This is a genomic window from Candidatus Planktophila sp. (genome assembly GCF_040402315.1).
GTDB lineage: Bacteria > Actinomycetota > Actinomycetes > Nanopelagicales > Nanopelagicaceae > Planktophila.
This window is the reverse complement of sequence record NZ_JBBAMU010000005.1, coordinates 1-57,671: the sequence shown is the minus strand read 5'-3', so window position 1 is coordinate 57,671 and position 57,671 is coordinate 1. Positions and strand designations below refer to the sequence as shown.

The 57,671-nt window shown below is 48.7% G+C and carries 59 protein-coding genes (1 of these 59 running past the window's edge); 5 read left to right on the top strand and 54 right to left on the bottom strand.

Translation table 11 applies throughout. From position 1 onward, the window contains the following. A protein-coding gene (locus tag AC9UEP_RS02020) for an NCS2 family permease (RefSeq protein ID WP_509543555.1) crosses the window boundary here: on the top strand, positions 1–928 show its 3' portion. Its footprint begins 563 nt before the window's first position; 928 of the gene's 1,491 nt are visible here — the last part of the coding sequence; the start codon falls outside the window, past its left edge; it ends in the stop codon at positions 926–928. A gap of 55 nt (positions 929–983) precedes the next feature. On the opposite strand, the gene AC9UEP_RS02015 is transcribed toward AC9UEP_RS02020, so the two are convergent. Then, entirely contained in the window at positions 984–1,625 is a 642-nt protein-coding gene (locus tag AC9UEP_RS02015) for a uracil-DNA glycosylase (RefSeq protein WP_509543553.1), read from the bottom strand. Next, positions 1,594–2,382, bottom strand: coding sequence for an ABC transporter ATP-binding protein (locus tag AC9UEP_RS02010; protein WP_509543551.1), 789 nt, complete (start codon positions 2,380–2,382; stop codon positions 1,594–1,596). The genes AC9UEP_RS02015 and AC9UEP_RS02010 overlap by 32 nt, the downstream gene beginning before the upstream one ends. An 84-nt stretch (positions 2,383–2,466) precedes the next feature. Between AC9UEP_RS02010 and serB the strand changes: the two genes are divergently transcribed. Next, positions 2,467–3,669, top strand: a complete 1,203-nt coding sequence (gene serB, locus AC9UEP_RS02005) for a phosphoserine phosphatase SerB (protein WP_509543549.1) — start codon at positions 2,467–2,469, stop codon at positions 3,667–3,669. On the opposite strand, the gene hisG is transcribed toward serB, so the two are convergent. From hisG to pyrR, 19 genes are read right to left on the bottom strand one after another with little or no spacing between them, the layout of a single operon-like run. After that, the gene (hisG, locus tag AC9UEP_RS02000) at positions 3,670–4,515 is read right to left on the bottom strand and encodes an ATP phosphoribosyltransferase (protein ID WP_509543547.1); all 846 of its coding nucleotides are present in this window, start codon (positions 4,513–4,515) and stop codon (positions 3,670–3,672) included. It abuts the gene before it with no gap. A gap of 18 nt (positions 4,516–4,533) precedes the next feature. Further along, the gene (locus AC9UEP_RS01995) at positions 4,534–4,797 is read right to left on the bottom strand and encodes a phosphoribosyl-ATP diphosphatase (protein WP_509543545.1); all 264 of its coding nucleotides are present in this window, start codon (positions 4,795–4,797) and stop codon (positions 4,534–4,536) included. Between the two features lie 40 nt (positions 4,798–4,837). Then, positions 4,838–5,497 carry a ribulose-phosphate 3-epimerase gene (gene rpe, locus AC9UEP_RS01990; protein WP_509543543.1) on the bottom strand — a complete coding sequence of 220 codons (660 nt, stop codon included), beginning with the start codon at positions 5,495–5,497 and terminating at the stop codon, positions 4,838–4,840. A 9-nt stretch (positions 5,498–5,506) separates the two neighbouring features. Next, positions 5,507–6,808, bottom strand: coding sequence for a transcription antitermination factor NusB (locus AC9UEP_RS01985; protein ID WP_509543541.1), 1,302 nt, complete (start codon positions 6,806–6,808; stop codon positions 5,507–5,509). A 46-nt stretch (positions 6,809–6,854) separates the two neighbouring features. Further along, positions 6,855–7,760 carry a methionyl-tRNA formyltransferase gene (gene fmt, locus AC9UEP_RS01980; RefSeq protein ID WP_509543539.1) on the bottom strand — a complete coding sequence of 302 codons (906 nt, stop codon included), beginning with the start codon at positions 7,758–7,760 and terminating at the stop codon, positions 6,855–6,857. After that, positions 7,761–8,336: a peptide deformylase gene (gene def / locus AC9UEP_RS01975; protein WP_509543537.1), complete on the bottom strand. Its 576-nt coding sequence runs from the start codon at positions 8,334–8,336 to the stop codon at positions 7,761–7,763. It abuts the gene before it with no gap. Between the two features lie 13 nt (positions 8,337–8,349). Further along, positions 8,350–10,221: a primosomal protein N' family DNA-binding protein gene (locus tag AC9UEP_RS01970; RefSeq protein ID WP_509543535.1), complete on the bottom strand. Its 1,872-nt coding sequence runs from the start codon at positions 10,219–10,221 to the stop codon at positions 8,350–8,352. A 14-nt stretch (positions 10,222–10,235) separates the two neighbouring features. Further along, a complete protein-coding gene (gene metK / locus AC9UEP_RS01965) occupies positions 10,236–11,426 on the bottom strand; it encodes a methionine adenosyltransferase (RefSeq protein WP_509543533.1) in 1,191 nt (396 codons plus the stop codon). Between the two features lie 4 nt (positions 11,427–11,430). Beyond that, positions 11,431–12,615, bottom strand: a complete 1,185-nt coding sequence (gene coaBC, locus AC9UEP_RS01960) for a bifunctional phosphopantothenoylcysteine decarboxylase/phosphopantothenate--cysteine ligase CoaBC (RefSeq protein WP_509543531.1) — start codon at positions 12,613–12,615, stop codon at positions 11,431–11,433. Positions 12,616–12,632: 17 nt separating this feature from the next. Beyond that, positions 12,633–12,893 (bottom strand): DNA-directed RNA polymerase subunit omega, encoded by a 261-nt coding sequence (gene rpoZ / locus AC9UEP_RS01955; RefSeq protein ID WP_017955438.1) that lies wholly within the window; start codon positions 12,891–12,893, stop codon positions 12,633–12,635. 33 nt (positions 12,894–12,926) lie between these two features. Beyond that, positions 12,927–13,799, bottom strand: a complete 873-nt coding sequence (gene gmk, locus AC9UEP_RS01950) for a guanylate kinase (protein ID WP_509543529.1) — start codon at positions 13,797–13,799, stop codon at positions 12,927–12,929. Between the two features lie 9 nt (positions 13,800–13,808). Further along, positions 13,809–14,510: an orotidine-5'-phosphate decarboxylase gene (pyrF, locus tag AC9UEP_RS01945; protein ID WP_509543527.1), complete on the bottom strand. Its 702-nt coding sequence runs from the start codon at positions 14,508–14,510 to the stop codon at positions 13,809–13,811. Next, positions 14,507–15,430 carry a dihydroorotate dehydrogenase gene (locus AC9UEP_RS01940; protein WP_509543569.1) on the bottom strand — a complete coding sequence of 308 codons (924 nt, stop codon included), beginning with the start codon at positions 15,428–15,430 and terminating at the stop codon, positions 14,507–14,509. The genes pyrF and AC9UEP_RS01940 overlap by 4 nt, the downstream gene beginning before the upstream one ends. Positions 15,431–15,444: 14 nt before the next feature. Next, positions 15,445–16,293, bottom strand: a complete 849-nt coding sequence (locus tag AC9UEP_RS01935; RefSeq protein ID WP_509543525.1) for a dihydroorotate dehydrogenase electron transfer subunit — start codon at positions 16,291–16,293, stop codon at positions 15,445–15,447. Further along, positions 16,293–19,559, bottom strand: a complete 3,267-nt coding sequence (gene carB / locus AC9UEP_RS01930; RefSeq protein WP_509543523.1) for a carbamoyl-phosphate synthase large subunit — start codon at positions 19,557–19,559, stop codon at positions 16,293–16,295. Before carB ends, AC9UEP_RS01935 begins: the two co-directional genes overlap by 1 nt. Continuing rightward, on the bottom strand, positions 19,559–20,686 hold the full coding sequence (gene carA / locus AC9UEP_RS01925) for a glutamine-hydrolyzing carbamoyl-phosphate synthase small subunit (RefSeq protein ID WP_509543522.1): 1,128 nt from the start codon (positions 20,684–20,686) through the stop codon (positions 19,559–19,561). Before carA ends, carB begins: the two co-directional genes overlap by 1 nt. Continuing rightward, positions 20,686–21,972, bottom strand: coding sequence for a dihydroorotase (locus AC9UEP_RS01920; RefSeq protein WP_509543521.1), 1,287 nt, complete (start codon positions 21,970–21,972; stop codon positions 20,686–20,688). The genes carA and AC9UEP_RS01920 overlap by 1 nt, the downstream gene beginning before the upstream one ends. A gap of 2 nt (positions 21,973–21,974) precedes the next feature. Continuing rightward, on the bottom strand, positions 21,975–22,916 hold the full coding sequence (locus AC9UEP_RS01915) for an aspartate carbamoyltransferase catalytic subunit (RefSeq protein WP_509543520.1): 942 nt from the start codon (positions 22,914–22,916) through the stop codon (positions 21,975–21,977). Then, positions 22,916–23,449, bottom strand: coding sequence for a bifunctional pyr operon transcriptional regulator/uracil phosphoribosyltransferase PyrR (gene pyrR, locus AC9UEP_RS01910; RefSeq protein WP_509543519.1), 534 nt, complete (start codon positions 23,447–23,449; stop codon positions 22,916–22,918). The genes AC9UEP_RS01915 and pyrR overlap by 1 nt, the downstream gene beginning before the upstream one ends. Positions 23,450–23,572: 123 nt before the next feature. Here pyrR and AC9UEP_RS01905 point away from each other — a divergent pair, with 123 nt between their 5' ends. After that, positions 23,573–24,067 carry a helix-turn-helix domain-containing protein gene (locus tag AC9UEP_RS01905; protein WP_509543518.1) on the top strand — a complete coding sequence of 165 codons (495 nt, stop codon included), beginning with the start codon at positions 23,573–23,575 and terminating at the stop codon, positions 24,065–24,067. Here AC9UEP_RS01905 and nusB read toward each other — a convergent pair whose 3' ends face one another. The 15 genes from nusB to AC9UEP_RS01830 all read right to left on the bottom strand — a co-directional run bounded on the left by nusB (position 24,068) and on the right by AC9UEP_RS01830 (position 37,777). Beyond that, a complete protein-coding gene (gene nusB, locus AC9UEP_RS01900) occupies positions 24,068–24,490 on the bottom strand; it encodes a transcription antitermination factor NusB (protein WP_509543517.1) in 423 nt (140 codons plus the stop codon). It lies immediately after the preceding gene. Next, positions 24,490–25,050: an elongation factor P gene (efp, locus tag AC9UEP_RS01895; protein ID WP_509543515.1), complete on the bottom strand. Its 561-nt coding sequence runs from the start codon at positions 25,048–25,050 to the stop codon at positions 24,490–24,492. Before efp ends, nusB begins: the two co-directional genes overlap by 1 nt. 64 nt (positions 25,051–25,114) lie before the next feature. Continuing rightward, positions 25,115–25,546, bottom strand: a complete 432-nt coding sequence (gene aroQ, locus AC9UEP_RS01890) for a type II 3-dehydroquinate dehydratase (protein ID WP_509543513.1) — start codon at positions 25,544–25,546, stop codon at positions 25,115–25,117. Beyond that, on the bottom strand, positions 25,543–26,598 hold the full coding sequence (aroB, locus tag AC9UEP_RS01885; RefSeq protein WP_509543511.1) for a 3-dehydroquinate synthase: 1,056 nt from the start codon (positions 26,596–26,598) through the stop codon (positions 25,543–25,545). Before aroB ends, aroQ begins: the two co-directional genes overlap by 4 nt. Next, positions 26,595–27,101 (bottom strand): shikimate kinase, encoded by a 507-nt coding sequence (locus tag AC9UEP_RS01880; RefSeq protein ID WP_509543509.1) that lies wholly within the window; start codon positions 27,099–27,101, stop codon positions 26,595–26,597. Before AC9UEP_RS01880 ends, aroB begins: the two co-directional genes overlap by 4 nt. 8 nt (positions 27,102–27,109) lie before the next feature. Continuing rightward, entirely contained in the window at positions 27,110–28,291 is a 1,182-nt protein-coding gene (gene aroC / locus AC9UEP_RS01875) for a chorismate synthase (RefSeq protein WP_509543507.1), read from the bottom strand. A gap of 45 nt (positions 28,292–28,336) precedes the next feature. Beyond that, a complete protein-coding gene (locus tag AC9UEP_RS01870; protein WP_509543505.1) occupies positions 28,337–28,726 on the bottom strand; it encodes a hypothetical protein in 390 nt (129 codons plus the stop codon). 51 nt (positions 28,727–28,777) lie between these two features. Next, complete coding sequence (locus AC9UEP_RS01865) at positions 28,778–29,578, bottom strand: shikimate dehydrogenase (RefSeq protein WP_509543503.1); 801 nt, start codon at positions 29,576–29,578, stop codon at positions 28,778–28,780. Continuing rightward, on the bottom strand, positions 29,575–30,561 hold the full coding sequence (gene mltG, locus AC9UEP_RS01860) for an endolytic transglycosylase MltG (RefSeq protein WP_509543501.1): 987 nt from the start codon (positions 30,559–30,561) through the stop codon (positions 29,575–29,577). Before mltG ends, AC9UEP_RS01865 begins: the two co-directional genes overlap by 4 nt. Before the next feature lie 34 nt (positions 30,562–30,595). Then, entirely contained in the window at positions 30,596–31,015 is a 420-nt protein-coding gene (gene ruvX / locus AC9UEP_RS01855; RefSeq protein ID WP_509543499.1) for a Holliday junction resolvase RuvX, read from the bottom strand. Between the two features lie 3 nt (positions 31,016–31,018). Beyond that, positions 31,019–33,694: an alanine--tRNA ligase gene (gene alaS, locus AC9UEP_RS01850; protein ID WP_509543497.1), complete on the bottom strand. Its 2,676-nt coding sequence runs from the start codon at positions 33,692–33,694 to the stop codon at positions 31,019–31,021. 38 nt (positions 33,695–33,732) lie between these two features. Continuing rightward, the gene (locus AC9UEP_RS01845; protein WP_095674843.1) at positions 33,733–34,095 is read right to left on the bottom strand and encodes a DUF948 domain-containing protein; all 363 of its coding nucleotides are present in this window, start codon (positions 34,093–34,095) and stop codon (positions 33,733–33,735) included. 18 nt (positions 34,096–34,113) lie between these two features. Further along, a complete protein-coding gene (aspS, locus tag AC9UEP_RS01840) occupies positions 34,114–35,853 on the bottom strand; it encodes an aspartate--tRNA ligase (protein ID WP_509543494.1) in 1,740 nt (579 codons plus the stop codon). Between the two features lie 29 nt (positions 35,854–35,882). Next, entirely contained in the window at positions 35,883–37,151 is a 1,269-nt protein-coding gene (hisS, locus tag AC9UEP_RS01835) for a histidine--tRNA ligase (protein WP_509543492.1), read from the bottom strand. Next, positions 37,148–37,777, bottom strand: a complete 630-nt coding sequence (locus tag AC9UEP_RS01830; protein WP_509543490.1) for an MBL fold metallo-hydrolase — start codon at positions 37,775–37,777, stop codon at positions 37,148–37,150. The genes hisS and AC9UEP_RS01830 overlap by 4 nt, the downstream gene beginning before the upstream one ends. A 144-nt stretch (positions 37,778–37,921) precedes the next feature. Here AC9UEP_RS01830 and AC9UEP_RS01825 point away from each other — a divergent pair, with 144 nt between their 5' ends. Then, positions 37,922–39,238 carry a DUF349 domain-containing protein gene (locus AC9UEP_RS01825; RefSeq protein WP_509543488.1) on the top strand — a complete coding sequence of 439 codons (1,317 nt, stop codon included), beginning with the start codon at positions 37,922–37,924 and terminating at the stop codon, positions 39,236–39,238. 10 nt (positions 39,239–39,248) lie between these two features. Here the strand turns inward: AC9UEP_RS01825 and AC9UEP_RS01820 are convergent, their stop codons facing one another. From AC9UEP_RS01820 to pgsA, 14 genes are read right to left on the bottom strand one after another with little or no spacing between them, the layout of a single operon-like run. Then, positions 39,249–41,408 (bottom strand): RelA/SpoT family protein, encoded by a 2,160-nt coding sequence (locus tag AC9UEP_RS01820; RefSeq protein WP_509543486.1) that lies wholly within the window; start codon positions 41,406–41,408, stop codon positions 39,249–39,251. A gap of 11 nt (positions 41,409–41,419) precedes the next feature. Continuing rightward, the gene (gene secF, locus AC9UEP_RS01815; protein ID WP_509543484.1) at positions 41,420–42,472 is read right to left on the bottom strand and encodes a protein translocase subunit SecF; all 1,053 of its coding nucleotides are present in this window, start codon (positions 42,470–42,472) and stop codon (positions 41,420–41,422) included. A gap of 4 nt (positions 42,473–42,476) precedes the next feature. Then, complete coding sequence (secD, locus tag AC9UEP_RS01810; protein ID WP_509543482.1) at positions 42,477–44,009, bottom strand: protein translocase subunit SecD; 1,533 nt, start codon at positions 44,007–44,009, stop codon at positions 42,477–42,479. Positions 44,010–44,020: 11 nt separating this feature from the next. Further along, on the bottom strand, positions 44,021–45,079 hold the full coding sequence (ruvB, locus tag AC9UEP_RS01805) for a Holliday junction branch migration DNA helicase RuvB (protein ID WP_509543481.1): 1,059 nt from the start codon (positions 45,077–45,079) through the stop codon (positions 44,021–44,023). Further along, positions 45,080–45,688 (bottom strand): Holliday junction branch migration protein RuvA, encoded by a 609-nt coding sequence (gene ruvA, locus AC9UEP_RS01800; protein ID WP_509543479.1) that lies wholly within the window; start codon positions 45,686–45,688, stop codon positions 45,080–45,082. Continuing rightward, positions 45,685–46,239: a crossover junction endodeoxyribonuclease RuvC gene (gene ruvC, locus AC9UEP_RS01795; RefSeq protein WP_509543477.1), complete on the bottom strand. Its 555-nt coding sequence runs from the start codon at positions 46,237–46,239 to the stop codon at positions 45,685–45,687. Before ruvC ends, ruvA begins: the two co-directional genes overlap by 4 nt. Positions 46,240–46,271: 32 nt before the next feature. Further along, a complete protein-coding gene (locus tag AC9UEP_RS01790) occupies positions 46,272–47,024 on the bottom strand; it encodes a YebC/PmpR family DNA-binding transcriptional regulator (RefSeq protein WP_509543475.1) in 753 nt (250 codons plus the stop codon). A gap of 58 nt (positions 47,025–47,082) precedes the next feature. Beyond that, positions 47,083–47,655 (bottom strand): pyridoxal 5'-phosphate synthase glutaminase subunit PdxT, encoded by a 573-nt coding sequence (gene pdxT / locus AC9UEP_RS01785; RefSeq protein WP_509543473.1) that lies wholly within the window; start codon positions 47,653–47,655, stop codon positions 47,083–47,085. Positions 47,656–47,668: 13 nt separating this feature from the next. Then, positions 47,669–48,556, bottom strand: coding sequence for a pyridoxal 5'-phosphate synthase lyase subunit PdxS (gene pdxS, locus AC9UEP_RS01780; RefSeq protein ID WP_509543471.1), 888 nt, complete (start codon positions 48,554–48,556; stop codon positions 47,669–47,671). A 44-nt stretch (positions 48,557–48,600) separates the two neighbouring features. Beyond that, positions 48,601–49,635, bottom strand: coding sequence for a DUF3048 domain-containing protein (locus tag AC9UEP_RS01775; RefSeq protein ID WP_509543567.1), 1,035 nt, complete (start codon positions 49,633–49,635; stop codon positions 48,601–48,603). After that, positions 49,625–50,128, bottom strand: coding sequence for a LemA family protein (locus tag AC9UEP_RS01770; protein WP_509543470.1), 504 nt, complete (start codon positions 50,126–50,128; stop codon positions 49,625–49,627). Before AC9UEP_RS01770 ends, AC9UEP_RS01775 begins: the two co-directional genes overlap by 11 nt. Then, positions 50,121–51,299 carry a glycosyltransferase family 4 protein gene (locus AC9UEP_RS01765; protein WP_509543468.1) on the bottom strand — a complete coding sequence of 393 codons (1,179 nt, stop codon included), beginning with the start codon at positions 51,297–51,299 and terminating at the stop codon, positions 50,121–50,123. The genes AC9UEP_RS01770 and AC9UEP_RS01765 overlap by 8 nt, the downstream gene beginning before the upstream one ends. Continuing rightward, positions 51,299–52,183 (bottom strand): phosphatidylinositol mannoside acyltransferase, encoded by an 885-nt coding sequence (locus tag AC9UEP_RS01760; protein ID WP_509543466.1) that lies wholly within the window; start codon positions 52,181–52,183, stop codon positions 51,299–51,301. The genes AC9UEP_RS01765 and AC9UEP_RS01760 overlap by 1 nt, the downstream gene beginning before the upstream one ends. After that, entirely contained in the window at positions 52,180–52,791 is a 612-nt protein-coding gene (gene pgsA, locus AC9UEP_RS01755; protein WP_509543464.1) for a phosphatidylinositol phosphate synthase, read from the bottom strand. Before pgsA ends, AC9UEP_RS01760 begins: the two co-directional genes overlap by 4 nt. A 15-nt stretch (positions 52,792–52,806) precedes the next feature. On the opposite strand from pgsA, the gene AC9UEP_RS01750 reads away from it, so the two are divergent. Beyond that, complete coding sequence (locus AC9UEP_RS01750; protein ID WP_509543462.1) at positions 52,807–53,403, top strand: P-loop NTPase family protein; 597 nt, start codon at positions 52,807–52,809, stop codon at positions 53,401–53,403. Here AC9UEP_RS01750 and AC9UEP_RS01745 read toward each other — a convergent pair. From AC9UEP_RS01745 to AC9UEP_RS01730, 4 genes are read right to left on the bottom strand one after another with little or no spacing between them, the layout of a single operon-like run. Further along, positions 53,386–53,886, bottom strand: coding sequence for an HIT family protein (locus AC9UEP_RS01745; RefSeq protein WP_509543565.1), 501 nt, complete (start codon positions 53,884–53,886; stop codon positions 53,386–53,388). The genes AC9UEP_RS01750 and AC9UEP_RS01745 overlap by 18 nt on opposite strands. Before the next feature lie 26 nt (positions 53,887–53,912). Next, on the bottom strand, positions 53,913–55,901 hold the full coding sequence (thrS, locus tag AC9UEP_RS01740) for a threonine--tRNA ligase (protein ID WP_509543460.1): 1,989 nt from the start codon (positions 55,899–55,901) through the stop codon (positions 53,913–53,915). A gap of 5 nt (positions 55,902–55,906) precedes the next feature. Next, entirely contained in the window at positions 55,907–56,629 is a 723-nt protein-coding gene (locus tag AC9UEP_RS01735; RefSeq protein ID WP_509543458.1) for an aminotransferase class IV, read from the bottom strand. Beyond that, positions 56,626–57,627, bottom strand: a complete 1,002-nt coding sequence (locus AC9UEP_RS01730) for a chorismate-binding protein (protein ID WP_509543456.1) — start codon at positions 57,625–57,627, stop codon at positions 56,626–56,628. The genes AC9UEP_RS01735 and AC9UEP_RS01730 overlap by 4 nt, the downstream gene beginning before the upstream one ends. Positions 57,628–57,671 lie beyond the last annotated feature (44 nt).

Below are 57,671 nucleotides of genomic sequence, written 5' to 3'. Positions count from 1 at the left end.
TGGCGGAACGCTTGTTGGCTGGCCTATCGTCATCTTCGCATTTGGTCTCTTTCTCACAATCATCTTGATGATCAAGAAAATCAAAGGTTCGATTCTGATTGGAATCATCACTTCAACAATTCTCGCGCTCATAGTTGAAACTCAGTTCAAGGTTGGCAACAGTTTCATCAGTCCTACTGAATCAAACCCAAGAGGCTGGGGGCTAAATACTCCGGCACTACCTAAGGATGCGTCAGGCTCTCTTAATTTGACTGATACTCCACGTTTTGATTCCCTAGGTTTGGGCTTCGATGACATCTTCGGTGCATTCACCAATCCGAAAACTGGCGCTTTGGCAGCATGCCTACTTGTCTTCACCCTATTACTCGCAGATTTCTTCGACACCATGGGAACAATGACTGCTATTGGAAACCAAGCGGGCTTGGTCGATAAAGACGGCAATGTCCAAGGTGCTAACCGAATCCTCGTTGTTGACTCAATAGCGGCAGCCGCTGGTGGAGCTGCGGGTATTTCATCGAATACCAGTTACATTGAATCTGCATCCGGAGTAGGTGAAGGTGCTCGCACTGGCCTAGCCTCTATCGTTACTGGAATTGCGTTCTTGTTGACAACATTCCTGGCACCGCTCGTAGCAATCATTCCTTATGAGGCTGCAACTCCAGCTTTGATCATTGTTGGATTCCTAATGATGGGACAAGTAAAACACATCCAATGGGATGACCTCGGGATTGGTATCCCAGCTTTCCTCACCATCATCTTGATGCCATTTAGTTATAACATTTCAGTTGGTATCGGCGCTGGGTTCGTAACCCACGTTGTTATTCGCATAGTTCAGGGACGTCGCACGGAAGTACATCCTTTGCTACTTCTTGTCTCTGGTCTCTTCATGATCTACTTCTTATCATCTCCAATTAATGCTTGGATTTAATAAGTAAGCTTTCGCCTAGAAGGGCCCGCATCGAAAGATGTGGGCCCTTCTAGCTTTAGAGAGACCAATCGATCGGAGAAATTCCGCGCCGTTCTAGTTCTTGGTTCACTCGAGAAAAAGGCTTACTACCAAAGAAGCCTCGATATGCACTTAACGGACTTGGATGGACACTTTCAATGCTGTGATTGAAAAGATATGAGAGCTCCTGGGCACTTTTTCCCCAGAGAACTCCAACCGCGCCCTGTGCTGCTGCGGCTTGCGCAATCGCAGTCGTGATTTCCTGCCAGCCAATACTTGTATGTGCGTTGCTCTGTCCGACTCGTGTTGTCAGAACCCGATTAAGAAGGAGTACACCTTGGTCCCGCCATTTGGAGAGGTTCCCATTATTCGGAGGCCTGACACCAAGATCGCTCACCAACTCTGTAAATATATTCTTTAGCGAAGCAGGAAGCGGCTTAATCTCAGAGTTAACAGAGAAGGCTAAGCCGTGGGCATTGCCGCGGGTGGGATAGGGGTCCTGTCCGAGGATGACACACTTGATGCTGGCTAGATCCATTTCGCATGACGAAAAGATCTGATCAATACTCGGTGCAATGGAGTCTTTGGAAATTGAATTGAGAATTTTCTCAATCGCAGGAGCTAACGGGTCAAGCACACTGTTCCAACTAGAGTGCACGGGCAAAAAATCGCGACCCATCGTGACTTACTTCCATCGGCAAATCAAAGACATGAGACATATGCTCTGAGGTAATCACTTCATTAATCGGGCCCGACACAGCCACAAGCCCATCCTTGAGAATGAGCGCATGTGTTGTGCAAACTGGAATCTCTTCTATATGGTGCGTCACAAGAATAGATGCTGGGGCAAGTGGATCAGCTGAAAATACGCTAAACCTTTTAAGGAGATCTTCGCGCCCACCTAAATCCAATCCAGCAGCTGGTTCATCCAAAAGAAGTAATTCTGGATCGGCCATCAAGGCGCGCGAGATTTGAACACGTTTACGTTCACCCTCACTCAGCGTGCCATACTCACGATCAGCAAGTTCGCGAACACCGAATGTTGTTAAGAGGGCAACTGCTCTCGATTCATCCCATAGGTCATAGGCCTCATTCCAACGTCCTAGAATCGCATATGCAGCCGTCAGAACTACATCGCGTACTTTCTCATCGTGCGGGATATCTTCTGAGATAAGAGCTCCACAAATACCAATACGGGTACGAAGTTCCCAGAGATCGATCCTGCCCATCTGCTTATCAAGTAAAAAGACAGTTCCAGAAGTGGGGAACATCCTTGTTGCCAAAATTTGCAGAAGAGTAGATTTACCAGCGCCGTTCGGTCCGAGAACAACCCATCGCTCCCCCGGGGAGATTGCGAAATTCAGGGGCCCTAATATGATTTTTTCGCCTCGCCGGACAGAGACATCACGTAGCTCTAAAACGCGATTATTACTCATAGGTGACAAAAGATATATCGTCATTCTATAAATCACTCGCAAATTGCGAACGAAGTGAACGTGATTCGCGATAACCTCACCCATATGAGCGCGGAGAAGAGTCACTACACGGGTCTAATTCTCGTATCTGGAGTCGACTCCCCCGGAATCACTAAAGCTCTCTTTGAGGCCCTGGCTCCCTTTGCCGTAACTATTTTGGATATCGAGCAAGTAGTAATCCGTGAGCGCCTTATTCTCACCGCACTTATTTCACTTAATCCTGATCACGCCGAAGCAATAGAAGCAGACCTTAATGAATGTGCCGAAAAATTGGCTGTCGATATCGCCACATCTTTCGGTTCCCAAGAAGATGCCTCCATTGCTGCCAAGACCGGACTCGTTCACGTTGTTCTTTTGACGACAGAGCTACATCCTCGCGCAATAGCAGCAGTTGCGGAAGCAATTTCTGAAGAGCAAGGAAATATTGAGCGTATTCATCGGACGGCTAGCTATCCCATCACTGCAATTGAGCTAACCGTGTCTGGCGCCAACACGACAGAGCTACGTCAATCACTGGCCGCCGTATCAAATGAATATTCTATCGATATCGCAGTCTCTCCTGGCGGTCTGATGCGTTGGGCAAAAAAGTTGGTTGTGCTAGATGTTGACTCGACTCTTATTCAACAGGAAGTCATTGATCTATTGGCAGCACATGCTGGTGTTGAGGAGCAGGTACGAGAGATTACCGAACGTGCGATGCGTGGCGAGCTCGATTTCAAAGAAAGTCTTGAATCCAGAGTTGCTCTGCTCGAAGGACTTCCAGAAACAGTATTAACTGATGTGCGAGAGAAGATAGAACTAACCCCTGGAGCCCGAACTCTGATCGAAACTCTGCATAAGCTTGGCCATAACGTAGCTGTTGTTTCAGGTGGCTTCACCGCTGTGATTGAACCGATACTTAAAGATTTGGGCATCTCCCATTATCGAGCAAACACTCTGGAAATAATTGACGGCAAGCTCACTGGAGAAATTGTTGGTGATGTAATCGACCGGGCCGCTAAGGCAGTCGCCCTTCGTGATTTTGCCAAACTTGTCGGTGTTGAACTAGAACAAACGATTGCTATCGGCGATGGTGCCAATGATCTGGATATGATTGCAATCGCCGGTATGGGAATAGCATTTAATGCCAAACCGGCTGTCAAGGCCGCCGCAGATAGTTCTGTGAGCGCACCATACTTAGACTCAGTTCTCTATCTTCTTGGAATTTCACGTGCGGATATTGAAGCAGCAGGCGCTAGCCGGCAGTAATTACAGTCGACAGGCGTGAATATCAGTTACGAGAATTCCCCGCGCACCCAGTGCCCAGAGTTCGTCCATCAATCGATTGGTATCTTTACGTAGCACCATGGCACGCACGGCAACCCAGTCTGGTTTCTGCAGTGGTGAAATGGTTGGAGATTCTAAGCCCGGTGTGATTGTACAAGCTTTGTCAACGGTAACTTTGGGGATGTCATAGTCAAGAAGTACATACTGCCTGGCAGTGACAACACCTTGTAGGCGACGAATGAGAATCTCTAACTCCGCAGCTGCAGCTGGCGCCTTGCCCTTAATCAAAATCGCCTCTGAGACCAATATCGGTTCACCGAAGATTGCTAAACCGGCCTGGCGAAGAGTGTTTCCAGTGCTAACAACGTCGGCAATGAGATCTGCTACTCCTAGTCTGATACTGCTCTCTACGGCGCCATCTAGTCGAACAACGTCTGCCTTAATATTCAAATCTGATAGGTGTTTTTGCACCAGCCCTGGATATGCCGTGGCAACTCGTTTACCACTAATAGATGCTAGGGACAGTTTCTCTTGCGCTGGTCCCGCAAATCTAAATGTTGATCCACCAAAATCGAGCGGCAGAATCTCTTGTGCATCGGCCCCAGAATCAATGAGGAGATCCCTCCCCGTAATTCCAGCCTCTAACTCACCAGAGCCAACATAGATTGCGATATCGCGCGGACGAAGATAATAAAATTCAACACCATTAGCGGGGTCAATCAGAACGAGATCCCTTGAATCAGTACGTTGGCGATATCCGGCCTCTTTCAGAATTTCAACAGCAGCATCTGCAAGTGAGCCCTTATTGGGAACAGCTATTCGTAACATGAATCTCCCTGTTTTTCTTCAGAGGTACTTATAAATATCAGTAGGTGTGAGACCGCGAGCAAGCATCATCGTTTGAAGATGGTAAATCAGTTGGCTAATTTCCTCGGCTAGGGCCTCATCTGACTCATGTTCAGCCGCTAACCAGACTTCACCAGCCTCTTCCAGGATCTTTTTTCCGATCGTGTGAACCCCGGCATCTACAGCAGCGACGGTCGCCGAACCCTCGGCGCGCTCAGCCAGCTTTTGCGATAACTCAAGCCAGAGTGAGTCAAATGATTTCACGGCACTACTTTACTAGACCGAGACACGGCTTGAGCCCGGATTAGCGAAGAGAAGCTTGCGTGCGTAATTGCTCAATCATCATCGCTGGATCATCGGCGTTAAAGACGGCGCTGCCTGCCACGAAAGTGTCGGCCCCAGCTTCGCGCGCGATATCTATAGTTGCTAGCGAAATTCCACCATCGACTTGGAGCCAAATAGGTCGACCACCGATTAATTTCCTCGTCTCTTGAACCTTGGCCATCATATTTTCCATAAATTTTTGTCCACCAAAGCCCGGTTCGACCGTCATGATCAGGACCATATCGATCAGATCGAAGTACTCTGAATAATCGTTGATAGCAGTATTTGGTTTCAGAGCGATAGAGGCCCGAGCTCCGTGGCGCTTAATCTCCTTCAAAGTACTGCGAATGTCAGAAGTGGCCTCGACATGGATAGTAACGCTGGCTGAACCGGCTTCTGCATATTGAATCGCAATCAAATCCACATCAGCAACCATCAAATGAGAATCCACTGGGATTGGGCAACTCCCAATAATCTCTGTTGCGGCCTGAAAGTCGAAAGTCATGTTTGGAACAAAAACATTGTCCATGATATCCAGGTGGATCAAATCACTTGCCTGCGCAATCTTGGCAATCTCTGCCTCAAGATGTGCAAAATCTGCATTCAGAATACTCGGTGTGATACGAACATCGTTTGACATGACTAGAGTTTATCTCCTCTTGCGAAAGAGAGCTAAGAACATCGCATCCGTGCCGTGCTTGCTGGTCCACAGGGATAAAGATTCATCACGGACTGCACCCTCAAGATTAGACGGCAAATATTGCGAAATCTCAATCTGCTCCAGCTCTGGATGGTCTTTAAGAATACGAAGAACTTCACCGGACGTTTCCGAGAAATGTGGGCTGCATGTTGCATACCCAAATACTCCCCCAGGATTAAGAACTGAGATTGCAGCATCTGATAGCTCTCTTTGTAGCACCAACAAACCTCGGAGATCTTGCACTGTTCTTCGCCAGCGAACCTCTGGTCTTCGCCGCAAGGCACCCAAACCTGTGCATGGAACATCAGCCAAAATCGCATCGTAGCTCTGTCCAAGTGCTGCAATATCTCTGGCATCACCAACTTGAACCGGAAATTTACCTATGACGTTTTTGACAAGTTTTGCACGCGCCTCGGAAATCTCATTGGCCGTAAATTCTTGACCATTCACATTTGCAAGATGGGCTAGAAGAGCGGCCTTTCCACCAGGTCCTGCACATAAGTCCAAGATTGATGTGGCTTGCCTAGTCGCAAGTGAGAAGACGTGTGCCACCAATTGCGAACCTTCATCTTGCACTCCGGCTTTGCGATGTCTAATAATATCGAGTGAGCCTGGGGCACCATCAAATCTTGCGCCATAGGGTGAATACTCTGTTGCAACCGCGCCTAGCTCTACCAACTCTGACTGAGTTGAATCCCCTGGCCAGGATACAAGTGTTGGCATTGCTGGAACGTTATTGGCAGCTAGCTCTTCCTCCACTCGTGCAAGATCTTTGAGTAAATCAAGATAGGCCGAGACAATCCACTCTGGGTGCGAATACCGGATAGCTAAGCGCGCAATCGGGTCCGACATTAATGAAGTGGGTTCAAGCCATTGTTCTAAGGTTTGTGAGCTGACTTTGCGAAGTATTGCATTGACAAAGGAAGCCTTCGATTCACCAATAACTTTTCGGGCAAGCTCGACAGTTGCCGAAACGGCAGCATGGGTTGCTACGCGCATCTCAAATAGCTGATGGACTCCCATTCTGCAGATGTCTACGATGCCAGCGTCCACTTCCGATAATGGACGATCCGATACTTGCTGCAGAATGTAGTCATGTCGTCCTTGCATTCGCAGAGTCCCGTAGAGAAGTTCGGTGACGAAACCCTTGTCTCGCATCTCGAAATTCGAGGCTGACAGGGCTTTTGGCAAGAGCAGATTCGAGTATCCCCCATTGCGATTTACTTCGGTGAGTAAATCGAAGACCAACACTCTGGAAGCATCAGGTTTGGGTGATTTAAAGGTATCTCTGCGTGGCTTAACCAAAGAGATCTCCGGCAGTCAATCTTGCTCCATTTGCCCATTCAGTTGCAGGCATTCTCGATTTCCCAGACGGTGTGATGTAACTGATTTCAAGGGCGGTGGTGGCGGTTCCCACGTAAAACTTCTTATTCTCAAAAAGGAGAACACCGGGTTCTAACTTAATCTCACTCATAAGCGGAGTATCAATCTTTACCGTGGAACTTCGAAAAATAGTCCAAGACCCAGGAATGGATGTGAATGCGCGGATTCTATTTGATATGACATCGCCTGATTGCGACCAATCAATGCGTCCCTCTTCCTTGCTCAATTTAAGGGCTCGGGTAGCGCTGTGATTCTCTTGTGGCGTGGGCTTAACTCCAGACTTCATAAGTTCTAACGTGTGAAGAATTGCTTCCGCTCCTAATTCTGCCAATTCAACGAAGAGTTCATCACTGGTGATATCGGCATCTAGCGCGAATCGATTCTGGGTATAGATCGGTCCAGTATCCATACCATCGTCCAATTTAAATATAGTGACGCCTGAGACTTTATCTCCGGCTTCAATCGCACGTTGCACGGGTGCTGCCCCACGCCATCTTGGCAAAAGTGAGAAATGCAGATTGAGTGAACCGTAACGAGGTAGATCGAATACTCGTTTTGGCAATATGACACCGTATCCAATTGTGATTAGGACATCGATATTCGCTAGATAGGAATCAAAGCTGGCATCTCGCTCTGGTTTGTAGACTTCAATCCCATTCTCATTACCCCATCCTGAGACAGCTGATTCACTGAGGCTTTGACCTCGACCAGATGGTCGATCAGGTGGCGTGATGACACAGAGCAATTCATGATCAGAGGCGAGCAGAGCATCCAGGGACGGGATAGCTACTTCAGGTGTTGCTGCTACCGCGATTCGCAATTAAAGACTCAATCCAGGCTTGTCTTGCTTAAAAAGACTGTGCGGTGAAACCTTAATTATTGGCGAAGATCCCGATTGACCGGCGAATCCGAACCAATCGGATTCTCGAATCTCCTTCATCGCTATTTTGCGATCTTCATCGGAGAGTCGATCAATGAAGAGAATTCCATTTAAATGATCTGTTTCATGCTGGAGCGCTCGGGCTAGAAGTTCCGTTCCCTCAATAGTGACAGGTTCACCATGCATGGTAAATCCTCTTGCTACTGCTCTAAATGCACGAGGAGTTGGATAGATAAGTTCTGGGAAACTTAAGCAGCCCTCATCCCCCTCCTGCATCTCTTCGCTCAAATCAAGGGTCGGATTAATCAGATGCCCGATGGCTTCATCCACATCCCAAACAAATACTCGAAGTGGAACACCAATCTGCGGCGCGGCAAGTCCAGCACCCGGTGCATCAAGCATTGTTTCGGTTAGGTCTTTCACAAGCGTTCGCAGCTCTTTATCAAAGTTGATTACTTCCGAAGCCGGCGTAACAAGAACCGGATCTCCGAAGTGACGAATTTCCTTGATAGACATGGCTTAATCTTACCTATCGCGAGAGCGAATAGGGATCAATCCGCAGCGTTGCCAACTTCTTCCTCGTTGCACTTCGTCGTCGTTGGAACTCATGCATCAGTAGAACTAGCGCCTCACCGTCCTCAAGTGGAGCAAGTAAGAGAATCCGATCCGATGAACTGTTCAGAGTTGACGGTCCAAGAATTCTCGTGGACGCCGGAAGTCTGCCCTCATCACGCGACTTATTTAAGGCTCTGACCAAAGTTGCCGATTCAGTACTATCAATATCAAGTGAGATAGACCTCACGAAAGGAGGAAGGGAGGCCTCGATACGCTCTTGCAATTCTCGTCGTGAAATTAGTGATGGTTTCCATGAAGCAAGGGCACCCACTATCGGATTGGAGTGATTGATGACTAGTAAGGCGATACCGGAGGCGTTCAATAGCGCAGCATGAGTAAAGAAGATTTCCCGGGCTCGCTCTTGCGCTCTGAGGTCTGATTGGTTGAGCAACTTCTCACCATCAAGAATTACGATAGCGGCATATCCATCGGCCGACATTGGAGCTGACCCAGGTGTGGCAATGACGATTCCAGAACTCATTTGAAAATCATCAACCATCTTCTCGGCTTCACAGAGTGTGATCGGAACACCTGGTAGGGCTACTCCGATTTCTTGGGCGAATCGCTCACTGCCGCGATTAAGAAGAAAAGGTTCAAGCCCGGCACAGTAATGACAGACCCAATCAGAATAGATATTTGCACAGAGTGAACAAGAGATAGCTGTCGCGGCGCCCTTCTTCTCTAGACGACCGCCGCATGAACAAAGAGAGATATTTCGACATCGACTACAACTAATTGATTGCGAATATCCCTTTCTGGGCGCGACAAAGAGAATCGGTCCTTGTTTGACCAAGTGGCGAAGCTCGCTAATGATTTTACCTGGGAGTAGCTCTGAAAACTCCTGCTGAAAAGTATCAACTCGAATCTTTTGCTTAGCGCCTTTGAATTCAAACCAGCCGATATCGATTAGCCGAGCGACTTCGGCACTGGGGCTATAACCAACACAATAGATGGCAATATTTTCCGTACGTGCACGCAAAATTGCGATGTCACGAGCGTTCCACCCCGGAGCTCGAACCTCAAAGAGTTGCTCCGATGATTCATTGAAGATAATAATCGATGATAAATCAGGACTATCAACGAAAATTGAACTTCTTGTCCCGACAATAATTTGCGATGAAGTCGTCCTAGCGCGGAGAAAGTTCTCATATCTTTCACTTCGCGGTAGATCTGAATCCAGAATGAGCGCTTCTGGAAAATGCTTAGCCAACCGAAGCACTGACCTGTTATCTGGAACTATCACCAGGATTGAACCACTCCTCCGCAGACTCTCGACGTGTCCGGCCAGAATCTGGAAAGGATCTTGGTATGCGGGTAGTTGAAGGTACTGACGTACCGCTGATTGACCCGGTCTTTCGATAGTCTCATGGATCCACTGCATCTTCTCAACACTGGCAACACGCGGAGGGATCGCAGAACGAATTACGTCGTAAGGATGACAAGCCCATCTGGTTGCAACGAGTGCAATCAAATCTAAGGAGCGATTAGATGCGACGGGAACCCGGGAAATCACTTTAGTGATGCTCTTAAGCCTTCGCCCCGAATTGATGGCTATGCGCTCTAGCACCAGTGCTTCACACTCTCTGCCATTGAATGGAACCTGAACTCGAACACCTACGCCTACTTGGGAATCTAGATTGTCGGGAACTAGGTATTCATAACTCTGATCTAGATGAAAAACACCACTATCTACCCACACGCGAGCGACAGGTTTTTCAGTTGTGCTGATCTCTGGCGCAAGACGAACTACTTCGCGCTTAAGACGCAGTGGCCTCGTAAGTGCCACGGTGTGCAGGTAACCTATTTAACAGCTGCCTGCAGTTCGGCTACGCGATTAGTTACTTCCCATGTGAAATTAGGAAGCTCGCGACCGAAGTGACCATATGCAGCAGTCTGAGAATAGATAGGACGCTTGAGATTTAAATCGCGAATGATTGCAGCTGGACGTAGATCAAAGACTGATGTCACAGCGTTCTGGATCTTCTGAACCGGAACGGTCTCAGTCCCAAATGTCTCCACGAAAACTCCAACTGGCTGAGCTTTTCCGATTGCGTAAGCAACTTGAACTTCACAGCGGCGAGCTAAACCAGCTGCGACCACGTTCTTGGCAACCCAGCGCATCGCATAGGCAGCCGATCGATCCACCTTCGATGGATCTTTTCCTGAAAATGCTCCACCACCATGGCGAGCCATGCCGCCATAAGTATCAACAATAATTTTGCGACCAGTAAGACCGGCATCACCCATAGGTCCACCAATAACAAAGCGCCCTGTTGGGTTAATCAGGATTCTCATATCTTTGCGAGGAAGATCAATTTTTGCCAAAATTGGCTCAATTACTTGGGCTATCACCTCGGAGGTGAGTTGCCCGGCAACATCAACTTCTTCTGCATGCTGACTTGAAATAACAACAGTGTCGAGTGCGATCGCTTTATCTCCGTCATATTCAATGGTGACCTGTGTTTTGCCGTCAGGGCGAAGATATGGAAGGGCTCCAGACTTTCTCACCTTTGAAAGCTGCTGCGCTAATTCGTGTGCAAGCCAGATGGGTAGCGGCATAAGTTCTTTGGTGTCATCGCATGCATAACCAAACATGAGCCCCTGATCGCCAGCCCCCTGCAGGTCAAGTGGGTCGACCGCAGATGCAACACGGTGTTCAAATGCGTCATCCACACCTTGTGCGATATCTGGTGACTGCTGACCAATAGAAATTGAAACGCCACAACTATTTCCGTCGAAACCTGTAACGGAAGAGTCATAACCAATACCAATCACAGTATCGCGGACAATTCCCATGACATCGGCATAACCATTAGTCGTCACTTCACCAGCTACGTGAACCTGACCTGTGGTGATCAGCGTTTCGACAGCTACCCGACTTGCAGGGTCTTGCGCTAGCAGTGAATCGAGAATCGCATCTGAGATTTGATCCGCAATCTTATCTGGATGGCCTTCGGTAACAGACTCTGAAGTAAATAGACGTTTTGACATTGCTCTAACCTAACTGATTAAGGGCATGGTCGAGTAGTTCTTGGGCAAGCGTGTCCTTGGTGGTCTTGCCCACTTTATAACTCGCCCCACCGCTGGTGAAAATCTCCCCAAAAGTCGTCTCGCTATTGAAGATATCTCCCCCAGAAATATCGTTGAGATAGAGGATATCGGCTCCCTTAGCTAGCATTTTTCGTTGTGCTGCAGTTGCATCATGGGAAGTTTCGGCGGCGAATGCGACCACTATCTGCTTCACCTTAACCTCTTGAAGACTCTTGAGAATATCTACATTCTCAGTCAACTTGATACTAGATAGTGAATCTTTCTTAATTTTCGAATCTTGCACATGCTCAGGCCGGGCATCAGCAACTGCTGCTGCCATTACCAGGACATCACATAGAGTAAATTCTTGATGCAATACATCGTGCATCTCGGACGCAGTCTCCACATGAATAGTTCTGACACCTTCGATATCTGGCAGTGACGCATTTGCCGATACAAGTACGACATCAGCCCCTCGTCGAAGCGCTTGAAGTGCAACGGCGTAACCCTGCTTTCCTGAAGATTGGTTTCCAATAAATCGGATGGGATCGATAGGTTCGCGCGTTCCACCCGCACTGACCAGAACTTTCTTTCCTAAGTAATCTGATTTCACCTGAGTTACTTCCGAGAAAGCTTGGAGAATCTTTACCGTGTCTGGAAATCTTCCCTGGCCAACATCACCGCTTGTAAGTGCGCCGACAACCGGATTTAGGACGCGAAACCCACGCTCTCGCAAAACGAGCACATTTGCAGTTGTTGCTTTATCACTCCACATATTCGGATGCATCGCCGGGACAATCAGAACCGGAACATCTGCGGCAAGAATGACATTAGTCAGAAGATCATCGGCTCGACCCGCAGCTATCCTTGCGATCAGGTCGGCGGTTGCTGGGGCGATGATGATGAAATCAGCCTTCTTAGCTAATGAGACGTGACGAACTTCCGCTACGTTTTCAAACACTTCGGTGGTGACAGCGCGGCCAGAGAGAGCTTCCCATGTTGCTGCGCCTACGAAGTTTAAACTCGAAGGGGTGGGAACGACGGTAACGAGAAAACCAATATCTTGCAGGCGGCGAAGCAAATCACAGGACTTATAGGCAGCTATTCCACCACCAACACCGAGAATTACTTCGCGGCCATGTCCTTGCATAACTATTTTGGAGCTAATTAAGCAGTTGGCTCAAGATTTTCGATTGTCAGCAAACCTTCGTTAATTTCACGAAGTGCAATCGAAAGTGGCTTCTCGTGGACGTGAGTGTCTACAAGTGGACCAACATACTCAAGCAGGCCCTCGCCTAGCTGTGAATAGTAAGCATTGATCTGACGGGCACGCTTTGCCGCATAGAGAACGAGTGAGTACTTTGAACCTGCTTTATCTAGGAGCTCATCGATTGGTGGATTAGTGATTCCGTCCATGTGTGCACTCATCTGTGTACTCCTTAAAAAGTGATATTCGCCGAACTAGGCAGATGCTAATTCTATCAGGCTTGCAACCACCTTCTCGACCTCATCATTTACTAGGACTTTATCGAAGAAAGAGGCTGCAGCTAGCTCTTCCTGCGCCAAAGCCAGTCGGGAGGCTCTGCGCTCTGCGCTATCTGTGCCTCGACTTTCTAGCCTTGAAACCAATTCCTCCCAGCTAGGGGGTTCAAGGAAGACGAGTACTGACTCTGGAATCTTTTCCTTTACCTGCTTGGCACCCTCGATCTCTATCTCGAGCAGAACGCTGTGACCTGCATTCAGAGCCTGATCAACTGGTAATCGTGGTGTTCCATAACGAGCTCCAGCAAACTCGGCCCATTCTAGAAAATAATTTGCGTCTATTGCAGCATCGAATTCGAATCCACTTAGGTAGTGATAGTCGACGCCTGCTACTTCATTAAACCTCGCCGGACGAGTTGTTGCGGAGACAATAACGACGAAATCAGATGCTTCACGTAACTTCTTGGCAACGGTGCTCTTGCCTACTCCTCCGGGACCAGAGAGAACAATCAGCTTTCCTCTGCGAAGTGGTGTTGGCAATTCAAATTCCTTTAGTAGGGCTGCTCGCTGGTAGCGTCCTAGACCTTGAATCCGACGAGTGCTGGAGATTTCAAGTTTTTCGAGTAACGCCTTGCCGCGAATTTTACCCACACCACTCTTTGATTCAACCATTTCTAGAACACGCATCTTGGCGATTACTTCATTGCTCTGAGCTAAAGAGATAACCTCAGCAATAGTCAATTCTCCACTTTTTATCCGAGATTTCACCTCTGAGCGCTCTTGTCTGGAAGCTTTCGCCTTCGCCAGCGCGTTAATACGCTCGGCGGGAGTCAGTTGCGGCGGCGTACCCATGTTTTTAACTTACTGCAGAATAACTTCTGCGATTGCGCGAGCAGCAGAGGTCATAGCCTGCGCGCCTTGTGCCCACGCCTGCGTGATAGGACGTCCAATAACTACATAGCTAGCTCCAGCGGCCATCGCTGCCCTAGGAGTCATGGTTCGCTTTTGATCATCGTTTCCGGAACTACCTGCGGGGCGAACTCCAGGTGTGATGATGTGAACATCATTTCCTACTGAAGATCGTATCGCTGCTATCTCAAGCGGTGAGCAGACAATGGCCCGAGCACCAGCTGCCACAGACATCTTTGCGAGTGAAACCGCACTCTCCAGTGCGTTATTTGCGAATCCTATTTGAAAGAGATCCGCTTCAGATAGTGAGGTGAGAATAGTTACAGCCGTGACGTCTGTGGAAGGGAGAGCTTGCACCGCCGCGTCAATCATCGCTCGACCGCCAGCAGCGTGAACGGTGAGAAATCTTGGTTGCAATGATTGAACAGCGGATGCGGCAGCTCCCACTGTGTGCGGGATATCGTGAAGTTTTAGATCCAGGAAGATGTCTGCATCCGTTACGTCTTTCATACGCGCTACACCGTCATGACCAAATGTGAGGAAAAATTCAAGACCCAGTTTATAAACACTCACATAGTCCTGGGTTGCTTCAATCCAGCGTTGTGCGGTATCCAAATCAGGAGTGTCTACCGCAAGTACAACCGGTGCCTTCATAGCGTCTCTTCTCGATGTGCATACCCAATTGCTTGTTGCACAGTAGCAAAACCACGCGCTGCCAATAGTTCACGAAGCTCGTTTTGAATAGAAATTAGCGCAGTAGGGTTACCGAAACTCGCAGTTCCTACCGAGATCCCTGAGGCACCAGCCAGAATGAGTTCAAGTGCGTCCCGACCCGTGGCAACGCCACCCATACCCAAAATCGGGATGTGAGGTAAGGATGCATGCACTTGAAAGATAGCTCGCACTGCAATCGGTCTAATCGCTGGGCCAGATAGGCCCCCGGTTTTCCCACCTAGCTGAGGTTTCATGGTGTCGAGATTTATCACCATGCCGAGAACGGTATTAATCAGGGCTAGTGCATCAGCGCCAGCATCCACTACACCTTTTGCAATCTCTGCCAGATTAGTCACATCGGGTGATAACTTGGCAATGATGGGTAGTTCGCCCCCGATAGTCTTTCGTACTCCGTCAATAACACGCCGAGAAGCATCGGGATCGCAGGCGAAGACCAAGCCTCGATTTTCAACGTTCGGACAAGAAATATTTACTTCTACTGCGCTAATTCCGGCGGCAGATCTCAGTTTACGAGCGAGCGTCGAATACTCCTCAATTGTCTCCCCTGCTATCGAAACAATAACTCGCGCTTTTTGTTCAATGAGCCAAGGTAAATCATGGGCGAGAAAGGCATCAATTCCCGGCCCTTGCAGCCCGATTGAGTTAAGCATTCCCGATGGTGTCTCGGCCATGCGCGGAGTTGGGCGACCATGCCGTGGTTTTGCCATCACTGATTTAGTAACGATTGCTCCCACATCTTTTAGCGCAAAAAATTGCGACAACTCTTTACCGCTACTGGCGCAACCGCTCGCCGTAAAAATCGGCGTGGGAAACCATGCATTACCCAGGGTTGTGGACATATCTACCGGAATGCTCACTGATGTGCCTCCGGAATACGTCCTACTAGATCCCATTGAACATGAGCACCATCCATGACTGGACCATCAATGCACGAACGCAGCATTGAGGTTGAGCCATCCTCGTTTCGAACCGGCAGGACACAAGTCATGCAAATTCCAATACCACAGGCCATGGCTTCTTCAACCGCGCATTGATGAATTACTTCAGTCTGAGCTACCAGTTCAGTTATTGCACGCAGCATCCCCATGGGACCACATGAGTAGATCACATCGATACTTCGATTCGAGATGATCTCTAACAGCGATTCTGTAACTCGCCCCATTTCACCCATAGACCCATCTTCGGTATAAATCTTAAGAGAATTGACAGAACGCTTGCCTTCCATGGGTGCATAGATCTTTGAACCAATACTGGCACCTAGCAACATATCAACCTTGCATCCGCGATTCTTCAGCACATCTGCTAACCCAAATAGTGGAGCCGATCCATATCCGCCACCAACGAGGAGAGCATTTATCGGTTCCGTCGGTATTCCAAATGATGTTCCAAGCGGAGCAACAATGTCGAGCTCCGATCCTTCAGGTTGCGCACATAACCACTTTGAGCCTGAACCATGTGGAGCAACGATCAGTTCCATCGTTCCACCATATTGGCTGTTATCGGAGACTCGCGAAATTGCAAAGGCGCGACGCAAAATCATTCGAGAGCTATCTCCACCAACATTGATTGCAGCGAAGTTTCCAGGTCGACAACTTTTAACGATATCTCCAACGTGAATCAGTATCTGGTGATAGGCACCAACTCTTTTATTGGAAAATATTGTCGCAACTTGTTGAACCGCGCTCTTATTAATCGTGCTCATTATTTACCAAGCCAATCTTGAATGGGCTTAACCGGCATAGCCCCTGCCTGGATCGCTTTGATGCCTTCAACGGCGGCGCTAAAGCCAGCTGTCGTCGTGATAATCGGAATCGACCTCTGAACGGAGGCGGTTCTAATGGCCCAGCCATCGGCGCGGGTTCCACGACCCACAGGGGTATTAATGACCAGATCAATATCACCACCGTTTAGCATCTCGACAATCGTCTTCTCACCCATCGGACCTGTTCCTTCAGAGTTCTTGCGTACCCGAACCACGGTAACTCCTGATTGTTCAAGTAACTTAGCCGTTCCATCTGTTGCCAGCAACCTGAAGCCTAACTCGGAGAGTTTACGTGCTGGTGCGATGCCAGAACTCTTATCTTTGTCAGCGAGTGAAATAAAAACTGTTCCCGATTTGGGTAACGGACCAAATGAGCTAATCTGTGACTTCGCATACGCTTCACCAAAATTATCCGCAATTCCCATTACTTCACCGGTAGAACGCATCTCCGGTCCGAGGATGGCATCTACTCCTCGCCCGTCGACTCGTCTAAATCGATTCCACGGTAGGACCGCCTCTTTCACGCTAATGCCTTTAGCTATAGCATCACCCGCAGCTGGCAACATGGATTCATCACGTAGTTGAGCGATGGTCCATCCCAGTGAGATTCGAGCAGCTGCCTTAGCAAGAGCAACACCAGTTGTTTTGCTCACGAAAGGCACCGTGCGAGAAGCGCGTGGATTTGCCTCAAGTACATATAAAACCTTCTCCGCCATAGCGAATTGAATATTGATTAAGCCCCGCACGCCAACACCTTGGGCAATCTTCAGCGTGGCCTCACGTATGGCTTTTCGCTGATCTTCACTGATAGTCATCGCAGGAAGAACGCAGGCGCTATCTCCTGAATGAATTCCTGCCTCTTCAATGTGTTCCATAATTCCACCTAAAAAGAGTTCATGGCCATCAAAAAGCGCGTCAACATCTAATTCAATTGCAGAATCAAGGAATCTATCAACTAAAACAGGGTGATCGGGAGTGATATCGGTAGCACGGGCAATAAAGGATGCTAGCGATTCATCGTCGTAGACAATCTCCATACCTCGCCCGCCAAGAACGAAACTGGGACGAACTAGAACTGGATACCCAATGCGTTGGGCAATAGAGAGCGCTTCTAATTGGGTAGCCGCCATTCCAAACTCTGGGGCGGTGAGACCTTGCTCTTCCAGCACCTGACCAAATGCACCACGCTCTTCCGCCAAATTTATAGCTTCTGGACTTGTTCCTAGAATTCTTACTCCAGCGGCTTTCAAGCCTGCAGCCAAACCAAGTGGAGTTTGACCGCCCAACTGCGTGATGACTCCCAGAACTGGTCCTGCGAGTGACTCAGCATGCACAACTTCTAGCACATCTTCTAACGTCAATGGTTCAAAGTAAAGCCGATCACTTGTGTCATAGTCGGTGGAAACCGTTTCCGGATTGCAATTGATCATGATTGTTTCAAAATCCGCCTCACGAAGAGTAAATGAAGCATGCACACAGGAATAGTCAAACTCAATCCCCTGACCAATGCGGTTGGGGCCACTACCCAAAATAATCACAGCAGGTTTGGTACGTGGGCGCACTTCCGTCTCTTCCTCATAACTTGAATAATGATACGGAGTGAAGGCTTCGAACTCTGCCGCGCAGGTATCAACAGTTTTATAAACTGGGCGAATATTTTCATGATAGCGAGCCTTGCGAACATCTTCCTCAGCTAGCCCTCGCAAGCGGGCGATTTGCAGATCGGAAAAGCCCATGCTTTTGGCCGAACGTAATACATCTGCGGTTAACTCCCCTGGCTCAGCTATTCGGGAAGCTTCTTGGTTGATTAATTCAATCTGGCGCAGGTACCAACGATCGATCTTCGTCGACGCATAAACTTCCTCGATAGAAGCTCCACACCACATGGCGAGTTGAACTTGTTGAATACGATACTCGGTTGGAATCTTCATCGATTCGAGTAAAGAACTCTTCTGAGCATCTGGAAAACTAATTGGGAAGGTGAAGGTTGCCTCTTTACGCTCCAAAGAGCGCAGCGCCTTCATCAGCGCCTCTGGGAAGGAACGACCTATGGCCATTGCTTCACCAACGCTCTTCATCGTTGTGGTCAAACGAGGATCAGCGTCTTGAAATTTCTCAAAGGCAAATCTCGGAGCTTTCACAACTATGTAGTCAAGGGTTGGCTCAAATGATGCAGGAGTTACTTGGGTGATGTCATTCTTAATTTCATCAAGGGTATAACCGATAGCTAGTTTCGTTGCGATCTTTGCAATCGGAAAGCCGGTCGCCTTGGAAGCCAGCGCACTTGAACGCGATACCCGTGGATTCATCTCAATCACAATAATGCGTCCGGTATCAGGGTTTACCGCAAATTGGATATTACAGCCGCCCGTGTCAACTCCTACTTCACGAATTATATCGATTGAGAGATTGCGAAGTCTTTGGTACTCAACATCAGTTAAGGTGAGTGCTGGTGCGACGGTAATTGAATCTCCGGTATGAACGCCCATAGGATCGATATTTTCAATGCTGCAGACAATCACTACGTTATCTGCTCTATCGCGCATAACTTCTAGCTCATACTCTTTCCAACCAATAATCGACTCTTCAATCAGAACTTCTGACGTTGGACTATGACGTAATCCGGCTCCGGCAATTTGTCGCAAAGTCGTCTCATCAAAGGCTATTCCTGAGCCTAGCCCTCCCATAGTAAAAGATGGTCGGAGGACAACCGGGTAATCCAGTACAGCAGCGGCCCCAATAACCTCATCCAAAGTGTGACAGATAATTGATTTCGCTGATTCTCCACCAATTTTTTCCACAATGGTTCTAAAGATTTCGCGATTTTCTCCGCGCTCAATAGCCGCGACATCTGCCCCGATTAGCTTCACATTGTATTTATCGAGTGTGCCAGCCTGAAATAAACCGATAGCTGCATTTAAAGCAGTCTGTCCCCCAAGGGTTGCTAGTACGGCATCTGGTCGTTCCTTAGCAATGATGCGCTCAATGAATTCAGGAGTAATGGGCTCTATATATGTTGCATCCGCAAATTCCGGATCGGTCATAATCGTTGCCGGATTGGAATTGACCAAGATGACTCGTAAACCCTCAGCTCTTAGAACTCTGCATGCTTGGGTTCCAGAATAATCAAACTCGCACGCTTGACCGATAACAATTGGGCCAGATCCAATTACCAATACACTCTTGATCGACTCATCGCGCGCCATTACTTGGAAGCCACCGTTCTTGGATACTTATTCATCGTGTCAACGAACTGATCAAATAGATAGGCGGCATCGTGTGGACCGGCAGCTGCTTCCGGGTGGTACTGAACGCTAAATGCTCCCCGTTCAAGGAGTTCAATACCCTCCACAACTCCGTCATTGAGACAAATATGAGTTACCCGACCAAGGCCGTAGACGGTAGAGAAACCTGAATCAGAAGGTGCCTTCAATGCAAAACCATGGTTGTGCGCTGTGATTTCAACCTTCCCGCTTCGCTTATCAAGGACTGGTTGATTAATTCCCCGATGACCAAACTGCAATTTATAGGTCTCAAAACCAAGAGCTCGACCAAGAATTTGATGTCCGAAACAGATTCCAAAGATTGCAATCTCCTCTAGCAGCAGATTGCGCACTAACTCAATTGTTTCAGTCATTGTTGCCGGGTCTCCAGGACCATTAGACAGAAATACTCCATCCGGATTGATAGCAAGAATTTCATCGAGTGTGACGTTATATGGCATGACATGTACTTCAATTCCACGCTGAGCCATCGCTCTTGGCGTTGCACCCTTTATCCCGAGATCGATTGCAGCCACCGTGTACTTCTTGACACCCTCTGCTGGCACCACATAAGTCTTTGGAGTTGAGACATCGGCGCAAAGATAAGAGCCAGTCATATCGGATTGCTTGCGAACTTCCACCACCATCTCTTCTCGAGAGAGCTCTGGGCCAGAGAAAATTCCAACTTTCATCGCACCTCGATCACGCAAGTGACGAGTAATGGCTCGGGTATCCACGCCCTGAATACCCACAATTCCTTGTTTAATCAATTCAGATTCAAGATCATTCTCACTTCGCCAATTACTGGTCACCGTCGATGGATTTCTAACCACGAATCCTGCCACCCAATATTTACTTGATTCATTATCAAGGGTATTCACACCAGTATTGCCGATATGCGGGGCTGTCATAACCACAATCTGCTTGTGATACGAAGGGTCAGTTAAAGTTTCTTGATAGCCAGTCATTCCTGTTTGAAAAACTGCTTCACCGAACGTTTTACCAGTTGCAGCCCATGATTGGCCCTGGAAAATTCGACCATCATCTAGGACGAAGAATGCTTGCGACACTACTTACCCCCATCGTATGTCAGACGTCCACCAAAGACTGTCGCCACAATTACACCAGGCAGCTCTAATCCGTGAAAGGGAGTATTGCGGCTTCTAGATAAAACTAGATCGCGATCCACACGGTAAGTTGCCGTTGGATTAATCACAGTCAAGTGCGCTTTTGCTCCCACTGAAATCTCTTGGCCGTGATCTTCATAGCGACCGATCTGTGCCGGAGCAATACTCATGCGAGTGGCAACCTGTTCCCAACTCATCAGCCCCGTCTGCACCATTGTCTGATTAACAATCGGAAGAGCGGTCTCCAGACCGAGCATCCCAAATGATGCATGCTGCCACTCGCATTCTTTGGTTTCGGTCGCGTGTGGAGCATGATCTGTTGCCACAATATCGATGATTCCTTCGGCAAGACCTTCCCGAAGAGCCATCACATCTGACTCGGTACGCAGCGGCGGATTAACTTTATATATTGCATCGTAGCTTCTGGCTAATTCATCGGTGAGTAATAAATGATGCGGAGTAACTTCAGCAGTGACTGATATCCCGCGCGACTTCGCCCAACGAATTATCTCAACCCCTCCTGCCGTTGTAACATGGCAGATGTGTAATCGTGCATGCAGGAAATCTGCCAGCAGAATATCTCTTGCGATGATTGCCTCTTCAGCTATTGCTGGCCAACCCTTTAACCCAAGTTGGGATGAAACGATTCCTTCGTTCATCTGTGCGCCATGTGTCAGTCGGGGTTCTTGCGCATGCTGTGCAATCACACCAGCAAAGCCCTTGACATACTCAAGTGCATGTCGCATGACCAGTGGATCTGAAACGCAATTACCGTCATCACTAAAGACTCGTACTCGCGCATCCGAGTTCGCCATCGCACCAATATCTGCCAGGTTTTCACCGGCAAGTCCCTGAGTCACCGCACCGACCGGAAAAACATCCACAATTCCCGCTTTTTGACCTAGGCGATAGACATGTTCGACAACGCTAGCGTTATCAGCTACCGGTGTGGTGTTAGCCATCGCACTGACCGCAACATAACCACCTTTGGCGCCAGCAAGGGAGCCTGAAAGAACTGTTTCAGCGCTCTCCTTACCGGGCTCACGTAGGTGAGTATGCAGATCAACCAGACCCGGGAGAATGATGCAATCTTTAGCATCAACGGTCTTTGCGCCTTCAGGCGCACTTGGCAGAGCACTTAATGAAGTAACAATCCCATCAGAGATACAGATATCAGCCCTGGTTCCGTTAGCCAATGTGCCATTTTTAATGAATAGTTTCTCGCTCATAGTCAGATCTCCAATTCCTGGGTGCCAGCAAGTAATAAGTACAAGATTGCCATTCTCACGCTGACGCCATTTTTCACTTGTTCGACAATCACTGAGCGCGCACTGTCGGCACTCTCAGCTGAAATTTCAAGGCCACGATTCATTGGACCCGGGTGCATGACAATAGCGTTTGCTCTCATTCGGGCCAGCCGATCTTTATCAAGTCCAAAGAATCTTGAGTATTCACCTGCATTGGGAAGATACATTTCAGTCATTCGCTCAATCTGCATACGCAACATGATTACTGCATCGACCTCGCCAATGACCGAGTCAAAGTCATAGGAGACTTCTGCTGGCCAGGACTGAACTCCGATGGGAAGAAGGGTTGGCGGTGCAACCAATACGACGCGTGCTCCGAGCATCGTGAGAAGCACGACATTGGAGCGAGCCACTCGTGAGTGCAAGATATCTCCCACAATTGCTATCCGAAGACCTGTCAAATCTTCATTCCCGCGCGCGCAATGTTTACGAATAGTAAAAGCGTCAAGCAGAGCCTGACTTGGGTGCTCGTGAGTCCCATCACCTGCGTTAATCACTGAGCCGGACATCCATTCACCCTTGGCTAAGGTATGGGCCGCACCTGAAGCGTTGTGTCTGATAATTACCGCATCGGCTCCCATCGCTTGCAAAGTTTGAGCTGTATCTTTAAGTGACTCACCTTTACTAAGACTGGAACCCTTGGCAGAGAAATTAATGACATCCGCGGAAAACCTCTTTGCTGCGGCCTCGAAAGAGATGCGGGTTCTGGTGGAATCCTCGGCGAAGAGATTTACGATTGTGCGGCCACGTAAGGTGGGCAACTTCTTCATCGGACCATCAGATGCCCGGGCAAGTGTCTCTGCTGTGTTTAAAATAGAGAGTGCATCGCTTTTGGTCAGATCGTTAACTGATAGTAAGTGGCGCATCATCCGGCTGCTTCTTCCAGTAGAACCTCATCAACACCATCAGTTTCACTCAAATGCACCTTGATAATCTGCTGTGGTGATGTCGGCAAATTCTTTCCAACGTAATCGGCCCTGATGGGCAGTTCACGGTGACCGCGATCAATCAAAACGGCTAGTTGTACTGTCCTTGGTCGCCCAACCTCACCGAGTGCATCAAGTGCTGCGCGAATTGTGCGGCCAGAGAAAAGTACGTCATCGATAAGAACTACGTTTCGGTTTTCGATACCTGAAGCTGGAATTCGAGTGGGAGCTAGCGCTCGCGGAGCCCGTAAGCGCAGATCATCTCGGTGCATGGTGATATCTAGAGTTCCACACTCAACTGCTTTACCCGAGATAGATTCAACAGCGGCGGCTATGCGAAGGGCCAAGTGGGAACCGCGAGTTGGAATTCCTAAGAGCGTAATCGTCTCGGAACCTAAGTTTCGTTCCAGAATTTCATGGGCAATACGAGTAATGGCGCGGGCAATATCTGGCGCGGGCAGGGCAACACTCATCTAAATCTCCTTCCCCGCCTCGCAGGACGGGTCGTTAAAGGATGCTGGGAAAGGATACCAGCACTTAAGGCACCCTGTGGATAGCCCTCAACTCAATGCCCTGCTTACCCATACTCTCACCGGGTGTACCAACAGCCCACGGTTAACGAGATAAATTCGACGCTACGTTCAATCAGACAATCAAAATCCCTATCACTTTCCGATGTTGAGAGCTTAAGTGAGGGGCGAATCAAAGCCGTCGTCTTGGGCTCATACGAACGAGGGGCACGATCTTTAAGCGTTAAGCGCGCACTGCAGATAGCCGCCCTCTACCAAGTTCCGATATCAGAGATATTCGGTCACCGGGAGAACGTGAGCAGGGCCAGCGAAGCAAAGATAATTCTTGATCTACGGCTTGTTAGTCACCGAGTTCAACAAGAAGGCCGGCACGACTTGGGAAGATACACAGCCCTTTTTCGTCTCTTGCAGAAGATAGTGAGAACTCGTCAAGATTGGAATGGTGAGGTCATCTCCTTGCGAGCCAGTGATATCGCAACCTTGGCCCTACTCTTTGACGAGAGCGAAGATGAGGTGGTGCGCTGGCTTGAGCAAGAAACGCTCTTGTTGAAAATACGTTAACTAGCGGGCGATACTTGCCTTAATCGTTGAAATTCTTCCCAAAACACCGTGAATGTAACCAGCTGACTCATCAGTGGAAAGATCTCTTGCGAGATTAAGCGCTTCATCAATTGCAACGCCGTCTTCCACGTCATCTGACCAAACAACTTCATAGATAGCTAGGCGCAGAATATTACGATCCACGGCAGGAAGACGATCCATATCCCAGCCCTGCGCGTACGTCGAAATCAATTCATCAATTTTTCTACGATTTTCAGTAATGCCACAAATTAGAGCTCTGGTGAAATCTCTAATAGGCCTTGCATCTGGCCCGTCATCCGGAACATCGCGGAGAAACAATAAATCAGCAGCCGATGAACCACGAATATCTGACTCGTAGAGTAAATCTAAAGTTTGTTTACGAGCTTTACTGCGAGCCGACACTAGTTAGCGCGACCCAAATAAGAGCCATCGCGGGTGTCAACAAGAACAACCTCGTCCTGCTTAATAAACAATGGGACCTGAATTTGAATTCCAGTCTCAACGGTGGCCGGCTTGGTTCCACCGGAAGAGCGATCACCTTGCAGACCTGGTTCGGTGTATGTGATTTTTAGTGGGACGGATGCCGCCAATTCAAGATAGAGCGGGTTACCTTCGTGGATCGCAACTATCGCCTCGGTATTTTCAAGCATGTAATTTGCCGCTTCACCCACGGTGCCAGCAGAAATAGTCATCTGGTCGAAATTCACATTATCCATAAATACGAAATCATCGCCCTCCTTATACAGGAAGTTCATCTCTCGCTTTTCCAGGATCGCGATTTCAATCTTCACTCCAGCGTTAAATGTCTTATCGACTACCTTTCCTGTCATCACCTGCTTAAGCTTTGTGCGAACGAATGCTGGGCCTTTGCCAGGCTTAACGTGCTGGAATTCAACCACAGTCCATAGCTGACCATCGATATCAAGTGTCATGCCATTTTTTAGATCATTTGTAGTTGCCACGATAACCCCAGTTCATGCCTTCGCCCATCGAAGTACAATAGAGAGCGAACTTTACCTCATTAAGTTATGCGAGAAGTGCCTTCAAGGCGATGAGCGCTAGTACATATGAATTAGGTCCAAATCCACCAATAGTTCCATTAGCCACACCGGAAATAACCGAGGTGTGACGGAATTCTTCACGAGCAAGCGGGTTCGATAGATGCACTTCGATTAGAGGTGCCTTAACCAAATCTGCGGCATCACGAATTGCATACGAGTAGTGAGTAAAGGCAGCTGGATTGATAATGACTGGGGTCTTAGTGTCGGCAGCCTCATGTAACCACCCAATGATCTCGGACTCATCATTGCTTTGACGCACATCGGCTTCAAAGCCATGAGTCTTGGCAGCGCTTTCAATCAGGCTTACAAGTTCCGGATAACTCAGATCCCCGTAGATGGCTGAATCTCGAATATCGAGTCGTCCAAGATTTGGACCATTAAGAACTAATACCTTCATTGGCTAACCTTCTCATATGCGGCTAAGAGTTGGTCGTCAGTTACCGATTCGACTCTCTCGGTTTTGGCAATCTCGGAGATCACGACAAAACGAATCTGCTTTCCGCGTGATTTCTTATCAACTCTCATGGTAGCCAGAAGGTTTAGCCAATCCCCCTCCAGATAACGAACCGGTAGACCCAAATGACTGAGTATCTCTGCGTGCTGATCAACAATCTCTTGGCTCATCAGACCCAGTGAGTGAGCTAGGTGGGCGACGTAGACCATCCCAATAGCTACGCACTCTCCATGACGCAATGAGTACTTACTCTCCAACTCAACTGCATGACCAAAGGTGTGTCCGTAATTGAGAATCTCTCGTTGGAAACTCTCCTTAAAGTCAGCAGAGACAACATTTGCCTTGACGCTGATAGCTCTATGGATGAGATCAACTGTAAGTTCACGCGATCCACGGATATTCGCGATGCTCTTATCAGCAATCAAAGCAAGAATCTGTGGGTCACGAATAAATCCGCACTTAACAACCTCTGCCAGGCCTGCTGCAAAATCACGATCGCTGAGCGTCGACAACCATTGCGGGTCAATAATCACTTCGATCGGAGAATGAAAGGCCCCAATCAGGTTCTTGCCGAAATCACTATTGATTCCAGTTTTTCCACCAACTGCTGCATCAACCATTCCCGCCACAGTGGTGGGCACTGCCACCCAATCTAATCCGCGTAGCCAAGAAGCCGCAGCAAAGCCAGCAAAATCTGTCACTGCTCCCCCACCGATTGCGACAATCAAATCAGAGCGCGTGAAACCGGCTGAACCTAGCCAATCCCATACCTTAAGCAGCGTCTCCGAACTTTTACCTTTTTCTGAATCTGGAATCCCAAAATAGAAAACTTCTGAATCCTGCGCATCAATCCGAGGGATTGCAGCTTTCATCGATTCCGAGAAGATTATGGCTATGCGCTCTCGCTCTTTGAAGTGGGGTTCCAACGCTTGCAAATAGGGAGTGTCGACTAATACTGAGTAGTTGCGTTCTGCGCGAACATCAATGATTTTCATGCAAGAACCTCAAGTATCTGCGCCACGATTTCACTCTGAGAGCGTTTGTTCACATCAACGACTGTATCGGCGACTGATTCATAAATTGGGCGACGCGCTTCCATCAGCGTCTGCCATTGCCCGCGAGGATTATTGAGAAGCAATGGGCGATCACGATTAAAACCGATACGCGGGGCGACGCTGGCTAATGAAATATCAAGATAAACAACATGTGATCCGCTTACTAGCAGCGCTGACTGCGCCTCTGTTGAAATCGGAGCTCCACCTCCCAGTGCTAAGACTGTGTCCTTGCCTTGAAGTTCTTGCTGCAAAATCTCTTTTTCAATAGCGCGAAAAGCATCTTCTCCATCTTCAATAAAGATTTGAGAAACAGTTTTCTGCTCTCGCTGCTCAATTACTGAATCAGTATCTCGAAACTCCAAGGCTAGTTTCTGCGCCAGGGATTTCCCGATTGTTGTCTTGCCTGAACCCATCGGGCCAATAAGAATTATTCGCGGGGCCATGGCTTGGCCTACTTGAAACGCAGATTTTTCATATAGGACTCAAAATTCCGGCGAACTTCCTGAACTGAGTCACCGCCAAATTTTTCAAGAACGGCTTCGGCAAGAACAAGTGCGGCCATCGCTTCTGCCACAACTCCTGACGCAGGGACAGCGCAGACATCAGATCGCTGATTAATAGCTTTGGCAGCCTCGCCAGTCTTCACATCAATAGTGTCTAGAGCTTTAGGAACAGTGGAAATAGGCTTCATTGCGATAGAGACTCGTAAAATCTCACCATTAGACATTCCACCTTCAGTACCGCCGGCACGATCAGTACGTCTTGCGATCTGGCCATCTTTTGCGCGTTCAATTTCATCATGAGCAACTGATCCGCGACGGGTAGCAGTTCTAAAACCATCACCAATCTCCACCCCTTTAATTGCTTGAATTCCCATCATCGCAGCGGCAAGGCGGGCATCTAACCTACGATCCCAGTGAACGTGTGAGCCCAAGCCAGGCGGCAAATTGTAAGCAAGTACTTCACAAACACCACCTAAGGTATCTCCATCAGCGTGTGCAGCTTCAATCTCAGTAATCATCTTGGCACTCGTTGCTGGGTCGGTACAGCGAACTGGATCTTCATCGATTCGAGACATATCATTTTCACTCGGCAGTTCACAGCCATCCGGAATACGAACGCTTCCGATAGAAACCACGTGGCTAAGAATCGTAATTCCGACTGACTGTTCCAAGAATTTTCTAGCGATAGCACCAAGTGCCACTCGTGAAGCAGTTTCACGTGCACTAGCTCTCTCTAGAATCGGCCGTGCGTCATCAAAATCATATTTCTGCATTCCCACCATATCTGCGTGACCTGGTCGAGGCCGGGTCAGCGGCGCATTACGAGCTAGGTTCTCAATCTCTTCAAGTGGCACAGGATCTGCTGACATAACTTTTTCCCACTTTGGCCACTCACTATTTCCCACCTGTACTGCAATCGGTCCACCTTGTGTTAATCCCAATCGGATTCCACCAAGAATGCTTACCTTATCGGCCTCAAAATTTTGTCGCGCTCCACGACCAACCCCGAGTCTGCGACGCGCTAAATGGAAATCAATATCGGAAGTCGTCACCTGAACATGAGCTGGGACGCCTTCAATAATTGCAGAAAGGGCCTGCCCATGAGATTCGCCTGCTGTGATCCAACGCATGTGCCTATTCTTGCAGAAGGTATCGCGAACTCGCTCATTATTAACTCACTGGGTAAACAAAAAAGCGAGATAAGACGCACATATCGCAGGAGCTAGCGCAATATTGCCCCGTAAACGCATTCGGGCCGCAATAGTGAGTGCCGTTAGGATTGATATCGCCACTACGAGAATAGTCAAGTAGGTGGAGATTGAACCAACAGGTATGACCATCAGAGCTACCGCTATAAGAAGTTTCACATCCCCTCCACCTAATCCCCCGAAAATGCCGAGTAGCAAGAGCGGCACTATGAAAAGAATCCCTGTGAGAAAGTAAACGTGAAAGTCGCCCTCAATAAAGAGTAAGACCGAGAGAAGAACAACAGAGAGGTTCGTGATTTTGTGATGACGCAAATCAAAGAGGCTGATATATATCGAGAAAAGAATAATCAGCGTCATGGAACGAGCCTAGATAGAACACTCTCATCACATTAACTACCTGTGGATGAACTACGTGCGTAGCGCTGTGCGCAAATGTGTCGCTAACTTCTCTCGGTCTAGACTTTCACGAAGCACCAATTCCAACTGATCGATGCCCTGGTAGAGCAAGAGTTCTAGCCCACCGATTACTTTGCCGCCAGAATCCCTCCACGCCGCCGCAAGTACTGTCGGCCAAGGTTTATAGATCACATCAAATAGGACACCACTGGCTCTATCGCGAACAGAATCAGCCAAGAGATCGGCTGCTCCGGCTGGAGTTGTATTTACGACGAGATCATAAGAACCTAAATCAGCACCTGAGTTCCAAGAGATGTATTCAAAATCGGATGTAGTTACCGATGACTTCAGTGCAGGAGCTCGCACTGAACTACGACCAAGAACGTGAATCTCTTTCGAGATACCATCCATCGCACCAGCTACCGCACGGGCTGTTCCACCCGCTCCAAGAATCAGTACTCGGTTGAAAGTTTGTAGGCCTGCATGGGCTAGCGCTGCAATAAATCCAGATCCATCAGTAGAAGTCAGTGACCATCCGTCCTTCTTTTTCCATAAAGTATTTGCAGATTGAATCTTGGATATTAATGGGTCGCATTCAATGGGAAGTAGCAGTACTTCTTCCTTCAAAGGCATGGTGAGAGAGAAGTAATCGAAATCTGTGCCGCGTCTTTCAATAAATGATGCGAGCGAACCCGCCGGGACTTCGATTGGCTCATAGCTTCCCTCTATTCCTAGATAGGAGAGGGCAGCACGGTGCAAGCGCGGTGAAAGTGAATGAGTAATAGGGGAACCCAACACAGCTCCTCTAATCACTTTTGACTCCTAAACTTTCCAGCCCGTAAATTCCTTTTATACTCATACTTCCAGGCATTGAACTGGGCGATATCAGCGGTGAATCGGGTATCACCTGGCGCCACTGTGATGAAATATAGCCAGTCACCTTCTTGCGGAGTAACCGCCGCGCGCATCGCTGATGCCCCAGGATTATTAATAGGCCCCGGTGGAAGTCCATATTTTCTATAGGTGTTATAGCTCGATGACAACATGGTGGACTTGGTGCTCAAGAAGATATTACCTCGAGACTGCATCACATAATGCACGGTCGAATCAAACTGAAGTGGCATCCCTTTCTTCAATCTGTTGCGCACGACCTGCGAAACCTTCGTGAAGTCCTTCTCGCCGCCCTCTGCCTGAATCAAAGAGGCAATAACGAGTAACTGCGCTGGGGTATATCCAGATTTGGAACTATAGAAACCAGCGATACGCATCTCCTTCTCGGCACGAGCGATCATCGCCACGAGGGCATCACTTGCTGATGTTGATGAAGCAAAGCTGTATTGCGCCGGGAAAAGCAAACCTTCTAGTTGATCAAAGCCCCGAGGTTTAATTAGGGTTTTCAGAGCGGACTTAACGTCTTGTTGCTTAATCCCTGAACGATACATCTGGGGCAGTACCTCATTCACCCACATCCCTTCAGAGATGTTAATCAGTCCCACGATTCTCTTTGAGTCAAGCAGCTGATCAAGTGAATCCGCTGCACATAGGTTCTTCTGTAACCTATGGGTACCTGGTGCAACTTTCGCTGCTCTTGCGTCAGCTACTGCTAACCGAAAGTAGACCTCTGAAGATTTGATCACTCCGGCACTTGCTAAGGAGGCACCGATCGACGAACCAGCTTCACCAGATTCAATTCTTATGAGAACTTCCTCGGTCGACGGAGCACCGCAAATGAAATCAGGGGCAGATGAATCTAGATTTCGCGCTGTATCCAGGCCGAAGGTGACAAGGAAGGCCATTACAGAAGCGAGCCCAACTCTAACAATCGGAATTCTAAGTAAGTTTTTCAATCGCCAACCCTTGTTCTAAGATGGCAACGGCCGCCATTGCATCGATTACCTTTTTCGAATCGCGGGTATTGACCCCAGCATCTCGAAGCTTCTTCTGAGCCGATATCGAGGAAAGTCGCTCATCCACGAATGTGACCTCAATCCCGAAAGTCTCTGAAATCAACTCCCCAAAAGATTTAGCTTTAGCAACACTATCTCCGCTCGCGCCAGACATATGTTTTGGCTCCCCGATGAAAACTGAGACCGGTTCATATTCTGCAAAGATTGCCGTGAGTTCAGATAATAGTTTGGGGCCTTGAGCCTGCAAAACAATTAGTGGTGTAGCAAGGATGCTATCTGGATCACTGATGGCAACACCAATACGCACATCACCGTAATCGAAGGCGATTCTTCGACCTCTCATCGCTTAATTTCCAGCGATTGATTCTTCGATTGCAGCAAGGGCCATTGCTGATTTTGATGCGTCAACTCCGCCGCCTTGGGCAACGTCGTCTTTGCCGCCACCACCACCACCCAAAATTGTTGAGCCAATCTTTACCAGAGCGCCGGCTTTTAGACCTCGCTCTCGCGCCTTCTCACTTACCGCAACAATTAAGACTGGTTTTGAATCCACTGAACTGATAAGTGCAACTGCTGACTGCGCAGTGCGATTACGTAAATCAAGAGCTATCTTTCTTAAATCATCTGCGACGATGGAATTAGGCAAAAGAGCGGTGATGACAGTCGTTCCACCAATTACTTTTGCACCCTTGAGCAGTGGATCTACCTGACCCAAAGCTTGAGCGGAACGGACGACTGCCAATTCTTTCTCAATCTCTTTCATCTTCCCGAGTAGCTCAGAGATTCGTTCAGGTAACTCCTCAGCTCGCGAACCCTTCATGAGCTCAGTCAAAGAGTTCAATAAAACATGTTCACGAGCTAAGAACTTATAAGCATCGATGCCAACCAGAGCTTCGACTCGGCGCACACCCGCACCAATGGAAGACTCACTTAAGAGTTTAACCACACCTAATTGTCCAGAGCGCTCCACATGTGTTCCACCGCAGAGCTCACGCGCCCAGTCACCGATGCTGACCACACGAACCTCATCACCATACTTCTCGCCAAAGAGGGCCATTGCACCACTCTTCTTAGCCGCTTCCTGCGACATCACTTGTGCAGTGACAGCGAGATTATCCAATAGCAGTGTGTTGACTCGAGACTCAACATCATTTAAAACAGATGTAGGAACAGCTCCGGTTGAGGGAAAATCAAAGCGGAATCGACCCGGTGAGTTCTCAGAACCAGCTTGCGTTGCAGTTTCGCCCAGTAATTCACGGAAGGCTTTATGCACCATGTGAGTTGCTGTGTGAGCTCGCGAGATGGCATTACGGCGTTCAACATCAATCACAGCCTGAGCGGGAGAATTAACGCTCGCCTCCCCCGAGAGAATTCGGCCTCTATGTACTGAAAGCCCATTGACTGGAGTTTGCACATCATCAATTTCAATAACTGCGCCCGTTGAAAGAGTGATGACTCCACCGTCAGCAAGTTGGCCTCCACCTTCTGCATAAAACGGTGTGCGATCAAGAATTACTTCAATCTCCTGGCCTGCATGGGCTGATGCCACACTGACACCATCCACTAAGAGGCCCGTAATCTTTGATTCCGTGCTGGTGTGGGTATAGCCAATAAATTTCGTCGCACCCGATGCATCTGCAATCTTCTTATACTCAGAGACATCTGTATGCCCGCTCTTCTTCGCTTTAGCATCAGCCTTTGCTCTATCGCGCTGTTCATTCATCAGCCTGCGGAAGCCATCTTCATCAACTTCAAGGCCCTCTTCGCGGGCCATTTCTAAGGTGAGATCGAATGGAAACCCATAGGTATCGTGGAGTTTGAAAACTTCATCCCCAGGAAGAACCTTCTTCTTGCTCGCCTTGAGCTGCGTTGATGCCAGATCAAAGATCTGTGTACCACTTTTGAGCGTTTGCAGAAATGACTCTTCTTCAGATTCTGAGACCGAAAGGATTCGCTTCTGATCTGAAATCAGCTCTGGATACTGCGCACCCATTGCCCCAATCGCCGCTACAGTGAGTTCAGACATGATGGGATCGTTCACTCCGAGTAAGCGCATATTACGAATAGTTCGCCGCATCATTCGGCGCAGAACGTAGCCACGTCCTTCATTTCCGGGAGTAACACCATCGCCAATAAGCATTGCAGAAGTGCGGGCATGGTCTGCCACAACTCGTAGCGCAACATCTGACTTTTGAGACGAACCGTATTTTACTCCCGATAATTCAGATGCCCGAGATAGAATCTTCATCGTGGTATCAATCTCATAAATATTTTCCACACCCTGCAAAAGTGCAGCTGTTCGTTCTAAACCTAACCCGGTATCAATACTTTTAGCTGGCAGTTCGCCAAGGATTGGATATCCATCTTTACCTCCGCCAGCGCCTCGTTCATTTTGCATGAAGACAAGATTCCAAATCTCCAGATAGCGATTTTCATCAGCGATAGGGCCACCGTCAACACCGTAGGCGGGTCCGCGATCGTAATAGATCTCAGAACATGGACCACATGGACCCGGAACACCCATCGACCAGAAATTATCTGCCATATCTCTACGTTGAATGCGTTCACGGGGAACGCCAATCTTCTTGTGCCAAATATCGGCAGCTTCGTCATCATCTAAATAAACGGTCACCCACAACTTATCTTCCGGAAAACCATAACCGCCATCGTTGATTGGTCGTGTCAGCAGTTCCCAAGCGAGTGCGATAGCACCCTCCTTGAAGTAATCACCGAATGAGAAGTTGCCACACATCTGAAAGAAGGAGGCGTGACGAGTGGTTTTTCCTACTTCATCAATATCTAGCGTGCGAACACATTTCTGGACCGAGGTAGCACGCTTATAAGGAGGAGTGACTTCGCCAAGGAAGAACGGCTTAAAGGGAACCATGCCAGCGTTAACTAAGAGCAGATTGGGATCATCTGCGATTAACGATGCAGAAGGTACGACTGTGTGGGTGAGGCCTTGGCGATTTTCTGATTCAAAGAATCGTAGCCAACGCGAACGTATCTCGGAGGACTCCACTAGTTACATTCACCCACTCTGACTATTGAGATTTCTGACTAGTCAGATTTCTTCTTCGATTTACGACCCTTACTCATCTGCGCTGCACTAATAAGTGCGCCCGCAACTTTTACAGCCGGACCGTTCTTATCCATAAAGCCCGTTGTTGCATCAGTAACTTTAGTAGTCACTTCTTCGACATTCTTGGTGATCTTGGCAAAACTTGCCAGCGGACTATTGATGAGTTCCAGTGTGCGAGTTGATTCAGTTAGAAGTGGAGTTGTGTCCTCAGTAAATGCTTTGAGCGAGACTTTGGCCTCATCAATGAACCTCCCCACGCGGATAACGGCATAGGCAACAGCTACGGCGATCACGAAAAGTGATGCGGCCGCAATTATTGTTGCAATTCCACCAGGACCCATATATCTAGCCTACCGGAATTACTCCTTCGGAGGTGTCCAATCGATTGCTGCCTCTTTACGTTGCGCGGCAGTAATCGGAGTTGGTGCACCAGTAAGTGGGTCTCCCCCGCTTGCTGTCTTTGGAAAGGCGATTACCTCACGGATTGAATCTGAATTCGTTAGCAATGCACACACGCGATCTAAACCAAGTGCGATTCCGCCATGTGGCGGCGGTCCATAATTAAAAGCCTCCAGCAGAAAGCCAAACTTGCTCTGTGCTTCTTCATCACTTAAACCAATTACCGAGAAGACATCTTTTTGCATCTCCCGATCATGAATACGAATAGAACCGCCACCTAACTCAGTTCCATTAAGCACTATGTCGTAGGCATATGCCAAGGCTGGCGCCGGATCGCTTTTGAAACTCTTCGCAAACTCTGGCTTAGGTCCGGTGAATGGATGGTGAACTGCAGTCCAACCTCCACCATCGGTTGGCTCAAACATTGGAGCATCAACGACCCAGACAAACTCCCACGTTCCTTGCTTAATGAGATCGCAACGCTTACCAATTTCGAGTCGTGCTGCACCCAATAGTTGTTGTGAGGATGATTTTTCTCCAGCTGCGAAGAAAATTGCATCGCCAGCCTTGGCACCCACTGCTGCCACAATTCCTGCTTGTTCAGTTTCTGAAATATTCTTTGAGACGGGACCGCCAAGAGTGCCATCTGCATTAACCAAAATATATGCAATGCCCTTTGCAGCACGCGCCTTTGCCCAATCTTGCCAAGCATCTAGTTCACGACGAGGTGAATCAGCGCCACCTGGCATGATGACCGCTCCAACATACGGAGCCTGAAATACTCTAAAAGGAGTCTGGCTAAAAAAATCAGTAACTTCAACTAATGGCTGTCCGAAACGAAGATCTGGTTTATCAGAACCGTATTTGTCCATGGCATCTGCATATGTCATATGCGGGATGGGAGTAGGAATATCGTAATTAACGGCCTGCTTCCACACCTTCACCAGAATCTTTTCCGCAATAGCCAAAATATCCGCTTGCTCAATAAATGACATCTCAATATCTAGCTGGGTAAATTCAGGTTGACGATCTGCCCGGAAATCTTCATCGCGGAAACAACGTGCGATTTGATAATAACGCTCCATACCGGCGACCATCAGTAATTGCTTAAATAACTGCGGTGATTGTGGCAGGGCATACCAACTACCTGGCTGCAGGCGAACCGGAACGAGAAAATCACGTGCACCTTCCGGAGTTGAACGGGTGAGATAAGGAGTTTCAATCTCATAAAAATCAAGATCTTCCATCACACCACGAATTGCTGATGTGACTCGGGAACGCAACCGCAGATTCGCCGCCGGTCCTTCACGGCGTAAATCTAAGTACCTATAACGAAGCCTGACTTCCTCAGAGATATCTGATTCACTTCCGGAATCAACTGGGAAAGGAAGCGGGGCTGATTCGCTGAGCACCACAATGTCATCGCCCATTATTTCTATCGCACCTGTTGGGATATTGGCATTTTCATTTCCCGAAGGTCGTAAGGCAACCTCTCCGGTAATTTGCAGACACCATTCAGCACGTAGTTGGCCGGCAAGCTTTTCATCACGAATAACTACCTGCACCGAACCTGTGCCATCACGCAAATCGATGAAAGCAACCCCACCATGATCTCGGCGACGAGCAACCCAGCCAGCCAAAGTCACGACCTGGCCGACGTGCGTAGCCCGTAGTGCGCCAGCATCATGATTTCTCAACATTAGAAAGCCACCTTTAAGAAATGAGTGCGTTAGAGCGAAAGTGCCTGACGTAACTGATTTCGCAATTGCGTAATCTTAACCGAAGTTAGAACTCCATCACTCATACGCTTGAGGTCAACGTCTCCGCTGGAAATCTCGGAATCCCCCAGTACCACTACATATCGGGCTCCAGATTTATCAGCTGCCTTCATAGCACCTTTGAGCGCACGATCACCAAAAGCAATCTCTGTTCGAATTCCAGCAGCTCGTAATTCTTGTGCTGTTGTGAGGACAATCTCCATCGCACTCTCACCTAATGGAATAAGGAACAAATCCGAGGTGAAATCTTCAGCTGGTAGTGATTTCTCTGCAATTGCAGCAAGCAAAGCACGGTCAACGCCAAGTCCAAATCCTATTCCTGATAGCGATTGTCCACCCAGGATCTCCATTAGTCCGTCATAGCGACCGCCACCACCGATACCCGATTGTGCACCTAGGTCGGAATGAACAAATTCAAAGGTAGTTCCCGTGTAGTAATCCAATCCTCGAACCATGCGCGGGTTAATGACAAAGTCGATTTTCATTGCCCGAAGATAACTTTGCACTTGCTCAAAGCTCTCAAGCGAAGAGTCAGAGAAATAGTCAAGTAATAGCGGCGCCTTTGACATCGCTGCGTGCATCTCTGGCCGCTTATCATCAAAGAGCCGAAGCGGGTTGATCTCCGCGCGCTTGGCCGTTGCCTCATCTAAATCGAGTTCTTTGATAAAGGCCAGCAAATCTATGCGATGAGCAGCGCGTGATTGCGCATCTCCTAACGAGGTAATCTCAAGACGATAGTTTCGAAGACCTAAATTCTTAAATCCCTGATCTGCAATAGCAATTACTTCCGCATCAATAGCTGGATCATCCAGACCAATCGCTTCGATTCCGACTTGATAGAACTGACGGTAGCGTCCTGCTTGCGGCCGTTCTGCTCTAAAGAATTGTCCGGAGTACCAAACCTTGACGGGTAGTTGACCGCGATCTAAGTTCTGTTCGATAACAGCGCGCATCACACCGGCTGTGCCTTCCGGACGTAACGTAATTGATCGTCCACCACGATCTTCGAAGGTATACATCTCCTTCGATACCACATCAGTTGATTCACCCACACCGCGAGTAAAAAGATTTGTATCTTCAAATACTGGCAGTTCCATTAACTGATATCCGGCTGCCTTGGCAGGGGCGATTAACTGCTCACGCACCCATTCGAAGGCGGCAGATTCCGGCGGCAAGTATTCACGAACACCTTTCGGTCCTTGAATCTTCTCGTATTTCATGAGGTCAATTCTTTCAGATAAGGGTTGCTTTTTCTCTCGAATTTGATTGTGGTCTCAGGGCCATGTCCTGGCAGCACGCGCAAATCATCGCTTAAAGGTAAAACCTTCTTCATGAGAGTCTCTCTCATCTGCGCTGCACTGCCTGTCGGTAAATCTGTTCGCCCAATGGAGCCAGCAAAGAGAACATCTCCGCTAATGAGTATCTCGTCATTGAGAGTGAACATGGTTGAACCACGAGTATGACCCGGAGCGTGAATTGCGGTGAGCTTGAGATCAAGAAGATTGATCACTTCACCATTCTTCAATTCCTGAAGATCTTTCGGTTCAGTAAATTTCATATCGCCTAATTGCGCCATCAGATCAGGACCATGTATCCCCGACGGATTAGCAACGAAACGCCGGTCTTCACTATGTATATATGTCGGAATACCGTAGCCGTCGGCGAGGGCAACAATCGAAAATGTGTGGTCTAGATGTCCATGCGTGAGTAAGGCTGCGACAGGTTTTAATCTGTATTCTTCAACGAGCATCGTTACTTCTGATGAAATGTCAGGCATTCCAGGATCGATGATGATGCACTCTTGGCCCACACCCGCAGAAATCACCCAGCAATTGGTGGCAAACATAGGCGCTGGATATGACAGAACAAGCATGGTGGACCCCGAAATCTCGCATGGATTTACTGTTGTACGGTGGTCAGGGTAGCCTTCTCCTCTTACACAATCGCACTAAACAACGAAGGCCACCGCCGACGCGCTGAGGGGGAAATCATGTCCGATATCAATCCAGGAACGCTAGCTCACACACAAGTAGCACCTAGTGCAGCATCTGCACTCATTGGAGATCCTTCTCAATTTGGTCGCGTCGGAGAAGATGGAACGGTATTCGTTCGCACCTCTGAAGGCGAGAAGCCAGTTGGTTCATATCCAGGCAAGACTTCCGAAGAAGCACTGGCATACTTTGTAAGGAAATTTGAAGCACTCGCATCTGAAGTTGCCCTCACCGCCGCCCGCATTACAAGTGGCGCTATGGTTCCTCAAGATGCGCACGAAACTGTGAAGAAGCTGCGCCTGCAAGTACGCGAACTCAATGGTGTTGGAGATCTCGATGCGCTAGCTCAATCAGTTGAGCAAATCGAACCTCTGATTGAAGGAAATCGCGAAGCATATGAGGCGAAGAAGGCAGCCGAAGGTGCGATTAAGGCTGCGCGCCGGGAACAGATCTTGGTTGAGAAGGAAAAGATTGTCGCAGAAGCTGAATCACTGGCACTGTCAGAGAACTGGAAAGTTACTGGAGATCGACTTAAGACACTGCTCGATGAGTGGAAAGCGGCGCCTCGTCTAGATAAAAAAGCTGATGGGGATTTCTGGAAGCGATTTTCCGCGTCCCGTAATAAGTTTGATAAGCGTCGTCGCACTCACTTTGCCCAACTTGAGGCGACCTCATCAGTAGTTGCTGAAGCAAAATTAGCAATCATCACTGAGGCTGAAAAACTTGCAACCTCCACCGATTGGATTGCCACTGCCCGCCGATTTAAGTCCCTGATGGATTCATGGAAAACAGCTGGTCGCGGTAAACCGAGTGATGAAGCTAAGTTGTGGGCGCGATTTAAGGCGGCTCAAGATCAGTTCTTCACTGCTAAAAATGCCGACCTGGAAAAGCGCGAGGTTTCCATGACGGCAAATCTGGCAAAGCGCGAGGAGCTAATCGTCCAAATCGAAGCCCTGGTGCCATTTACCGATGCCAAGGCAGCAAAGAACTCATTCCGCGACTTGATGCGCACCTGGGAGAAGATCGGCATCACCCATCGCGATAAGCGAGCCGCATTTGATGCCCGCGTCGCAAAGGTCGAAGCGGCAATCAAAGATGCAGAGGCTGAGATTTGGCGTAAGACAGATCCTGCTGCCAAGGCACGCGCTGCTGAAGTGGTGAAGCAACTCAGTGAATCTATTGAAAACTACCGCAAGGTTGCCGCAAAATCACAGTCAGCTGGCAATGAGAAGAAGGCTAAAGAAGCACTTGAATCAGCTGAAGCTCGCACCGTGTGGCTAGCAGAAGCTGAAAAACATCTCGCTGAATTCAGCTAACTTAATCTAATTATGTGCGATAGACGTCATAGACGCCTTCAATATTTCGCACTGCAGCCAGCACAGAATCAAGATGCTTGGCATCGGCCATTTCAAAGGTAAAACGAGAGATTGCTACCCGATCCTTTGAGGTACTCACTGCTGCACTTAAAATATTTACGTGCTGCTCAGAAAGCGTTCTGGTTACATCTGCCAAGAGCCGGGCTCGATCTAGCGCTTCCACTTGAATATTAACCAGGAATAAGCTGGCCGCACCCAATAACCACTTAACTCCCACTACTCGCTCGCCTTGATTCTCACGAAGATCAGTGGCGTTGATGCAATCCTCCCGGTGCACGGAGACACCTGATCCTTTAGTAATGAAGCCCATAATGCCATCGCCCGGAACTGGAGTGCAGCAACGGGCGAGTTTTACTAGTACGTCATCAACACCTTCAACTTCCACCGCACTGGATGTTCGCTTGGTTGCCTGTATCCCAGTGGGAATACTTTCGATGGTGGGTTCCGGATGAGAATCTTCGGCCGACATGGACGCAGTGAGTTTCTCCACGATAGAGGCCGCGGACACGTGACCATCTCCAACTGCGTTATAGAGCGCATCGATATCGGCATAGTGCATGTCATGGGCTAGCTCAAGTAGCGCATGACCCGCAAAGATTTTCTGTAGTGGCAGTCCTGCTTTGCGCATTTGGCGAGCGATAGATTCACGCCCGGCATCAATTGCTTCCTCTCTTCGCTCCTTACTAAACCATGCCTTAATTTTCGAACGCGCACGTGGGCTCTTAACAAAATTGAGCCAATCGCGACTTGGCCCAGCGTATTCGCTCTTATTGGTAACAATTTCAATCACATCGCCATTGACCAACTTTGATTCAAGTGGGACCAGACGACCATTGACCTTAGCCCCGGCACATCGCAGACCCACATCGGTGTGAACCGAGAAGGCAAAGTCGACAGGTGTGGAACCACCCGGAAGTGCAACAACTGAACCTTTAGGCGTAAAGACGAATACTTCAGGACTTCCAAGATCAAAGCGCAGCGCCTCTAGAAATTCAGAAGGGTCTTCGGTCTCTTTCTGCCATTCATGTAATTGCCGAAGCCACATCATCTCCGGGGTATTAGTCTCTGGTTCCCCGCTCTGTTTGTACTTCCAGTGAGCGGCAATACCAAACTCGGCGCGAGAATGCATCTCATAGGTTCGAATCTGAATCTCAATCGCCTTCCCATTTGGCCCAATGACGGTGGTGTGAAGTGATTGATAGAGATTAAATTTAGGCATCGCTATGTAATCCTTAAATCTTCCCGGAACCGGACTCCAGCGAGCGTGGATTGAACCCAATACTGCATAACAGTCCTTCACATCACTAACCAAAACTCTGATTCCCACAAGATCATAAATCTCATTGAATTCACGGCCTCTGACAACCATCTTTTGATACACGCTAAAGAAATGCTTCTTCCGCCCGGTTATGGTGGCTTTTATCAAATCTCGCTGCAAATCCTTCTCAACAGCGTCAACAACTTCAGATGTAAGCGCATCTCGTGAAGGTGACCTCTCTGCTACCAGCCTTGAAATCTCTTCAAACTTTTTTGGTTCAAGAACTGCAAATGAGAGATCCTCTAACTCCCACTTGATGGCATTCATGCCAAGCCTGTGGGCAAGTGGGGCATAAATATCGAGAGTCTCTTGTGCTTTACGTTGTGCTGATTCGGCAGAGACAAAACCCCAGGTGCGAGCATTATGAAGACGATCAGCTAACTTGATAACCAATACGCGAATGTCGCGAGACATCGCAATCACCATCTTACGAACCGTCTCCGCCTCTGCCGTAGGACCGTAGGTTAATTTGTCGAGCTTGGTAACTCCGTCAACTAAGTTAGCAATCTCATCACCAAAGTCCGTACGAAGCTGCTGCAGTGAATAAGGAGTATCTTCAACTGTGTCATGTAAGAGTGAGGCAACAATTGTGATTTCGTTTAAACCCAACTCAGCCAGGATCAGTGAGACAGCTACTGGATGAGTGATGTAATCCTCACCAGATTTTCGTAGTTGTCCTTCATGGGCTGTGCGAGCAATCTTAAAAGCACGAGCTATCTCCGCACCATCACTAAGAGGGTGATGCTCCTTAAGCGCACCTATGAGAGGAGCGATTAAGGTTTCTGTATCCATATGCGAAAAGGTTATTTGCGAACTTTGCGCTTTGGTTGATTACGTGGACCACCCTTGGTGGCTGCAGAAGCTACTTGCTTGGATTCTGTAATCACTGGCGCCGCACCGCGAGCGGCAACCCTCTTGGCAAGTGCCTGCATCGCAGGTTCCTTCTCGCGAAGGGACGCAAGAAATGGTGGAGCGATAAATACAGATGAATACGTTCCCACTGCTAATCCAATAAAGAGTGCGAGTGAGAGATCCTTAAGCGTTCCGGCACCAAGTAATCCAGCTCCTACGAATAGAATCGAACCTACGGGAAGCAGAGCAATAATCGAAGTATTTGCAGAGCGGACAAGAGTCTGATTCACCGCCAAGTTAGCAGCCTGTGAATATGTCTGCTTACTGTTTGCTGTGACAGATTTCGTATTTTCTCTTACCTTATCGAAGACCACGACAGTGTCATAGAGCGAGTAACCTAGAATGGTAAGGAATCCGATTACCGTTGCCGGAGTGACGTCGAAACCAACGACTGCGTAAATACCGACCGTAATGAGCACGTCATGCACCACTGCGACAATGGCTGCAAGTGCCATCTTGGGTTCAAATGCCATTGCGAGAAAGAGCATTACTGCCAACAAGAATGCGATCAATCCGTAGATAGCTTTCTTCGTAATTTCCTTACCCCAGGATGGTCCAACAATCTGAGTGTCGATTGACTCAGCTGGAACATCAAAAGTGGAGGTCAGAACATTTTCTGCGGCTTTAGCTTGTGCTGGAGTGAGCGCGCCGGTTTGAATACGAATCTTGTCATTACCTATTTTTTGAACGATCGCCTCGCCCGGGATATCAAATTTTGAAGCTGCTTCTCTACCTTGTTCAAGTGTGATTCCCGGCTTGCTCACTGTGTAGGAAGCTCCACCTTTGAACTCAAGACCTAAATGCAAACCTTGAATGGTAAGAGCAGCGATAGAAATGAGAAGGAAGAGCGCTGAAATCGAGTACCAACGCTTGCGATTGCCAATGATATTAAATGATGTTTCACCCGAATAGAGGCGGCCACCAAGACCTGAAATTTTAGCCATTGTCTTATGCCTCCAGAGTCGTAGTTGAAGTATTTGCATTCGCACTCTTTAGCCCGACGCTCTTAGGCGAGAAGCCTGAAAGCGGATGACCTGATGCAAAGAAATTGATGCGGGCTATCAGCGTGACAAGCGGCTTGGTGAAGATGAAGACCACAATTAAATCAACGAGCGTGGTGAGCCCCAGTGTAAATGCGAAACCACGAACTCCACCGACGGCGAAGAAATAAAGCAGTACTGCAGCGAGAATTGAGACCATGTCAGCCACGATGATTGTGTGACGTGCTCGCAGCCAACCCATATCGACTGCAGATCTCAGAGATCTTCCTTCTCGCGCTTCATCTCGGACACGTTCGAAGAAGACGATAAATGAGTCGGCGGTGATTCCGATGGCAACAATGGCTCCAGCGATACCTGCCAGAGTTAATGTGAATCCGATCGCCTCACCCAAAACTAGGAAGAGTAGATAGACAAGAAGGGAGGCAACAGCGAGTGAGCCCACAGTCACTAAACCAAGTGCGCGGTAATACAAGACTGAGAATATGACCACCAGAATAAGACCCAGTGCTCCAGCTAACAACCCAGCATCTAACTGATCAGAGCCGAGCGTTGGAGAAACTTGCTGAACTTCACCACGATCGAAGGCAAGAGGTAGCGCACCATATTTAAGGACGTTGGCAAGATCTTCTGCCTCTGTTTGCGTAAATGATCCAGTGATCTGCGCGTTACCCGAAGGAATCGCTTCATTAATGGATGGTGCTGAAACAACTAATCCATCGAGCACGATTGCAACCTGATTTAAAGGTGAGGCAAGTGATGTAACACGACCTGTGAGAGCACCGAATGCGGAAGTTCCTTCGCCATTAAAGGAAAGTGATACAAACCAACCCGCTGACCCTTGCTGATCGATACCCGCAGACGCTTTAGAAACCTGTTGTCCTAGCACCTCGGCCGGAGCAAGAATGTACTTACTTGCCCCTGTTCTTGAACACGCAACAATTGTTTCAGAAGGTGAATCCGCACCAGTTCCCTGTTGACTCTCTAACTTGGAACAATCAAGTGCGGCAAACTTTGCATTAAGTTCCGATGTAACCCCTGCTGTGGGAGTGGCGGTGTCTAATCCACTTCCCGCTAACCCGGACGATTCTGCAAGAACTTGTCTAAAACGAAGCTCTGCAGTTTGTCCAACCAAATCAACGACACGGCGACCAGAATCTCCAGGAACGGAGATAACGATCTGGCGGTTAGTGCCACTGCCCTGTGCTGTTACTTCAGACTCTGCAACACCAAGTGAGTTCACACGCTGGCGAATAATGGTCACTGCTTGATCAATTGCCGCCGACGTAATTTTATTAGAATCATTCGAGGCACGAGGTTGCAAGGTAACGCTGGTGCCACCCCGCAGATCAAGGCCAAGCTTGACCGAGGATGCACCCTGAATCAGGGCTGTTCCCACGAGTCCAAGCAGAATGATTGCCAGCAGTGCTAGAGCTCGAGCGGGCCGGCCTGAGGTCTTCACAGTTTTAGTAGGTGTGGACATAAGAGGAGAGTCTAGGCGTCAGGCGCGGGCGTGTCGAAAAGAGAAATCGTCCCAGCCGGAGGCGTTCGCCCAACATGCTCCCAACCAAGGGCCGTTGCTATTCGACCTCGCGGAGTACGCGCCATAAAGCCATTTCTGACTAAGAATGGTTCAGCAACAGATTCCACAGTCTCAGTCTCTTCCCCCACAGCAATAGCAAGTGTGGAAAGTCCGACCGGACCACCAGCAAATCTCTCAATGAGTGCAAGGAGAACAGACCGATCCAATCGGTCGAGCCCTTTCTCATCAACTTCATACATTTGCAGCGCAGCTGTTGCATCCGAGTGAATGATTTTTTCAGAACCTCGCACCTGCGCATAATCTCGCACTCTTCGCAGCAATCTATTGGCAATTCTGGGAGTGCCTCTCGATCTTCCTGCAATTTCGGAAACTGCCTTTACATCAATTTCCAGGCCAAGCAGCGAAGCACTTCGCGAAATAACTTGCGCTAACTCTGATTCTTCATAGAAATCAAGATGTGCGGTAAAGCCAAAGCGATCTCGCAGTGGAGATGTCAGCAAACCTGCTCGAGTAGTGGCACCTACCAATGTGAAATGCGGGAGTTGCAACGGAATAGCCGTGGCTCCCGGGCCTTTACCAACAACGATATCAACTCGGAAATCTTCCATCGCAAGATAGAGCAGCTCCTCAGCTGGCCGAGGAAGTCGGTGAATTTCATCCAGAAAAAGAATCTCGCCTTCAACAAGTGAAGAGAGAATTGCCGCTAAATCTCCCGCATGAGTAATTGCCGGCCCACTCGTAATTCGAATGGGTGTCTGCATCTCACTCGCCAAAATCATCGCCAACGTCGTCTTTCCAAGTCCTGGTGGACCCGAAAGCAGAATGTGGTCTGCTGCCGATCCTCGCTTGCGCGCAGCACTAAGTAATACATCAATTTGTTCACGCACGCGATGTTGCCCAATGAAATCCTTGAGCGTCTTCGGACGCAGCGCGTGTTCGATTCCCGAGTCATCATTCGTAAGGTCTGGATTCACAAGCCGCTCACCGCTTTCACTTGGCTCGATACTCATTTAGGAACGTCGTCCTTGTGCCAAAGTGGCCTTCAGCAATTCAGAGAGTTCTAGTGATAAGGCATCGACCCCAGATTCAGCATATGTTGCTAAGACTTCATTAATTGCTGAATCTGAATCCTTCGCACTAAATCCAAGTGAGACCAGAGCTGAGGTGAGTTGTTCACGCCAGATTGGTTGATGACTCTGAACGCGCTCTGCTCCGCCCAAGTCAGAAATCTTTCCTTTTAGTTCGAGAATGAGTCGCTGTGCTCCTTTGCGCCCGATTCCTGGAACTTTTTCAATCGCCTTGATGTCTTCCTGCGCAATGGCTCGAGATAGTGAATCAGGGCTATGGGAACCCATGATTGCTAGCGCTACCTTCGGGCCTATTCCAGAGACTGTTTGCACAAGTTCAAAAGTATTTCTACTCTCCTCATCCAGAAAACCGAAGAGAGTCAGTGAATCTTCGCGGACAACGAGTGAGGTGAAGAGTTGTGTTGCCGCCCCCAAATGAAGTTGAACGCTGGTTGGACCAGTGATGGAAACTGCCAGCCCAACTCCTCCAACTTCAATCACAGCCCGATCTGGATTAATTGAACGAACGATTCCGTTTACTAGTGAAATCATTTCTTCACCAACTTAGCGAGCCGGGATTTCTCAATCGCTACTGCCTCTGCAATTTTTGTATTCGCCCCACCTCGCCAAATATGGCAAATCGCAAGGGCTAAGGCATCAGTGCTATCTACCGGCTTCGGAATTGACTCTAAATTAAGTAAGCGTTTAACCATCTCGGCGACCTGCGCTTTATTCGCTCGTCCTGATCCAGTAACGGCAGCCTTTACTTCAGACGGTGTATGCATCATCACTGGAATGTTCCTGCGGGCTGCAACTAAGAGCGCGATTCCGGCAGCTTGGGCGGTTCCCATCACGGTTCGAACATTGTGTTGGGAAAAGACACGTTCAACAGCGATCACGGTGGGTTTATGTAGAGCTATCCACTCTTCCAACTCACTTTCTAATTGAAGTAGCCGCAGCTCAAGTGCTGCATCCGGTGGCGTAAGAATGACACCGACACCAATCAAAGTAAGTGGTGATCCAATTGCGCCTTCGACAACGCCCACGCCACAACGCGTCAATCCCGGGTCCACCCCAAGTACTCGTTTATTTATCTGGCTCATAACTTCTAAGCCTAGGTCAGCCCTACGACGACTTAAGAAAGGCTCGCCAGGACTTCATCTGAGACATCGAAATTAGAGTAGACATTCTGCACATCATCTAACTCCTCAATCGCATCAATAAGTTCAAAGACCTTGGTGGCTCCTTCGGCATCGAGTGGAATCTGCATGGAAGGCAGGAATGAAGAATCTGCTGATTCATAATCAATTCCAGCACTTTGAAGCGCGGTTCTAGCTGCTACGAGATCGCTGGCTTCACACACGACTTCAAATGATTCACCTAAGTCGTTCACATCTTCAACCCCAGCATCAAGTGCTGCTTCCAGAATCGAATCTTCGGTTACACCGCCGACCTTGCTGACGATGATGACGCCCTTGCGATTAAAAAGATATGCCACAGATCCCGGATCAGCCATGCTGCCACCATTTCGCGTCACAGCAACACGCACTTCAGATGCTGCGCGATTACGATTATCAGATAAACATTCGATCATGAGCGCAACACCATTTGGTCCATAGCCCTCATACATAATAATTTGCCAATCGGCGCCACCAGATTCCAGGCCCGCGCCACGTTTGACTGCTCTTTCAATATTATCTGCCGGCATTGAATTCTTCTTCGCCTTAGCAATTGCATCAAAGAGAGTTGGGTTTCCCTCTACTTCAGGACCGCCATTACGCGATGCCACTTCAATAGCCTTAATTAGTTTCGCAAAGTTTTTAGCGCGACGGCTATCGATAATCGCTTTCTTATGCTTGGTCGTCGCCCATTTGGAATGGCCTGACATCGTCAACACCTCAATCAGTTTTCATGAGGCGATTACTTACGCCCCTAATGTCCGAACTTTATCGCCCTTTACACATCTCTTCAAAGAAGTAGCGATGTATTTCCAGGTTACTCGTCAATTCCGGGTGGAAACTTGTAGCTAGAACTTTGCCCTCACGCACCGCAACCGCGTGCCCGACAGTCTCTGCCAGAACCTGAACCCCAGGACCAAACTGCTCTACCCAAGGCGCTCTGATAAAGACCGCGTTCATCGCCTTGCCATTAAAGGTCAGCTCTGATTCAAATGAATCTACCTGCCTACCAAAGGCATTTCGGCGAACAGTGATATCTAATCCGCCAAATGTCTCTTGCCCTTTTGCGCCATCAAGGATGCGATCGGCAACAAGAATCATTCCGGCACACGATCCATACACTGGAAGTCCATCGGCAATGCATTTTCGGATGGGATCAAATAATTCGAAAGTCTTGGCCAGATGAACAATGGTGGTGGACTCTCCGCCAGGCAAAATTAGCGCATCAATGCTTTCTAATTCAGATAAGCGCCTGACTTCGATCGCCTCGTAGCCACATTGCGTTGTGGCAAGAATGTGCTCGCGAAAATCTCCCTGTAGAGCTAGCACGCCAACTTTCATAAAATAGCGTTAACTACCAACCACGTTCTGCTAAACGATGTGGCACCGGAATATCTGCAACATTAATGCCAACCATTGCCTCGCCCAGACCGCGGGAAACTTCGGCAAGCACCTTTGCATCCTGATAGTAAGTAGTTGCTTTCACACAGGCTGCGGCGCGTTGTGCTGGATTTCCTGATTTGAAAATTCCAGATCCAACGAAAACGCCATCGGCGCCCATCTGCATCATGAGTGCAGCATCTGCTGGCGTAGCGATTCCGCCTGCTGTAAAGAGAACAACCGGAAGTTTTCCAGTTTCAGCAACCTCTTTGACCAGTGCATATGGTGCCTGTAACTCTTTAGCTGCGACATAGAGTTCATCTTCACGAAGAGATGAAAGTCGCCGGATTTCGGCGCCAATTGTGCGCATGTGCATCATCGCATTTGAAACATCGCCGGTTCCGGCTTCACCCTTTGAACGGATCATGGCGGCACCTTCGTTAATACGACGAAGTGCTTCACCTAAGTTGGTTGCGCCACAGACGAACGGAATCTTGAAGTTCCATTTATCAATATGGTTTGTGTAGTCAGCCGGTGTCAGAACTTCAGACTCATCGATGTAATCAACACCGAGACTTTCAATAATTTGGGCTTCCACGAAATGGCCAATGCGAACCTTGGCCATCACAGGAATCGAGACAGCTGCTTGAATCGCTTCGATCATGTCCGGATCTGACATGCGCGCTACGCCACCTTGTGCACGGATATCTGCTGGCACGCGCTCTAGCGCCATCACTGCACATGCACCGGCATCTTCGGCAATCCTGGCTTGCTCAACGTTGACAACATCCATGATGGTGCCGCCCTTAAGCATTTCAGCCATTCCACGTTTAACGCGTGCGGTGCCAGTTGTTTCAGACATTTATTTAAGCTCCTCGTTTAGCACATTGTGTGCAGGAAAAGAGTCTACTTTGGAGTTACCGATACCGCATCCGCGGGAGCAAGAGTGAAAGCAGGTTGCCTATCTGTCAGGGCCACCCAAATCTGCCCCTTTTCAAAGGTGATCTCTTCACCGCTCATGCTCAACCAGCGAGTTCCCTCTTCGGCAGTAGGTCGGCTCCAGGTGGCCTTAATAGATTTGCCATTTCGCAAGATGTAACCAGCGCCACTTCCGACAGTGGCTGAACGCGGAGTGATTCCGCCATTTTTATCCTTATAAATTGAATCCGTAATTGAAACTATTTGAATAACAAATGTGGAAGCGCCAAGCCGAGTCCCAGCTTCTGTGATGTTCGGCTCCTTTCGAAAATCTAAAAGCCAACGATTCTCTTTCTTAGACCAATGCACATCATAGGAACTAGCTGGCCAGGAAACCTGGGCAAATGTAATTGCTACACCTTCCTCAATCACTTTCCCAAACTTCCAACCCATGCTCTTAGATTGCGCGAACTCCAAGCCTCTGCCCTTTGCAAGTTCCAGCAATAGGTCTGCGCGCAGCACCATCGCATATGGCTGCGTGCGAGTCGGATCCGTTGTGAAGATTGTTCGCGAGTTTTTCTGAGCTCCTAAATCGTGAAGGTTAGCCGCAGCAATAATCGGTAGCATCTTGCTTTGAGCTCCACTATAGGCGAAGCCAACGCGACCATACTGGGCAAGAAGTTCAATATCTGAAATGCGCGCCGACCGAACCGGTCCAATACGTGTGGGGACCTTTGAAGAAAAGACAGCGGCAAGACGTGTGGAGCCACCCTCCACCTGCTCGATGTAAATCAAATCTGCATCCTCTAAACCGATCTGTGGATGCGCCATAGCTGTGTCGTCAATCTTCACAACCAGCACCGGCGCATCTACGCCAGCTCGCCCACTGATTGAATTCTCGGGCGGAGTGGCGGCAAACGGAATTCTCGCCTGGAAAATTGCATCAGGTGAAACGACGGAGGTCAACAACACACCACCTGCTGCAACCACGAAAATTACCGCGGTTATGCGCTTAAAAAACATCGCCTTCAAATTCATAAGTTACAGGCTCTGGCGCTGAACCTGCTAACCGAAATACACGAATAAAAAGCTTCTTGCGCACCATCTGTGTTCTTGTCACAGCTTCAACGTGCATGGCTATGGCCACCTTGATCTTGGCTGTCAGATCTTTAAGTTCAAGTAAGAGCTCTTGCTCCAAAGGATTTTGGGTGTCGGCTGAATTCTCAATCAGAATTCCTAGTGCGCCAGTCAGGCCAGTCTCTGCTTGAGAGCGATCTCGCACCGTCGCTTCACGTGCTTGGTGGGCGGCAAATGTCAGAAGAAGTGATGCTGCTGGATCAGAGATCTCAGAGCGAGCTATCTCAATAGCAACAGCTGCTCTGCGTTGTAGTAATCCGTCGAGATTAGCCCAACTTGTTTCAACGCGGTGATGTAACCGATTTAGGCGCGTCGCCAGAAATGATAGATACCAAGCAAAAATGGAGAGAATGAAAAAGGCTAGTAGAAAGTTATTCATTGCTGCGACCTAACAATCTGTTCCAAGCACGATTATCGGAAGCTAGTGTTACTCCTCTGCCACCCACCATCGCCATTTCATACACATCATAAATTCTCTCAGCAACAACGTCCCAGTCAAAACTCTGCGCGTAGTCATGGCCTTTCTTAGCTATCGCACTTCGATGCACTGGATCTTGCAGTAAAGCAATCGCCTTCTCTGCTAAATCGGAGGCATTTTCGGATTCGAAGAGAGTTCCATACTCCCCGCCACCCAGTAGGGACTCAAATGCTGGAATGTCACTAGCAAGTACAGCGGCGCCAGCAGCAAGTGCTTCGGCCAAGATGATTCCGAAGGATTCGCCCCCAGTATTGGGTGCGACATAAATTCCCACAGATGCCATGAAGTTAGCTTTATCTGACTCTGAAATGGTTCCTAGGAATGTGAACCTATTTCGAAGATGGGGTTCAAGTTTTTCCAGGAAGGTCTCCGGATCTCCCGGTCCTGCAATGAGAATGCGAACATCCGGGATCCGACTCAAGATTTGTGGCAACGCCTCAATCAGCACGGAAAGACCTTTTCGATACTCTTCAAAGCGACCAATAAAACCGATGGTGTTTCCCGACCATCTCGCATCTATCGTTGCATCTGCAAAGCGCCCGGCATAGATGCCATTGGGAACAACCATGGCATCTGTATCAAGATGTATCTGTAGCGTCTCGCGTGCAGCCTCACTGACAGCAATACGTGCATTGAGTTTTTCTACCACCGGCTCCACAAATGGAGTTATTGCAAAGGCAATCTTCTTTCGAGAAGAGGCTGCGTGAAAAGTTCCCACCATGGGTCCTTCTGCAGCCCAACAAGCAAGAAGTGAAATGGATGGAATTGCTGGTTCATGAAGGTGTAAGACATCGAAGTTTCCTTCAGCTATCCAGCTCTTCACCCGACTAAAGGCGACCGGGCCGAAAAGTAAACGAGCTACCGCTCCGTTATAGGCAATCGATATCGGGCGACCGGCACTAGTGACATAGGGAGGCAAATTCTCATCACTAGCAGATGGGGCCAAGACAGAAACTGTGTTACCTTGCGCAATCAGGTATTCAGCCAAATCACCGATATGGCTCTTAACTCCTCCAGGTGTATCCCACCCATACGGGCAGACAATTCCAATACGTTTCTTAGCTAACGGCATTACCTATGCTCCTTGAAATCGCCATCGGTCCAGATTCTTTGCAGCATATGCCAATCCTGCGGGTGTGCGGCTATCCCTTTTTCAAAAAGGCTCGCCATGCGCTGCGTTGTCTGCGCAACACGTTCGGACTCACTTCCATCTACTGCCACATCTACAGTTGTGAACTCAATCTGAATTCCGCCTTGCTTATATGAAACGTGGGCTACTACTAGCGGTATTCCGGTCTTGATTGCTAGCAGGGCAGGACCTGCCGGCATCCGTGCCGGAAAGCCAAAGAAGTTCACATCCACACCCGAAGCCGAAAGATCTCTATCTGCAACAAGTGCAATCAACCGCTTCTCACGAGCACGTTTGATCAGCGTGGCAAAGGAACGCGAATCAATAGATAGGACCTCAAATCCCATAGCTTGGCGAAATCGCAAGAACCGCTGGAAGAGTGCTTCTGGCTTTAGCCTTTCGGCAACTGTGACCAGCGGTATTCCAAGTGAGCAGAAGTAGGCACCGGCGTGATCCCAATTACCGGAGTGCGGCAGCGCAATGACGACTCCCCTTCCTTCACGCATGGGATCAAGGAGTAACTCGCCACGAGTGAGGGTGACCGAGTCTTGTATTTGCGATGTCGACCAATCTTGAATTCGGAATGTGTCACACCAATAGCGAAGATAGGAACTCATCGCTTTCCGGACCAACTCCTCCAATTCTGCGGCGCTTAAGTCAGCTTTGATGCGGCTTAAATTGCTGCGAAGCCGCTGAACACTCTTGCCATTCTTCTTCACCAAATAGTAAGCAAGTTTTTCAAATAGCCCGTAGGCCCACTTATGTGGAAGGACTCGAACTATTCTCCAACCGGCAAAATATGCCAGCGCTGTGACTTTGGCTATCACGAATCTGCAAGACCTTTACGGACCACCTGTAGCCGCTGAAATACCGTTACCAATCCTAGAATTGCAAGTGTCCAGATTCCGATTGCCAAAATATATGGAACACCTAACCCATGAAAACCAGCTGCGACCAGAATAATGATCAATCGTTCGGTGCGCTCTGTGATTCCCACGCTGCAGGCGATATTGAAACTCTCTGCCTTTGCTCGGATGTAAGGGATGAGCACGCCAGTTACCAGCGCAACAACTGCCGGATATGCCAGCACATCTTCATTTCGAATCAGTGGTAGTGCCAGGCTTATCACTATTGCGCTATCGGTCACGCGATCAATCGTTGAATCCAGGAATCCACCCCAGGCCGTTGCGCCCTTATCTGAAATTCGAGCCATCGCACCATCAAAGAGATCACTCAAGGCGAAGGCTGTAATCACGAGAGTGCCAACAAAATATTCTTCTCTACTATAGAAATATGCTGCCGAAATAATGAGACCTAGCGCACCTAAAACTGTTACTGAATTCGGAGTAAGGCCCAAACGCAGGGCGGTTCTGGCCAACGGATTTATTAATCTGGTGACCGCAGGTTTCAGTGCGCTACTTATCATCAGGACCATCGTAGGCTTTCCCTCATGCCTTCTCCTAGTTCCGAAGCAACCAAACGAATCCACGTATACGGCCACGTCTCTGGGGCCCCGCAGGCAATTGCCTCTGAATTCGGCGGAAGCATCTCCTCCTCGCCTGAACACGAATCTGACCTTGCGATATTCGTCATTAATCCCGCTGCCGGTATAGATGCAGAAACTATTGGGCTCTGGGCAGCCCTAGATGAAATCCAGATTCCACGTCTTGTTCTTGTCAATGGACTCGATGGGCAAGAGTTAGATTTTGAAGATGCCGTCATGGTCGCAAATCGAGTCTTTGATCAATTAGTCACGCCATATCTGGTTCTTCATCATGATGATGGATCACCGGCGGCGCTCATACGCCTTGATGATTTACACATCATTGATTACTCGATAACTCCCCCAACAGCTCGCGTCTGTGACCCGGAACATGAAGAGTTGGTCAAACAGTTCAGGGAAGAGTTCTTGGAACAGATGCAAGAGATGGATGATGGCGCATTCGCTGCTGGCATTCTCTTTCCTGCAATTCCTATCAATCTCACCAACGGAATCGGGATCGATATCGTGCACGACTACATCAAGTCCCTACCAAGCAGCAGCTAACTCATCTCGAGTAATAGTAAGTAGCTGGGGCATAACCTTCGTCTTTCCAATAATCGGCATGAAATTAGCATCACCTGACCAGCGAGGAACTATGTGTTGATGGATATGCGCTGCCACACCGGCTCCTGATATCGCACCTTGATTCATTCCTAAATTAAATCCATCAGCCTTTGAGACTTTGCGCAAGGTTGTCATTGCATGCGAACTGATATCTGTAATTTCATGGCGCTCTTCGATGGTGAGTTCAGTGAGATCTGCGACGTGGCGATTGGCACAGACCAAGAGATGTCCGGGGTTATAGGGATAGAGATTCATCACAACGTAGGCGCTCACGCCTCGGTAAACAATCAAACCTTCTTCATCGCTGAGAGTAAGAATTCTGCAGAATGGGCACTCAACGTCATTTCCATCTAGCGGGCGATTTTCACCCCGTAGATACTCCAGACGATGGGGAGCCCATAGCCGTTGCCAACCATCGGGCATGCCAACACCATCAATATCACTCACCGCTAAACCTGACGACGTTCGGCAATCGTTGCCAAAATCTCGGCAATCGCATCTGCAATAGGGACGCCATTCTTCTGATCGCCATTGCGATATCTAAAGGAGACCGCATTTGATTTTACATCTTCCTCGCCAGCGATGAGCATGTACGGAATCTTCTGCATCTGGGCATTGCGCACCTTCTTCTGCATGCGATCATCCGAGAGATCAATATCTGCGCGAATACCAGCAGCCTTCATCTCTTTCACAACTTTCACCAAGTGATCGTTAAAGGCATCGGCAACAGGAATACCCGTTACCTGCACAGGTGCCAACCATGGTGGGAAAGCACCGGAATAGTGTTCGGTGAGAACACCAAAGAATCGTTCAATTGAACCAAAGAGTGCGCGGTGAATCATCACTGGACGTTGCTTACTGCCATCGGCTGCAGCAAATTCAAGGTCGAATCGCTGTGGTAATTGGAAATCAACTTGAATGGTAGACATCTGCCAGGTGCGACCTATTGCATCCTTAGCCTGCACTGAAATCTTTGGCCCATAAAACGCTGCTCCACCTTCATCCAGAACTAGTTCCAGGCCTTGCTTGACCGCAGCTTCGCGCAGCGCTTCAGTTGCCGCATTCCAATCTGAATCTTCTCCCACGGATTTTTCAGAATTACGTGTAGATAGTTCGAGATAGAAATCTGCTAGTCCATAATCACGAAGTAGGTTGAGCACGAAAGTCAGAAGTGAATCGAGTTCGCCAGCCATCTGCTCTTTGGTGCAGTAAATATGGGCATCATCTTGGGTAAAGCCGCGGGCACGAGTGATGCCGTGTAATACGCCAGATTTTTCATAACGATAGACCGTACCGAATTCAAAGAGTCGAAGTGGTAGTTCACGATAAGAGCGCTGACGAGATTGAAAGATCAGATTGTGGAAGGGGCAGTTCATCGGCTTCATGTAGTACTGCTGTCCAGCACGCTTAATAGTTCCATCAGCATGGAGCTCTTCATCCATGATCATTGGTGGATACATTCCTTCGGAGTACCAATCAAGATGGCCAGATTTTTCAAAGAGCGCCGCTTTAGTTAAATGTGGTGAGTAGACAAATTCATACTCTTCCTCCTCATGGCGCTTGCGCGAATAATCTTCCATCGCCCGACGAATGATTCCGCCTTTCGGGTGAAAGACTGCAAGTCCTGAGCCAATCTCTTCCGGGAATGAGAAGAGATCCAACTCTTGTCCGAGGCGTCGATGATCACGCTTTTCCGCCTCCGCAAGTAATTCCAAATAGGCATTGAGTTCATCTTGCGAAGGCCAGGCAGTTCCGTAAATGCGTTGCAACATCGGATTCTTCTCCGAACCTCGCCAGTAAGCAGCCGCACTTCGCATCAATTTGAATGCTGGAATATGTTTTGTTGAAGGTAGGTGCGGACCCCGGCAGAGATCAGACCAAACAGGTTGGCCATCACGACCTAAGTTGTCATAAATCGTTAGCTCAGGGCCTCCCACTTCCACACTTGTCTCATCGGTGGCACCACCTTTAAGACCAATAAGTTCGCACTTATATGGCTCATGAGAAAGCTCTTTGAGGGCATCAGATTCTGTGGTGATGCGACGCTTAAAGCGCTGACCGTCTTTAACGATCTTGCGCATCGCACTTTCGATCTTCTCCAGATCATCGGGATTAAATGGGTTCTTCGGATCAAAGTCATAATAGAAACCATCTGTGATGGGCGGACCTATTCCCAGTTTCGTATCGGCAAATACCTGCTGCACAGCTTGTGCCATCACGTGGGCGGTTGAATGTCGAAGGACTGCCAGACCCTCCGGTGAAGAGATTGACACGGATGTCACTACATCGCCCTCGGCTAAGTCGCTCCAGAGATCTTTGAGCACGCCATTTACGGTGCAAAGAACGATCTCTCTATTCTCAGCAAATATTTGTGTCGGCCGCTGGTCGCCTTCAATAGACCGCGATTGGCCATCCACGACGACGTTGATCAGTGACATGGGCGTTAGCCTACCGAAACTGGTTGTAAGTGAGCGCGAATGAGGGCCTCGAGTTCACGTGATGATTCACCGATCTCTAATTTCATATCACCGATGAAGGCGATGGGCTGAGCAATACGCAGACTTGAAAGTAGAAAGCCTGATTTAATCTCGGGCACCTCCGAGATATGAGTCGGGCGCACACTCACGCCACACTCCTCGATCGCCACTGCTCGCACAATCCCGGGCAATACCCCCGCTGTAATGGGTGGTGTGACCCACGCGCCATCGATACGCAACACCAGATTGGAGACCGCGCTCTCGGTAATCTCATTCTTAGCGTTAAAGAGGATGCAATCATCGAATCCCTCATCACGCGCTGACTTAAGGATGGCGAAGCGATCATCGTAAGGAAACTTCTTATGGATTAAGCCAAGAACTGTCTCGCTATAGAAATTGAGATTGCTTGGCGCCGTGAGCTCCTCATATTCATCATGGCTTAGATGGAAGAGGTCATCTGCAAAGCACAACCGCAAGCGGCCCACTGGAAATTTTTCTGTACTCAATATAAGAGAGAGTCTTGCCCTAATACTTTCTTCATCGGGAAGGGTGATGCCCAGTTCTGCAGCCGAAGTGATAGCACGGCGCATATGTCGTGCCAGGGCAATCGGTTTTCCTTCAACCGTCTTTATGGTCTCAAAGATTCCAGAAGTGCGAGGAAAGCCATAAGCATCAACTTCTATCGTCACTGAATCTCTCCCCCAGCAATGTTTAACAAGTGTCTTGCTTTAAGCCGAGTCTCTTCCCACTCGGCGCCAGCATCACTTGCCCATGTGATTCCGGCACCAGTTCCAAAACGCAGTACATCCTTCTTCGTTCTCCAGAAAGTTCTGATCCCAACTGCAATCTCTGCCCGATCTCCCTGCACCCACCCGATGGCGCCACAATATGGCCCGCGCCTAACCTCCTCATGGGTGTTGATAATACGTAGCGCCGCACTCTTTGGCGCTCCACTTATTGAGCCTGCCGGTGCTAGCGCATCAAAGATTTGCGACCATTTCAACTGCCCAGTGAGAGTTCCGGTTACATCTGAAACTAAATGACGCAGGCCAGGATGTTTTTCGGTGCGAAAGAGTTCAGTGACAGCAACACTTCCTGATTCACAGATCCTGCCAAAGTCATTGCGCATCAGATCCACAATCATCAGATTCTCAGCTTTATCTTTTTCCCCAAATGTTTGCTCATCAGAACGAATCGTGCCCTTAATGGGAGATGTGGTGATTTCTTGGCCACGGCGGGAGAGAAGTCTTTCCGGAGAAGCAGAAGCAATCTCTATCTCCGGCAAGTGCAGGTATTGCGCATAAGGTGCTGGGTTCTTACTGATCAATTGCGAGAAGAGCCCGGCCAGTGAGTCGCTCGGCTGCGCTAGCTGATTAATTAATTCATAACAGGCATTAACCTGATAGACGCCACCGGCTGCAATCTCTTCTCTGATCGCATCGACATAAGCGATATAACCATCTCGATCACACGATGAGCGCCACGGCGTAGCAATCTCATCCCATTGCGATAGTGGAAATTGCGCATCTTCCACGGTTGCAAACCGGGCAAAGGTCGCTTCGCCTTCAAATGTAATAACGATGGCCCAGAAGTTTCCATCGGCTAATACCGAAGGATTGTTGCTGATTTCTTCTAATTGGGTCGCGAGTCGTCCACCCATCCAGAACTGATTTTCGAGGCCATACACCTGGCTAAGGCTACGCACTTAGCGCGTATAAACAGTGCGAAATA

Bases quoted from the DNA above. Each gene is read 5' to 3' on its own strand.
- pdxT (WP_509543473.1), bottom strand. From the start codon at position 47,655: ATGAAAGTTGGCGTGCTAGCTCTACAGGGAGATTTTCGCGAGCACATT.
- AC9UEP_RS01935 (WP_509543525.1), bottom strand. From the start codon at position 16,293: ATGAGCACGATTAATAAGAGCGCGGTTCAACAAGTTGCGACAATATTT.
- secD (WP_509543482.1), bottom strand. From the start codon at position 44,009: ATGTCCACACCTACTAAAACTGTGAAGACCTCAGGCCGGCCCGCTCGA.
- secF (WP_509543484.1), bottom strand. From the start codon at position 42,472: ATGGCTAAAATTTCAGGTCTTGGTGGCCGCCTCTATTCGGGTGAAACA.
- ruvC (WP_509543477.1), bottom strand. From the start codon at position 46,239: ATGAGCCAGATAAATAAACGAGTACTTGGGGTGGACCCGGGATTGACG.
- metK (WP_509543533.1), bottom strand. From the start codon at position 11,426: ATGTCAAAACGTCTATTTACTTCAGAGTCTGTTACCGAAGGCCATCCA.
- AC9UEP_RS01775 (WP_509543567.1), bottom strand. From the start codon at position 49,635: ATGTTTTTTAAGCGCATAACCGCGGTAATTTTCGTGGTTGCAGCAGGT.
- coaBC (WP_509543531.1), bottom strand. From the start codon at position 12,615: ATGCAAGGACATGGCCGCGAAGTAATTCTCGGTGTTGGTGGTGGAATA.
- pyrF (WP_509543527.1), bottom strand. From the start codon at position 14,510: ATGAAGGCACCGGTTGTACTTGCGGTAGACACTCCTGATTTGGATACC.
- gmk (WP_509543529.1), bottom strand. From the start codon at position 13,799: ATGGGTACGCCGCCGCAACTGACTCCCGCCGAGCGTATTAACGCGCTG.
- hisS (WP_509543492.1), bottom strand. From the start codon at position 37,151: ATGAAATACGAGAAGATTCAAGGACCGAAAGGTGTTCGTGAATACTTG.
- rpe (WP_509543543.1), bottom strand. From the start codon at position 5,497: ATGTCAAACGATGTTCGTATCACACCGAGTATTCTGAATGCAGATTTT.
- aroQ (WP_509543513.1), bottom strand. From the start codon at position 25,546: ATGAAGGTATTAGTTCTTAATGGTCCAAATCTTGGACGACTCGATATT.
- thrS (WP_509543460.1), bottom strand. From the start codon at position 55,901: ATGTCACTGATCAACGTCGTCGTGGATGGCCAATCGCGGTCTATTGAA.
- aroC (WP_509543507.1), bottom strand. From the start codon at position 28,291: ATGCGTTGGATCACAGCAGGCGAATCTCATGGGCAGGCCCTTTCTGCA.
- carB (WP_509543523.1), bottom strand. From the start codon at position 19,559: ATGGCGCGCGATGAGTCGATCAAGAGTGTATTGGTAATTGGATCTGGC.
- AC9UEP_RS01770 (WP_509543470.1), bottom strand. From the start codon at position 50,128: ATGAATAACTTTCTACTAGCCTTTTTCATTCTCTCCATTTTTGCTTGG.
- AC9UEP_RS02015 (WP_509543553.1), bottom strand. From the start codon at position 1,625: ATGGGTCGCGATTTTTTGCCCGTGCACTCTAGTTGGAACAGTGTGCTT.
- ruvB (WP_509543481.1), bottom strand. From the start codon at position 45,079: ATGAGTATCGAGCCAAGTGAAAGCGGTGAGCGGCTTGTGAATCCAGAC.
- aroB (WP_509543511.1), bottom strand. From the start codon at position 26,598: ATGAAAATCATTGATGTTCGCGCAGAACGCAACTACTCAGTATTAGTC.
- AC9UEP_RS01820 (WP_509543486.1), bottom strand. From the start codon at position 41,408: ATGGATACAGAAACCTTAATCGCTCCTCTCATAGGTGCGCTTAAGGAG.
- AC9UEP_RS01870 (WP_509543505.1), bottom strand. From the start codon at position 28,726: ATGACGCTGATTATTCTTTTCTCGATATATATCAGCCTCTTTGATTTG.
- AC9UEP_RS01825 (WP_509543488.1), top strand. From the start codon at position 37,922: ATGTCCGATATCAATCCAGGAACGCTAGCTCACACACAAGTAGCACCT.
- AC9UEP_RS01830 (WP_509543490.1), bottom strand. From the start codon at position 37,777: ATGTTTGCCACCAATTGCTGGGTGATTTCTGCGGGTGTGGGCCAAGAG.
- ruvA (WP_509543479.1), bottom strand. From the start codon at position 45,688: ATGATTTCACTAGTAAACGGAATCGTTCGTTCAATTAATCCAGATCGG.
- AC9UEP_RS01745 (WP_509543565.1), bottom strand. From the start codon at position 53,886: ATGCCCGATGGTTGGCAACGGCTATGGGCTCCCCATCGTCTGGAGTAT.
- pdxS (WP_509543471.1), bottom strand. From the start codon at position 48,556: ATGTCTGAAACAACTGGCACCGCACGCGTTAAACGTGGAATGGCTGAA.
- AC9UEP_RS01920 (WP_509543521.1), bottom strand. From the start codon at position 21,972: ATGAGCGAGAAACTATTCATTAAAAATGGCACATTGGCTAACGGAACC.
- AC9UEP_RS01750 (WP_509543462.1), top strand. From the start codon at position 52,807: ATGCCTTCTCCTAGTTCCGAAGCAACCAAACGAATCCACGTATACGGC.
- pgsA (WP_509543464.1), bottom strand. From the start codon at position 52,791: ATGGTCCTGATGATAAGTAGCGCACTGAAACCTGCGGTCACCAGATTA.
- AC9UEP_RS01915 (WP_509543520.1), bottom strand. From the start codon at position 22,916: ATGCGCCACTTACTATCAGTTAACGATCTGACCAAAAGCGATGCACTC.
- aspS (WP_509543494.1), bottom strand. From the start codon at position 35,853: ATGTTGAGAAATCATGATGCTGGCGCACTACGGGCTACGCACGTCGGC.
- AC9UEP_RS01790 (WP_509543475.1), bottom strand. From the start codon at position 47,024: ATGTCAGGCCATTCCAAATGGGCGACGACCAAGCATAAGAAAGCGATT.
- AC9UEP_RS01880 (WP_509543509.1), bottom strand. From the start codon at position 27,101: ATGGCCCCGCGAATAATTCTTATTGGCCCGATGGGTTCAGGCAAGACA.
- ruvX (WP_509543499.1), bottom strand. From the start codon at position 31,015: ATGAGAGGTCGAAGAATCGCCTTCGATTACGGTGATGTGCGTATTGGT.
- AC9UEP_RS01845 (WP_095674843.1), bottom strand. From the start codon at position 34,095: ATGGGTCCTGGTGGAATTGCAACAATAATTGCGGCCGCATCACTTTTC.
- serB (WP_509543549.1), top strand. From the start codon at position 2,467: ATGAGCGCGGAGAAGAGTCACTACACGGGTCTAATTCTCGTATCTGGA.
- hisG (WP_509543547.1), bottom strand. From the start codon at position 4,515: ATGTTACGAATAGCTGTTCCCAATAAGGGCTCACTTGCAGATGCTGCT.
- def (WP_509543537.1), bottom strand. From the start codon at position 8,336: ATGTCTATCAAGGAAATTCGTCACTTCGGAGATCCGGTTCTTGTTACG.
- AC9UEP_RS02010 (WP_509543551.1), bottom strand. From the start codon at position 2,382: ATGAGTAATAATCGCGTTTTAGAGCTACGTGATGTCTCTGTCCGGCGA.
- AC9UEP_RS01765 (WP_509543468.1), bottom strand. From the start codon at position 51,299: ATGCCGTTAGCTAAGAAACGTATTGGAATTGTCTGCCCGTATGGGTGG.
- mltG (WP_509543501.1), bottom strand. From the start codon at position 30,561: ATGGCCTTCCTTGTCACCTTCGGCCTGGATACAGCGCGAAATCTAGAT.
- AC9UEP_RS01940 (WP_509543569.1), bottom strand. From the start codon at position 15,430: ATGTCCACAACCCTGGGTAATGCATGGTTTCCCACGCCGATTTTTACG.
- rpoZ (WP_017955438.1), bottom strand. From the start codon at position 12,893: ATGAGTGCACACATGGACGGAATCACTAATCCACCAATCGATGAGCTC.
- pyrR (WP_509543519.1), bottom strand. From the start codon at position 23,449: ATGAGTGTTGCCCTGCCCGCGCCAGATATTGCCCGCGCCATTACTCGT.